The organism is Candidatus Dadabacteria bacterium, from assembly GCA_009837205.1.
Lineage (GTDB): Bacteria > Desulfobacterota_D > UBA1144 > Nemesobacterales > Nemesobacteraceae > Nemesobacter.
Genome location: VXTZ01000026.1, coordinates 110,799 through 166,864, shown reverse-complemented (window position 1 = coordinate 166,864; position 56,066 = coordinate 110,799). Strand labels below are relative to the sequence as shown.

60 protein-coding genes and 1 rRNA gene (2 of these 61 cut by a window edge) are annotated in these 56,066 nt (G+C 49.4%); 32 read left to right on the top strand and 29 right to left on the bottom strand.

Annotated features, from left to right (window positions below):
• On the top strand, positions 1-650 hold the 3' portion of the coding sequence (locus tag F4Z13_06885; GenBank protein ID MXZ48951.1) for an NAD(P)/FAD-dependent oxidoreductase. Its footprint begins 625 nt before the window's first position; the window shows 650 of its 1,275 coding nt (coding positions 626-1,275); its start codon lies beyond the left edge, outside the window; its stop codon occupies positions 648-650.
• A complete protein-coding gene (locus tag F4Z13_06880; protein ID MXZ48950.1) occupies positions 605-2,044 on the top strand; it encodes a 4Fe-4S binding protein in 1,440 nt (479 codons plus the stop codon). The genes F4Z13_06885 and F4Z13_06880 overlap by 46 nt, the downstream gene beginning before the upstream one ends.
• 100 nt (positions 2,045-2,144) lie before the next feature.
• On the opposite strand, the gene F4Z13_06875 is transcribed toward F4Z13_06880, so the two are convergent.
• The 5 genes from F4Z13_06875 to F4Z13_06855 form a co-directional block, all read right to left on the bottom strand.
• Positions 2,145-2,597, bottom strand: coding sequence for a hypothetical protein (locus F4Z13_06875; protein MXZ48949.1), 453 nt, complete (start codon positions 2,595-2,597; stop codon positions 2,145-2,147).
• 101 nt (positions 2,598-2,698) lie between these two features.
• The gene (gene rny / locus F4Z13_06870; protein MXZ48948.1) at positions 2,699-4,255 is read right to left on the bottom strand and encodes a ribonuclease Y; all 1,557 of its coding nucleotides are present in this window, start codon (positions 4,253-4,255) and stop codon (positions 2,699-2,701) included.
• A 1-nt stretch (position 4,256) separates the two neighbouring features.
• A complete protein-coding gene (locus F4Z13_06865; protein MXZ48947.1) occupies positions 4,257-5,060 on the bottom strand; it encodes a 5-formyltetrahydrofolate cyclo-ligase in 804 nt (267 codons plus the stop codon).
• Positions 4,894-5,241, bottom strand: coding sequence for a cell division protein ZapA (locus tag F4Z13_06860; GenBank protein MXZ48946.1), 348 nt, complete (start codon positions 5,239-5,241; stop codon positions 4,894-4,896). The genes F4Z13_06865 and F4Z13_06860 overlap by 167 nt, the downstream gene beginning before the upstream one ends.
• Entirely contained in the window at positions 5,238-5,447 is a 210-nt protein-coding gene (locus tag F4Z13_06855) for a hypothetical protein (protein ID MXZ48945.1), read from the bottom strand. Before F4Z13_06855 ends, F4Z13_06860 begins: the two co-directional genes overlap by 4 nt.
• A 151-nt stretch (positions 5,448-5,598) precedes the next feature.
• Between F4Z13_06855 and prfA the strand changes: the two genes are divergently transcribed.
• From prfA to F4Z13_06825, 6 genes are all read left to right on the top strand, one after another.
• A complete protein-coding gene (gene prfA / locus F4Z13_06850; protein ID MXZ48944.1) occupies positions 5,599-6,657 on the top strand; it encodes a peptide chain release factor 1 in 1,059 nt (352 codons plus the stop codon).
• Positions 6,658-6,708: 51 nt separating this feature from the next.
• A complete protein-coding gene (locus F4Z13_06845) occupies positions 6,709-7,512 on the top strand; it encodes a hypothetical protein (GenBank protein ID MXZ48943.1) in 804 nt (267 codons plus the stop codon).
• Positions 7,513-7,597: 85 nt separating this feature from the next.
• On the top strand, positions 7,598-7,801 hold the full coding sequence (locus F4Z13_06840) for a dodecin domain-containing protein (protein MXZ48942.1): 204 nt from the start codon (positions 7,598-7,600) through the stop codon (positions 7,799-7,801).
• A 42-nt stretch (positions 7,802-7,843) separates the two neighbouring features.
• Positions 7,844-8,719: a diaminopimelate epimerase gene (locus F4Z13_06835; protein ID MXZ48941.1), complete on the top strand. Its 876-nt coding sequence runs from the start codon at positions 7,844-7,846 to the stop codon at positions 8,717-8,719.
• 20 nt (positions 8,720-8,739) lie between these two features.
• Positions 8,740-9,996, top strand: coding sequence for an amidohydrolase family protein (locus F4Z13_06830; protein ID MXZ48940.1), 1,257 nt, complete (start codon positions 8,740-8,742; stop codon positions 9,994-9,996).
• A gap of 17 nt (positions 9,997-10,013) precedes the next feature.
• Positions 10,014-11,090, top strand: a complete 1,077-nt coding sequence (locus F4Z13_06825; GenBank protein MXZ48939.1) for a hypothetical protein — start codon at positions 10,014-10,016, stop codon at positions 11,088-11,090.
• Positions 11,091-11,120: 30 nt separating this feature from the next.
• Here the strand turns inward: F4Z13_06825 and F4Z13_06820 are convergent, their stop codons facing one another.
• The 6 genes from F4Z13_06820 to F4Z13_06795 all read right to left on the bottom strand — a co-directional run bounded on the left by F4Z13_06820 (position 11,121) and on the right by F4Z13_06795 (position 16,491).
• Positions 11,121-11,939 (bottom strand): ABC transporter substrate-binding protein, encoded by an 819-nt coding sequence (locus F4Z13_06820; GenBank protein ID MXZ48938.1) that lies wholly within the window; start codon positions 11,937-11,939, stop codon positions 11,121-11,123.
• A gap of 38 nt (positions 11,940-11,977) precedes the next feature.
• Positions 11,978-12,814, bottom strand: coding sequence for a menaquinone biosynthesis protein (locus F4Z13_06815; GenBank protein MXZ48937.1), 837 nt, complete (start codon positions 12,812-12,814; stop codon positions 11,978-11,980).
• Positions 12,811-13,881 (bottom strand): deoxyguanosinetriphosphate triphosphohydrolase, encoded by a 1,071-nt coding sequence (locus F4Z13_06810; protein ID MXZ48936.1) that lies wholly within the window; start codon positions 13,879-13,881, stop codon positions 12,811-12,813. The genes F4Z13_06815 and F4Z13_06810 overlap by 4 nt, the downstream gene beginning before the upstream one ends.
• 18 nt (positions 13,882-13,899) lie before the next feature.
• Positions 13,900-14,661, bottom strand: coding sequence for an imidazole glycerol phosphate synthase subunit HisF (gene hisF / locus F4Z13_06805; GenBank protein MXZ48935.1), 762 nt, complete (start codon positions 14,659-14,661; stop codon positions 13,900-13,902).
• A 1-nt stretch (position 14,662) separates the two neighbouring features.
• Entirely contained in the window at positions 14,663-15,385 is a 723-nt protein-coding gene (gene hisA, locus F4Z13_06800; GenBank protein ID MXZ48934.1) for a 1-(5-phosphoribosyl)-5-[(5-phosphoribosylamino)methylideneamino]imidazole-4-carboxamide isomerase, read from the bottom strand.
• 104 nt (positions 15,386-15,489) lie between these two features.
• Positions 15,490-16,491: a MerR family transcriptional regulator gene (locus tag F4Z13_06795; GenBank protein ID MXZ48933.1), complete on the bottom strand. Its 1,002-nt coding sequence runs from the start codon at positions 16,489-16,491 to the stop codon at positions 15,490-15,492.
• 132 nt (positions 16,492-16,623) lie between these two features.
• Between F4Z13_06795 and F4Z13_06790 the strand changes: the two genes are divergently transcribed.
• From F4Z13_06790 to mce, 4 genes are all read left to right on the top strand, one after another.
• Positions 16,624-18,303, top strand: a complete 1,680-nt coding sequence (locus F4Z13_06790) for a hypothetical protein (GenBank protein ID MXZ48932.1) — start codon at positions 16,624-16,626, stop codon at positions 18,301-18,303.
• Positions 18,304-18,367: 64 nt separating this feature from the next.
• Positions 18,368-18,781: an EVE domain-containing protein gene (locus tag F4Z13_06785; GenBank protein ID MXZ48931.1), complete on the top strand. Its 414-nt coding sequence runs from the start codon at positions 18,368-18,370 to the stop codon at positions 18,779-18,781.
• Between the two features lie 166 nt (positions 18,782-18,947).
• Positions 18,948-20,441: an Rne/Rng family ribonuclease gene (locus F4Z13_06780; protein ID MXZ48930.1), complete on the top strand. Its 1,494-nt coding sequence runs from the start codon at positions 18,948-18,950 to the stop codon at positions 20,439-20,441.
• A 19-nt stretch (positions 20,442-20,460) separates the two neighbouring features.
• Positions 20,461-20,883, top strand: coding sequence for a methylmalonyl-CoA epimerase (gene mce / locus F4Z13_06775; GenBank protein MXZ48929.1), 423 nt, complete (start codon positions 20,461-20,463; stop codon positions 20,881-20,883).
• A gap of 15 nt (positions 20,884-20,898) precedes the next feature.
• Here the strand turns inward: mce and F4Z13_06770 are convergent, their stop codons facing one another.
• A complete protein-coding gene (locus tag F4Z13_06770; protein ID MXZ48928.1) occupies positions 20,899-21,078 on the bottom strand; it encodes a twin-arginine translocase TatA/TatE family subunit in 180 nt (59 codons plus the stop codon).
• A 181-nt stretch (positions 21,079-21,259) separates the two neighbouring features.
• Between F4Z13_06770 and F4Z13_06765 the strand changes: the two genes are divergently transcribed.
• Positions 21,260-22,021, top strand: a complete 762-nt coding sequence (locus tag F4Z13_06765; GenBank protein ID MXZ48927.1) for a DUF1295 domain-containing protein — start codon at positions 21,260-21,262, stop codon at positions 22,019-22,021.
• A gap of 26 nt (positions 22,022-22,047) precedes the next feature.
• On the opposite strand, the gene F4Z13_06760 is transcribed toward F4Z13_06765, so the two are convergent.
• From F4Z13_06760 to F4Z13_06745, 4 genes are all read right to left on the bottom strand, one after another.
• A complete protein-coding gene (locus tag F4Z13_06760; protein MXZ48926.1) occupies positions 22,048-24,138 on the bottom strand; it encodes a glycine--tRNA ligase subunit beta in 2,091 nt (696 codons plus the stop codon).
• A complete protein-coding gene (gene glyQ, locus F4Z13_06755) occupies positions 24,123-25,010 on the bottom strand; it encodes a glycine--tRNA ligase subunit alpha (GenBank protein ID MXZ48925.1) in 888 nt (295 codons plus the stop codon). The genes F4Z13_06760 and glyQ overlap by 16 nt, the downstream gene beginning before the upstream one ends.
• 81 nt (positions 25,011-25,091) lie before the next feature.
• The gene (locus F4Z13_06750; GenBank protein ID MXZ48924.1) at positions 25,092-26,243 is read right to left on the bottom strand and encodes a Fic family protein; all 1,152 of its coding nucleotides are present in this window, start codon (positions 26,241-26,243) and stop codon (positions 25,092-25,094) included.
• A gap of 70 nt (positions 26,244-26,313) precedes the next feature.
• Positions 26,314-27,639: a methylenetetrahydrofolate--tRNA-(uracil(54)-C(5))-methyltransferase (FADH(2)-oxidizing) TrmFO gene (locus F4Z13_06745; protein ID MXZ48923.1), complete on the bottom strand. Its 1,326-nt coding sequence runs from the start codon at positions 27,637-27,639 to the stop codon at positions 26,314-26,316.
• A gap of 140 nt (positions 27,640-27,779) precedes the next feature.
• Between F4Z13_06745 and F4Z13_06740 the strand changes: the two genes are divergently transcribed.
• Genes F4Z13_06740 through purE form a run of 3 tightly spaced genes read left to right on the top strand, consistent with a single transcriptional unit; the run spans position 27,780 to position 30,143 of the window.
• Positions 27,780-28,439 (top strand): HAD family hydrolase, encoded by a 660-nt coding sequence (locus F4Z13_06740; GenBank protein MXZ48922.1) that lies wholly within the window; start codon positions 27,780-27,782, stop codon positions 28,437-28,439.
• A gap of 19 nt (positions 28,440-28,458) precedes the next feature.
• Positions 28,459-29,604, top strand: coding sequence for a 5-(carboxyamino)imidazole ribonucleotide synthase (locus F4Z13_06735; protein MXZ48921.1), 1,146 nt, complete (start codon positions 28,459-28,461; stop codon positions 29,602-29,604).
• Positions 29,601-30,143, top strand: coding sequence for a 5-(carboxyamino)imidazole ribonucleotide mutase (gene purE, locus F4Z13_06730; protein ID MXZ48920.1), 543 nt, complete (start codon positions 29,601-29,603; stop codon positions 30,141-30,143). Before F4Z13_06735 ends, purE begins: the two co-directional genes overlap by 4 nt.
• An 8-nt stretch (positions 30,144-30,151) precedes the next feature.
• Here purE and F4Z13_06725 read toward each other — a convergent pair whose 3' ends face one another.
• Genes F4Z13_06725 through F4Z13_06705 form a run of 5 tightly spaced genes read right to left on the bottom strand, consistent with a single transcriptional unit; the run spans position 30,152 to position 34,348 of the window.
• The gene (locus tag F4Z13_06725) at positions 30,152-30,580 is read right to left on the bottom strand and encodes a nuclear transport factor 2 family protein (protein MXZ48919.1); all 429 of its coding nucleotides are present in this window, start codon (positions 30,578-30,580) and stop codon (positions 30,152-30,154) included.
• Between the two features lie 20 nt (positions 30,581-30,600).
• Positions 30,601-32,190, bottom strand: a complete 1,590-nt coding sequence (gene rseP, locus F4Z13_06720) for an RIP metalloprotease RseP (protein MXZ48918.1) — start codon at positions 32,188-32,190, stop codon at positions 30,601-30,603.
• Positions 32,190-33,347 carry a 1-deoxy-D-xylulose-5-phosphate reductoisomerase gene (locus F4Z13_06715; GenBank protein MXZ48917.1) on the bottom strand — a complete coding sequence of 386 codons (1,158 nt, stop codon included), beginning with the start codon at positions 33,345-33,347 and terminating at the stop codon, positions 32,190-32,192. Before F4Z13_06715 ends, rseP begins: the two co-directional genes overlap by 1 nt.
• A 1-nt stretch (position 33,348) precedes the next feature.
• Positions 33,349-34,089, bottom strand: coding sequence for a di-trans,poly-cis-decaprenylcistransferase (gene uppS / locus F4Z13_06710; GenBank protein MXZ48916.1), 741 nt, complete (start codon positions 34,087-34,089; stop codon positions 33,349-33,351).
• 40 nt (positions 34,090-34,129) lie between these two features.
• Positions 34,130-34,348 carry a hypothetical protein gene (locus F4Z13_06705; protein MXZ48915.1) on the bottom strand — a complete coding sequence of 73 codons (219 nt, stop codon included), beginning with the start codon at positions 34,346-34,348 and terminating at the stop codon, positions 34,130-34,132.
• Positions 34,349-34,474: 126 nt separating this feature from the next.
• Here F4Z13_06705 and F4Z13_06700 point away from each other — a divergent pair, with 126 nt between their 5' ends.
• The 8 genes from F4Z13_06700 to F4Z13_06665 all read left to right on the top strand — a co-directional run bounded on the left by F4Z13_06700 (position 34,475) and on the right by F4Z13_06665 (position 41,168).
• On the top strand, positions 34,475-35,614 hold the full coding sequence (locus F4Z13_06700) for a S41 family peptidase (GenBank protein MXZ48914.1): 1,140 nt from the start codon (positions 34,475-34,477) through the stop codon (positions 35,612-35,614).
• A 12-nt stretch (positions 35,615-35,626) separates the two neighbouring features.
• Positions 35,627-36,517: a divergent polysaccharide deacetylase family protein gene (locus tag F4Z13_06695; GenBank protein MXZ48913.1), complete on the top strand. Its 891-nt coding sequence runs from the start codon at positions 35,627-35,629 to the stop codon at positions 36,515-36,517.
• Between the two features lie 36 nt (positions 36,518-36,553).
• Complete coding sequence (locus F4Z13_06690; GenBank protein MXZ48912.1) at positions 36,554-36,742, top strand: hypothetical protein; 189 nt, start codon at positions 36,554-36,556, stop codon at positions 36,740-36,742.
• A gap of 91 nt (positions 36,743-36,833) precedes the next feature.
• Positions 36,834-37,022, top strand: coding sequence for a 30S ribosomal protein S21 (locus tag F4Z13_06685; protein MXZ48911.1), 189 nt, complete (start codon positions 36,834-36,836; stop codon positions 37,020-37,022).
• Positions 37,023-37,091: 69 nt separating this feature from the next.
• Positions 37,092-38,885 carry a DNA primase gene (dnaG, locus tag F4Z13_06680; GenBank protein ID MXZ48910.1) on the top strand — a complete coding sequence of 598 codons (1,794 nt, stop codon included), beginning with the start codon at positions 37,092-37,094 and terminating at the stop codon, positions 38,883-38,885.
• Positions 38,882-40,366, top strand: coding sequence for a sigma-70 family RNA polymerase sigma factor (locus tag F4Z13_06675; GenBank protein MXZ48909.1), 1,485 nt, complete (start codon positions 38,882-38,884; stop codon positions 40,364-40,366). Before dnaG ends, F4Z13_06675 begins: the two co-directional genes overlap by 4 nt.
• Positions 40,367-40,411: 45 nt before the next feature.
• A 5S ribosomal RNA gene (rrf, locus tag F4Z13_06670) occupies positions 40,412-40,527 on the top strand.
• Positions 40,528-40,565: 38 nt separating this feature from the next.
• Entirely contained in the window at positions 40,566-41,168 is a 603-nt protein-coding gene (locus F4Z13_06665) for a phosphoribosylglycinamide formyltransferase (GenBank protein ID MXZ48908.1), read from the top strand.
• 14 nt (positions 41,169-41,182) lie between these two features.
• Here the strand turns inward: F4Z13_06665 and aroF are convergent, their stop codons facing one another.
• From aroF to F4Z13_06640, 5 genes are all read right to left on the bottom strand, one after another.
• The gene (gene aroF, locus F4Z13_06660; protein MXZ48907.1) at positions 41,183-42,202 is read right to left on the bottom strand and encodes a 3-deoxy-7-phosphoheptulonate synthase; all 1,020 of its coding nucleotides are present in this window, start codon (positions 42,200-42,202) and stop codon (positions 41,183-41,185) included.
• Positions 42,203-42,306: 104 nt separating this feature from the next.
• Positions 42,307-42,915, bottom strand: coding sequence for a tRNA (guanosine(46)-N7)-methyltransferase TrmB (gene trmB / locus F4Z13_06655; GenBank protein MXZ48906.1), 609 nt, complete (start codon positions 42,913-42,915; stop codon positions 42,307-42,309).
• A gap of 8 nt (positions 42,916-42,923) precedes the next feature.
• Positions 42,924-44,024 carry a 3-dehydroquinate synthase gene (gene aroB / locus F4Z13_06650; GenBank protein ID MXZ48905.1) on the bottom strand — a complete coding sequence of 367 codons (1,101 nt, stop codon included), beginning with the start codon at positions 44,022-44,024 and terminating at the stop codon, positions 42,924-42,926.
• 3 nt (positions 44,025-44,027) lie between these two features.
• Positions 44,028-44,555 (bottom strand): adenine phosphoribosyltransferase, encoded by a 528-nt coding sequence (locus F4Z13_06645; protein ID MXZ48904.1) that lies wholly within the window; start codon positions 44,553-44,555, stop codon positions 44,028-44,030.
• 29 nt (positions 44,556-44,584) lie between these two features.
• Entirely contained in the window at positions 44,585-45,052 is a 468-nt protein-coding gene (locus tag F4Z13_06640) for a TIGR00725 family protein (protein ID MXZ48903.1), read from the bottom strand.
• Positions 45,053-45,235: 183 nt separating this feature from the next.
• Between F4Z13_06640 and F4Z13_06635 the strand changes: the two genes are divergently transcribed.
• Positions 45,236-45,778: a hypothetical protein gene (locus tag F4Z13_06635; protein MXZ48902.1), complete on the top strand. Its 543-nt coding sequence runs from the start codon at positions 45,236-45,238 to the stop codon at positions 45,776-45,778.
• Positions 45,779-45,917: 139 nt separating this feature from the next.
• On the opposite strand, the gene F4Z13_06630 is transcribed toward F4Z13_06635, so the two are convergent.
• Positions 45,918-46,238, bottom strand: a complete 321-nt coding sequence (locus F4Z13_06630) for a hypothetical protein (GenBank protein MXZ48901.1) — start codon at positions 46,236-46,238, stop codon at positions 45,918-45,920.
• Between the two features lie 153 nt (positions 46,239-46,391).
• Between F4Z13_06630 and F4Z13_06625 the strand changes: the two genes are divergently transcribed.
• Entirely contained in the window at positions 46,392-48,428 is a 2,037-nt protein-coding gene (locus F4Z13_06625) for a BamA/TamA family outer membrane protein (GenBank protein ID MXZ48900.1), read from the top strand.
• On the opposite strand, the gene F4Z13_06620 is transcribed toward F4Z13_06625, so the two are convergent.
• On the bottom strand, positions 48,425-49,621 hold the full coding sequence (locus F4Z13_06620) for an aminotransferase class I/II-fold pyridoxal phosphate-dependent enzyme (GenBank protein ID MXZ48899.1): 1,197 nt from the start codon (positions 49,619-49,621) through the stop codon (positions 48,425-48,427). The genes F4Z13_06625 and F4Z13_06620 overlap by 4 nt on opposite strands.
• 131 nt (positions 49,622-49,752) lie before the next feature.
• Here F4Z13_06620 and F4Z13_06615 point away from each other — a divergent pair, with 131 nt between their 5' ends.
• From F4Z13_06615 to F4Z13_06590, 6 genes are all read left to right on the top strand, one after another.
• The gene (locus tag F4Z13_06615; GenBank protein MXZ48898.1) at positions 49,753-50,418 is read left to right on the top strand and encodes a septal ring lytic transglycosylase RlpA family protein; all 666 of its coding nucleotides are present in this window, start codon (positions 49,753-49,755) and stop codon (positions 50,416-50,418) included.
• A 37-nt stretch (positions 50,419-50,455) separates the two neighbouring features.
• Positions 50,456-51,256 carry a 3-methyl-2-oxobutanoate hydroxymethyltransferase gene (panB, locus tag F4Z13_06610; GenBank protein ID MXZ48897.1) on the top strand — a complete coding sequence of 267 codons (801 nt, stop codon included), beginning with the start codon at positions 50,456-50,458 and terminating at the stop codon, positions 51,254-51,256.
• Positions 51,249-52,106 (top strand): pantoate--beta-alanine ligase, encoded by an 858-nt coding sequence (locus F4Z13_06605; GenBank protein MXZ48896.1) that lies wholly within the window; start codon positions 51,249-51,251, stop codon positions 52,104-52,106. Before panB ends, F4Z13_06605 begins: the two co-directional genes overlap by 8 nt.
• 10 nt (positions 52,107-52,116) lie before the next feature.
• Positions 52,117-52,509, top strand: a complete 393-nt coding sequence (locus F4Z13_06600; GenBank protein ID MXZ48895.1) for an aspartate 1-decarboxylase — start codon at positions 52,117-52,119, stop codon at positions 52,507-52,509.
• Between the two features lie 198 nt (positions 52,510-52,707).
• Positions 52,708-53,490 (top strand): phosphocholine cytidylyltransferase family protein, encoded by a 783-nt coding sequence (locus tag F4Z13_06595; GenBank protein MXZ48894.1) that lies wholly within the window; start codon positions 52,708-52,710, stop codon positions 53,488-53,490.
• 6 nt (positions 53,491-53,496) lie between these two features.
• Positions 53,497-54,846: a CDP-alcohol phosphatidyltransferase family protein gene (locus tag F4Z13_06590; GenBank protein MXZ48893.1), complete on the top strand. Its 1,350-nt coding sequence runs from the start codon at positions 53,497-53,499 to the stop codon at positions 54,844-54,846.
• Between the two features lie 161 nt (positions 54,847-55,007).
• Here the strand turns inward: F4Z13_06590 and F4Z13_06585 are convergent, their stop codons facing one another.
• Positions 55,008-56,066, bottom strand: the 3' portion of a protein-coding gene (locus F4Z13_06585; GenBank protein ID MXZ48892.1) for a sodium:calcium symporter. It continues 498 nt past the right edge of the window; 1,059 of the gene's 1,557 nt are visible here — the last part of the coding sequence; the start codon falls outside the window, past its right edge; it ends in the stop codon at positions 55,008-55,010.

The window sequence follows — 56,066 nt, the reverse complement described above, 5'->3', positions numbered from 1 at the left end:
TAGGGGACGATTCCGGAAGAGTGCGGGGAGTTGTGACTAACGAAGAGGAATTCATAGAATGCCAGATCGTCGGTCTCACTGCGGGGGTAAGTCCCAACGTAGCCCTTGCCAAGGCAAGCGGGATAAAGACAGGGAGGGGGATCCTAGTTGACTGGAGCTTCAGGACCGATACCCCGGATGTGTTTGCTGCCGGGGACTGCGCCGAGATAATCACCGAGGGGGAGGGAAGGAACCTTATTCAGCAGGTCTGGTACACGGGCAAGAACCAGGGAAAAGTGGCGGGAGAGGTAATAGCCGGCCGACACAGCGTGTATGACCCGGGGATATGGTATAACTCGGCCAAGTTTTTCGATCTTGAGTACCAGACTTACGGTACAGTGAGAAACCTTCCCGTTGAAGGGGAGGACAATTTTTACTGGGAGCATCCCGATCACGGCCGTTCAATAAGAATCGTTACGAAGGGCGGAGTTGTCTGCGGCATAAACGTCATGGGCCTTCGCTACAGCCACAGGGTTTGCGAGAGCTGGGTGGCGGAGAAGAGATCCCTTGACTATGTGCTCGATCATCTGGGGGATGCCAATTTCGACCCGGAATTCTATGAAAAATGCGAGGCGGAAATAATAAAGGAAATAAGAAAACAGGCTGCCTGATGGAACAAAAAATTATAGATTACGATTTTAATGAAGAAACCCTTGGTTTTGAGGAGCCGGAGAAGGCCCCGGACAAGCCGCTTGGAACCGGAGAGAAACTTTCTCTTGCCGTTTTGGGCTTCGGAATACTGATGTTTGCTCTTCAGTCCATGGGTATGCCTCCGGGCGGCACATGGGCCGGATTTCTCCTGGTATTCCTTCCTGTCTTCTTCGGTACGGCGTTTTACTTTCATCTTAACTTCAAGGGCACTGTTCCAGGAATCAAGCATGATAACATCTACTTCAGGGGGCTAACCAACAAAGGGGTTCTCGGCTGGCTTGTCGGCATTGTGTTCACCGGTTTCTACATAGCTCTCTACTGGTTTCCCGAATACTTGGCGGGGGGAATAAAGATCGTAAACCCGCTTTCTCTGGCCCTTTCAGGTTCTCCTGCCAACAACTGGTTTTTCTACGGTTTTCTCTACACCCTGGCCGTTTTCATTTTCGGAGTAAGAATGTTCATGAAATACAGGCATAATCGCTACCAGAAAATAAGAACGGCTTCCGTTATGTTTTTCCAGCTTGGGTTCGCCTTTCTTATCCCCAACCTACTTATGCTCTTTAACCAGCCCGAGTTCTACCTAAGCTACTTTTGGCCGCTTAAACCTGAATACTTGTTCCCGGGCACTTTAAGCTATTTCGTTAATCATCCCGGGGGACTTGGAATGTTCCTTATTTTCTGGGGGGCCGTGATGACCTTCATCGCCACTCCGCTTCTTACCTACTATTTCGGCAAGAGATGGTACTGCTCCTGGGTCTGTGGCTGCGGTGGGCTTGCGGAAACCATGGGGGATCCGTTTAGACATCTCTCGGACAAATCGAAAAAGGCGTGGCGCACAGAGCGCTGGCTCGTTCATTCCGTGCTGGTTTTTATCGTTGTTACGACGGTTCTTCTCTGGGTTAACTCCGCAACATCGGGGGCGGTGTTCGGAGAAGCCTCGATGTCTCTTAAGAAATGGTACGGGTTCTACATAGGGGCCATTTTTTCTGGGGTCATAGGCGTGGGTTTCTACCCCATAATGGGAAGCAGGGTATGGTGTCGGTTCGGTTGTCCTATGGCGGCCGTCCTCGGGATTTTCCAGAGGTACCTTTCAAGGTTCAGAATTACCACAAACGGCGACCAGTGCATGTCGTGCGGGAACTGTTCCACCTACTGCGAGATGGGCATAGATGTCAGGGCTTACGCGCAGAAGGGCGAAAACATAGTGAGAGCGTCGTGCGTCGGATGCGGAGTGTGTGCAGCCGTGTGCCCAAGGGGTGTGCTTAAGCTTGAAAACGGAGGAACTTTCAAGGACAGGTTCTCTGGGTCCGACAAACCGCTTGGTGCTCTTATCGACTCGCTGAAACATGTCTAGTTTCAGCGCTCAAAACCTCTAGTCCAAGAATTCTCAAGACAGTTCCAAGGTCAATTTCATTTCCCGGTCTTTAAATCGAAAGGACAAAATAGCGGAACGCTCAGATATTGAGAAACTCGACGGATTCCATGCTTTCCTTTCTCCCTCGGTCGACTCTTTCGATTACCTCGCCGTTTTCTATGTCAAAGACGAAGCAGGATATACCGGAAAGTATCTCCATGTTAAACTCCAGGAAATTGTTGACGTATATCTTGGAGTCTTCAATGATTTCCTTTTTGTCGGCCTTGTCCGGTTTTCTCACTAAAATGAAATACGCGCACAGAAAATCTGGAAGATCTGGGTTGTGGGCAAATACCGTTTTTGAATCGTATTTCAAGATTACGTTATTGTTGAAATAGCGCTGGTATCCCGCGATGAGCGGCTGGTTCAGATGAGACAGGGCGTAGACTATTGCGCAGGCGATTTTGCTCTGGTTCTCAATCATGAAATCAAGCGCTTCCTTGTTGAACCGCTCGAGTGTTTTCTCCGCTTCCTCGTTTCTTCGTGGTGACATTTTATCCTCCTTGAGAAGTCCCGTCCGCCGGTTTTTCCCCTTTAAGTGGTGTCTAATATACCATAAACCTTAAGGCGGGGGCAGAAGTGCCGTTATGTTCTCTATGAAGCATATGCCGTTGCCCTGCTTTCCCTTATGACCATGATTTTTATCTGACCCGGATAAACGACCTCTTTTTCTATCTTCTTGGCTATTTCGTGGGAAAGGATAGCTCCTTCCTCGTCGCTCACCTGGTCGCTTTCCACTATCACCCTTACCTCTCTTCCGGCCTGGATCGCATAACATCTCTCAACGCCCGGGAAAGAACTCGCGACGCCTTCTATGCTCTCGATCCTTTTCACGTAATTCTCATACGTTTCTCTCCGGGCGCCGGGACGAGCGGCGGAGATGGCGTCGGCTGCCTGTACGAGAAGCGGCAGGATTCCCTGGGGTTGGGGGTCATGGGTTTTTTCAAGCGCGTCAATAATTTCGGGGGGTTCGCCATATTTTTTGACGATGTTCGCTCCTATGTCCACGTGGGAGCCTTCAACCTCGTGATCAACCGCTTTTCCTATGTCGTGGAGCAGCCCGGCTCTTTTAGCGAGCTTCTCGTTGTAACCGATTTCGGAAGCGAGCATCCCGCAGATGAACCCTACCTCAATCGAGTGATTGAGTATGTTCTGCGAGTAACTTGTTCTGTATTTAAGCATCCCAAGCTTGTTTATCAGTTCCGGGTGCATGCCGCTTATGCCGAGATCAAAAAGAGCCTGTTCCCCCTCTTTCTGTATCTCCCTTTCTATTTCCTTTTCAACCTCGGTTACCACTTCCTCGATTCTTGCGGGGTGAATTCTTCCGTCTGCTATAAGCCGCTCAAGCGAAATTTTCGCCACTTCCCGCCTGATGGGATTAAAGCACGAAATCACAACCGTCTCGGGCGTGTCGTCAATAATGATGTCCACCCCGGTACGAAGCTCTATGGAGCGGATGTTCCGTCCTTCGCGCCCGATAATTCTTCCCTTTACGTCGTCGCTCGGAAGATTGACGACCGACACCGTTTTCTCGCTCGTGTAGCTTCCGGAATATCTCTGTATGGCAAGGGATATTATGTCTTTCGCCTTCCGCTCGGCCGAGGAATTGCACTCTTCTTCTATCTGCTTGAGTCTTTTCGCCGCCTCGTGTCTTGCATCGTCCTCAACCAGTCTTACCAGTTCGGCTTTCGCTGACTCGCGGGTAAGACCCGACACCTCCTCTATTTTTCCCTTTATCTCTTCGATGTTTTCATCAAGAGTTCTCTGCTTCTCCTCAAGAGCTAGGTCCTTGCTCTCTAGATCCGTCTGTACTTCCTCGAGTTCCGTCTTCTTTCTGTCAATTTCCTCGTATTCTTTGCCAAGTTTTTCTTCCCTTGCCTTTAGCTTTTTTTCGGTAGCGGAAAACTCTCTGCGCTTTTCGCTCGACATCTTCTGCATCTGGGAATTTCTGTCCTTGACGAGCTTCTTCGCCCTGTTCTCGGCCCTGTTTCTTATCTCTTCCGCCTGTTTCTCGGCCTTTTCGATTATGATTTGGGCCTGACTCTGGCTTTTGCTGATTCCGTTTTTCTCCCTGATCATCTTGTAGATGAAATGGGCGGCAAATCCAAGTCCGAAGAGCAGCAAAAACAGCAGTATTGATTGTGCTTGCATTTCAGTCTCCTTCTTTTTCCAGACAGTCGATGGTTCCGTCTTCTGTGATTATGCGACCCGTCTTAACGTCGGTTTCGTGCGAAGGGATGTTTTCTAACACCTGGAACTGGTAGGCCAGTCCAAAGCGCATCTGCCTGGGTATATCTTTTAAAAACCTGTCGTAAAAACCTTTTCCGTACCCGATTCTGTTCCCGGAGAAATCAAAAGCCACTCCCGGTACCAGTACGAGGTCAAGCTCGTCGCTACGGGCGCGTTCAGCGTCCGCCGGGGGTTCTGGGATGGCAAAGGCCCCAGGGATAAGTTCCTCAATATTCCTTGTTCTCAGGAAAACAAGATCGGAGCCTAGGGTCTTCGGAAAAAAAACCTTTTTTTTAAGATCAACGCATTTTTTGAATATTTCGCGGGTGTCGACTTCGCCGTTTACGGGGAAATAAAGAGCGACGCTCGACGCGTCGGAGAAAACCTTTTCGGAGAGAAGAACCTTGAGAATCAGGGCGGATTTTTCCCGGCGCAGAGGTTGGGGAAGATTCCTTCTTTTCTCGAGAAGATCTCTTCTCAGCCTATTTTTTTCCTCAAGGACGGGACCCTGCGGGCTGGTTTCCCGGGAACCGTTTATGTATGCGGAACCGGAGCGGGTCTCAGAAGCTGTTTCCTCTTGATCTGAAAGGGTCTTCGGGGCTTTCTTCAATAAGGACGGGTTCTTTTTGGCTTCCGGGTGATTCGAGCAGTCCGACCAGTTCTTCTGTTTTTCTTTCCGCGGTTCTTTTGAACTCATCAAATTCCCTCTGCAATGCGAAGAAATCATCGACGATCTCAAGAGAAGCCAGAAAAACGGGAGTAGGGACAGTTACAGGTGCGTTGTCTTCAGCTGCCTTGGTAATCTTTTGTTCAAGGTACTCTACAATTTTCATGAGGTAACTCTTCTCAGCATCTGTAAGGACTGAATATTCCTTGCCAAAGAAAACTACTTTTATCCTGTCTTTCATACCGATTCTTCGCCAAGGTGCTGTTCAATTACCCTTATCATATTGTCAACGCGTGTTCTGAGGCGCTCCTTTTCGGCTTCAAGCGAAGCGACATTCTCTCTGAGCACCTTAATTTCTTCAAGCAATCTGTCGTGTTCTTCAGCAGTCCTGGCGTTTTTGTCTACAAACTCTCTGATTTTTCTCTCAAGAATCTCCAATGATTCCATAATGAAAGTAAATTGTATCACTATGGTGAAATTATTACAAGAATCACGCCTCGAGCGTATTTACCGGAGCCGCAAAGAGAATTTTTTACGTTTTTGGGACTTTTTGTCTATAATTTCTGGCATGCAGGCAAGTCCCGTTGAAGACAAAAAGCTGTTTGAGAAGCTTGAGGAACTCGAGCGGAAGTTCGTCGAACTTGAGAGGGCGCTCGGCGACCCTGATATCTCTGCCCAGCAGAGAATCAAATGCTCCAAGGAACGTGCGGAGCTTGAGGACGTAGTCTCTGTCTACGCGCGGTTAAAGGAAGTCGCGGAGGCTGCCGAGGAGAACCGCAAGTTGCTCGATGACACGGAGCTTGCGCCTCTTGCCCGTGAGGAGCTTGAAGAGCTTTCCGAGGAGAAAAGCGAACTCGAAGCTAAACTCAGAAAGCTTCTTCTGCCTAAAGATCCGAATCTCGGGAAAAACGTGTTTCTTGAGATAAGGGCCGGAGCCGGAGGGGAAGAGGCGGCTCTTTTCGCGGCCGATCTCCTCAGAATGTACTCCAGGTACTGCGAGAACCGCCGCTGGAAATTTGAAACCATAACGCTTAACGAAACCGGGATCGGCGGGATAAAGGAACTTGTGGTAAGGATCGAAGGACGGGAAGTTTACGGCAAGCTCAGGTATGAAAGCGGGGTTCACAGGGTTCAGCGAATACCCTCGACGGAGGCTGGCGGGCGAATACATACGTCAACGGCGACAGTCGCTGTACTTCCGGAGGCCGACGAGGTTGACGTGGAAGTGGACGAGAAGGAACTCAAGGTAGATACTTTCAGGTCTTCGGGCCCCGGGGGGCAACATGTCAACAAGACGGATTCCGCGATAAGGATAACCCATCTTCCAACGGGAATCGTCGTGCAGTGTCAGGACAATCGCTCGCAGCAGAAAAACAGGGTCCATGCGATGAGTATGCTACGCGCGAAGCTTTACGAGATTGAGGAGCAAAAACGCGCAAGCGAGATCTCGCGCACCAGGAAAACCCAGGTCGGAAGCGGGGACAGAAGCGAAAAAATAAGAACCTACAACTTTCCTCAGGGGAGAATAACCGACCACAGAATAAGTCTCACTCTCCATAAGATAGAGGCTGTACTGGGAGGAGAGCTTGATCCTCTGCTGGAGCCTCTCGCAGCCCATTTTCAAGCCGAAAGTCTTAAGAATCTGTCAGAGGCCTGACGACTTTTCCCGATTTGTATTTGCCGGGCCAAGCAATAGAATATACCTTCAATGAATGTCATATATCTGATTTCCGCTCTTTACCTGCTTTCTTCTCTTCTTTACGGTACTTACCTCTGGTCGCAGAAAAGAAAAATCTCCCGGGCGGGTATTTATTTCGCCATTGCGGGAGTGCTTACTCATACCGCGCTGCTCGTTGTTTTCCTCATGCGTGGCGACGTACTGGCCGGAAGTACTTCAAGGCCCCTTTTTATTTTCTCGTGGCTTATAACGCTTGTCTTTTTAGTTTCGCAACTGAGGTTCAAGACCCCCGTGCTCGGCGCGTTCGTGCTCCCCGTGGCTTTTCTCGGGACCTTGCCCTACGTGATCATTCCGGATGGGATGATTACCCAGGACCCGACGCTTGGAAACCCATGGGTGCTGGCGCACATACTGTCCATTTTTCTTGGAGAAGCGTTTTTCGCGATATCTTTTCTAGCGGGCGTGATCTACATATTCCAGGAAAACCAGCTGAAATCGAAAAGAGTCGGAAGCCACCTGAAAAAACTTCCTTCCCTGATAACGCTTGACAAGATAAACCACCTGAGTCTCCTGCTCGGGTTCCCGCTTCTAACCGTGAGTCTCGTTATCGGTTTCGTACTTGCAAAAGAAATATGGAGCGATGTGTGGACGTGGGGAGCCAAGGAAACTTGGTCTACCGTTACGTGGCTTCTTTACGCTTTTTTGATAAACGGACGTCTTTCCCTCGGATGGAGAGGCAGAAGGGCGGCGCTCGGAGCCGTGATCGGGTTCTGCATCGTGGTGGGGACGTTCGTTATGGGATATATCTTCCCGGGGCAGCACAAATTTGAATGAAGTCGTTCTGTTTACAAAGATTTGGAAATAACGTTATAATATACGCCCCGAATTACGGCAAAAAACTGTTTTAAGGAGGATTACGATGGCTGTAGCTAGAGTAACAGAGGTCATAGGATCATCTGATAAGTCATGGGATGACGCTGTGCAGGAAGCTCTTGACAGGGCGAACTCGACCCTAAGGGGTCTTACCGGAATTGAGGTAACGAAAATGAACGCCCGCATAGAGGATGGGAAGATTGCCGAGTACCGTTCCCACGTCAGGATCACCTTCATTCTGGAGGACTAACATCTCCTTACGGAATATTTTCCCAAAACTGCAAACAACGTGATGAACTGCTTTGTAAAATCACACGGGTTGGGAAATGATTATATTGTCCTAGACAGCGCCGAAATAGATTTTGATCTCGGCAAATCCGCCATAGAACTCATATGCCACAGGAATTACGGCATAGGTTCTGACGGCATACTGCTTCTGGTTCCCCCTGCAAGGGGGGACTTCGGGCTCAGGATTCTCAATCCTGACGGGAGCGAGGCGGAAAAAAGCGGAAACGGGCTCAGGATTTTCGCCAAGTACCTCTACGAGAGGAAAAACGCCTCGAGCAAGACTTTTTCCATAGATACTCCCGGCGGTCTTGTTACGGCCGAAGTCGAGGAGAAAGACGGAAAGGTCCACCACGTCACGGTGGAAATGGGTGCGGCGACTTTCAGGGCGGATGAGGTGCCGGTAGACATGGAGGGGGAGGAAGCTGTGGGGCAGCGCCTTGTTCTCGGCGCATCAGAATTTGATTTTACGGCCGTTTCGGTGGGCAATCCCCACTGCGTTATTTTCTTCGAAGAGCTAAGAGAAGATCTCATAAGGAAGCTCGGACCCGAGATAGAAACCCACCCCATCTTCCCCAACAGGACTAATGTTCAGTTTGCCCAGGTGATTTCGCGCGAGAGCGTTCGTATTTTAATCTGGGAGAGAGGAGCCGGTTACACTCTTGCCTCAGGCAGTAGTTCCTGCGCGGTCGCCGCGGCGTGCGTGAAATCCGACCTTACGGACCGGAATCTCAGGGTGCTGATGCCCGGCGGGCATCTGGACATAAACGTCGGGGAAGACTGGGCGATCACTATGCGCGGCGAGGTGGAAGAAGTCTTTTCGGGAATGTTGAGCGACGATCTTCTTTACAAACTAAGAAATCCTTCCACTATAAATTTATAGAGCGACCGGTTCATTTTTTGATGGAAAGACTGCTTTTAAAAGCGGATGTGGTGATTCCGATAAGTTCTGAACCAATTCGCAATGGAGCCGTCGTTGTGGACGGGGGACGTATCGTTGACATCGGAACATCAGATAGAATCGAGACTGACTATCCCAGTTTACAGAAAATAAGAAGGCAGAACTCGATAATGCTTCCCGGGTTCGTAAACGCCCACACACACCTTGAGCTCAGTTGGACAAGGGGGAAGATCGGAGGTTTCGAAGATTTTACCGGATGGCTTGAGCGGCTGATCGCTCTTAAGGCCGACGGAATTGATCAAGATCTTGTCGAGGATTCAATGAGGGCGGGGATTCGCGACGTCATCGGTAGTGGTGTCACTACATTAGGGGAAATATCTTCCTTGGATTTCGGCGGGAGGGAGATGCTTAGAAGCTCGGGGATGAGAATTATCGCGTTTCTCGAGCTTTTTGACCGCATTTCACCAAGACTTTCTTCACTTGAATTTCAAAGCGAAGACCTTTACGAGGAAAGACCCTTCCCGCACGCGCCTTATTCCTGCGGGCCGGAACTTCTAGAGGCGGTTTTTGCCTGCGCGGGAAAAAACGCGATTGCGACGGGAATCCATCTGGGCGAGAGTCCTGATGAAATCGATTTTCTGAAGAACCTGCCCAATGAATTTGAACGGAAAATCTTCCCGCTCATAAAAAAGGAAACTTTCGAAAGGCCACGGGCCGATACTCCGACACGCTACATAAACAGATTTCTTCACGGGAAAGACGTGAAACTCTCCGCCGTTCACATGGTTCAGGTGGTGGATGAAGACATGGAAATAATCCGAGGCGCCGATATCGGCATTATTCTCTGCCCAAGAAGCAATGTTCTTCTCGGAGTGGGTAAACCGAACCTGAGCCAGATGGTTGATCATGAAAGGGTAGGGCTTGGGACCGACGGACTTTCAAGCAACTCAGATCTTGATTTCTTCCAGGAGATCAGATTCCTGCATGACATTATGGTTGAGCAGGGAATACGGCAAAGCGCCCGTCTGGCAGTCTATTTCGCGACTCTGGGTGGAGCAAGGGCTCTTTTTATCGAGGAGGAGACAGGGAGTCTTGAGGTCGGAAAAAGTGCCGACATCATATGCATTGGCTGCAAAGGGGGAATTGCCCCCGATCCTTATTCCTGCGTAGTGTCTTCAAAACCGGAGGATCTCCAGTTCTCAATGGTAGGGGGGAATTTAATCTACAAAAAGGACCCTTGGGATCCTTGTGAGCATTAGTTTCCTCGGTATCTGCGATGACCGAATCAAAGCCCGAAAAGCTTTTCGTCTATGGAACCCTGCGAAAGGGCGGGATAAGAAGCGGGCATCTTGAGCGATGCAGGCTGCTCAGGATGATGAAAGTTCCCGGGATTCTTTTCCGTACGCCTTTTGGTTATCCGGTGGCCGTGTTTGATGAGACTTCCCCGCTTGCTGTCTGGGGAGAGCTTTATGAGCTTCCCTCGGATTCCGAGCTCTTTATCGGGAGTGTGGACTGCCTCGAAGGCGTGGATGAAAAGCTTTTTTCAAGATCAGTTATCCGCTTGGAAGAAGAGTCTTTTTATGTATATGAACCCGGCCCGGAGCTCAGAAGGCAGATTGGCGATGAGGACATAATAAAAAGCGGCAACTGGTTCTCGGACCCCGTCCTCTGCGGAGAGGATCCCTTCTCTTTTGCCATCAGCTTTGAGAATATCCAAAAACAGTATTACAGGATGAAACCCGACGGTCGCTCGGAAGAGAACATTTTTCTTGAAGGCACGGTCCCGGTTCTGGTTACCTGTCCGCACTCGACCGCTCACACGAGAATGGGGAAACTGAAGCGTCATGAATTCTACACAGCTGCTCTGGGAGCCGTGTTGCATCTGGTTCTCGGCTGCCACTGTCTTTACGCGAACAGGGAACAGGGGACAGACCCGAATTACTATGATGACTGCGGGTTTAAGGCTGTGCTTGAGAGGGTTCTCTCCGAGAGGAGAATAGATCTAGTTGTGGACATACACGGTACCGGAAACGAAAGGTCCGAGGATCTGTTTCCAGGCGTGGGGGATGAGAGGGAATTTCTTCTTTCGGCACCTGATGTTCTTGACAAGTTTTACCTTGTCGCCGAGGAGTATGGAATCACGGCCGGAAGCGCCGATATATTTCCCGCCGCAAGGCAGATGACCGTGGCCAAGTTCGCTGCGAAGCGGTTTTCGGTTCCCGCAATCCAGATTGAGATAAGCGACAGGCTCAGGATGCCGTGGAGACGGGAAGAAGAGTTTCGTTGTCTCATAGGGTTTCTTCTCGGATTTGTTGAAAAAGTGATCTCAGGGAAAATGGACCGGAACGGATAACGGGTGGTGCCTCCCCCGGCTGAAATAAAATTACCCGCAGAGAATATCAAGCATTGGGTTCTCGGCTATGATTCCCTTTGCTCGGGCTTTTTCAAAAAGATACTCAAGAGCCCCGGTTCCGCTTTCGCCAAGATCCCTGGTCCACTCATTTACGTACATTAAGACGAATTTCTCTCCCGTATCCTCGCTCATTCCCCTTCCAAAACGCATCGCATAATCAAGAGCCTCTTTTTTGTTCGAGAGAGCGTACTCTATGCTTTCTTTGTGTACCCGAAGAACTTCGGTGTCGAGCCCCCGGGGTATGTCTCTTCTGAGCACGTTAAGTCCAAGCGGCATCGGAAGATCGGTCTCCTCGGCCCACATCGCTCCAAGATCGAAGAGAAGATCAAGTCCCGTCTCTTCGTAGGTAAGCTGTCCTTCATGTATAAGAAGACCCGCGTCTACCTCTTCTTCGAGCACCTTGTCCATGATCTTGTCAAAGGGCACTTCAACCGGGATGAAATCATCAGCATAGAGACTCAGAAGAAGATATGCAGTAGTAAGCTTTCCAGGTACCGCGACGACTTTTCCCCTGAGGTCAGAAATTTTTTTCTTGGCAACCACTATGGGGCCATACCCTTTTCCCATGCTGGCCCCGCAGGAGAGAATCCGGTAGCGGTCCTGCACGCTCAGGTATCCGTGGGCAGAAATTGCCGTCACCTCAAGCTCAGCATTCATGGCTCTTCTATTAAGCGACTGTATGTCCTCGATCACATGCTCAAAGTCGATTTTCTCGGAAGGCACCTTTCCGCTCGCTATGGCGTAGAACATAAAAGCGTCGTCAGCGTCGGGACTGTGGCCCAGTTTCATGATTTGTTTCTCCATTCTCGTTTCCCCTCGGGTTTTGTTTATGACAGGGCTGCGTGAAAGTCCATTCCGTTTTTCTTCTCTATTTCGCCAAGCTCAAAAAGAAGGTCGCGATACCTTGTGAGTCCTTCCACCTTGGCATCGTCAAGGTCGTATTTGATTCTGTGCTGAAGATAGGTCTCGCACTGCTCCCTGCTCAGCCCCAGCTTCCGCGATTCGATATCCGCTATTTCCCTGATGAGGCCCACTCCTTTGTCCCTTGTCGAAACAAGACATCTGCAGCCTTCCGCGGTAGCGCCGTCCCCTTTTCTCGTCGCCATCAGCGCGTATACGAAGGGGAGGGCGGTTTCCTCCGTCCACAGTTCCCCGAGATCGTACGTGAGAAGGGAGTTGTCTCTGCAGAGATGACGGGAACCAAGACCCGCGTTGCCGATCAGCATTCCCGCGTCGACTTCCTCAAGGAATCCGTTTCCCGGACTTCTTTTTACGTATTCGGGCGTAAGACCGAGGAAAAGCTCCAGTACGATTCTGAGCAGGGCTGTTGAGCTCTTGGACCTGCTGTCGACGGACACGCTTGTTATTTTCGTTATTTCTTTTCGTGCCTTGAGTATGACGCTGTCGACTTTTCCGAAAGAGGATATGGAAATGTCGGGCAGAATGCAGTAGTCGTCGGTTCTTAGAAATTCAACCGAGGGAATGGGCGCGACGTCAATCACTCCTTCCGACAGATTGCCGGAAAGAAGGAAAGGGTCAAAATACATTATATTAAAGCTGTGCTCCACCAGGCCTTTTTCCAGAGGATAAATAAGCGGCCGCATGTTAAGAAAAGGCGCTGCTCCTAGATTTATCAATGGATGTCCCCCCTTTTTTTCGTTCACAGTTCTATTCCCCGCGCTTCCTCGCCCTTCGTCCACCTACTCGGGAGGAATATCTTCTGATAAAGCGACAGCGCGTAGAGATCCGACATTCCCGCTATGAAGTCGCATACGGCTCTCTCCAGGGTTTCGCCTTCCCGCTCGGGCATCCTGCAGAAATTCTCCCTGAATATCTTCTCGTTCTCGCAGAAATAGAGATAAAGTTCTTTTACCACCTTCTTGGACTTGTTGTGAAGAGAGAGCAATCGCTCGCTTGTGTAGACATTCTCGTACAGATAGGCTCTGAGTCCCATAAGGGCTTCTAGCACCTCCTCACTCATGAGCACTCTCTTGAGGCTGCCCTCGATAGTCTGCTCCACGATATCGACCACCATGGTGTTTATCCGCCGCGAAGCTGTTTTCCCGAGAACCGAGATGTATTTTTCGGGTACGTCACCGGGCGAGATTATACCGGAGCGGGTGGCGTCATCAAGATCGTGATTGGCATAAGCCACGAGGTCCGAGATCTTGGTTATCTGGCCTTCAAGGGTAAGGGGCCTGTTTTCCTCCGTGTCTATTCCCTCCTTTCCCCATCCTTTGGAATGCTTCGCTATTCCGTCCCTCACCTCATGCGTCAGGTTGAGTCCCTCTCCGTCGCGCTCAAGTACGTCAATGATCCTCATGCTCTGGCGGACATGCTTGAATCCGCCGGGAAACATCTCGTTCAGTGCCGCTTCCCCGGAGTGGCCGAAGGGGGTGTGGCCGAGGTCGTGTCCGAGCGCTATGGCTTCGGTCAGGTCTTCGTTAAGCATCAGCGCTCTGGATATGGTTCTTGCTATCTGGGAAACTTCTATTACGTGGGTAAGCCTTGTGCGGTAATGATCGTTGGTGGGGGAGATGAAAACCTGGGTTTTGTGCTTCAGCCTTCGAAACGCCTTGGAATGTATTACCCTGTCCCTATCTCTCTGAAAGCATGTTCTTATGTCGCATTCACGCTCGGGTCTTGCCCTGCCTTTTGACTCGCAGCTCAAAGCCGCTATGGGGCTCAGCAACTTTTTTTCGTTTTCTTCAGTCTGCTTTCGTATGAGCAAGATATCCTGAACCTCTTTTTACACCAGTCTTACAAGTATCCCTTTCTCCGACAGGAACTGTTTCGCCTCGTTTATTGAATACTTGCCGTAATGAAAAATCGAGGCGCACAAAACCGCATCCGCCCGTCCTGCTTCCACTGCTTCAACCAGATGTTCAAGCCGTCCCGCGCCTCCAGAAGCTATGACGGGGATGCCGACGGTCTCGGAGATGGTTCTTGTGAGTGAAAGATCGTACCCGTCCTCGGTGCCGTCCCTGTCCATGCTCGTAAGAAGAATCTCTCCCGCTCCGAAGTTCTCCATCTTCGCGGCCCACCCGACGGCGTCTATTCCGGTCGGGTTGCGTCCGCCGTGGGTGAAGACTTCCCATCCGTCGCCTTCTCTTCTCCTCGCGTCTATGGCTACCACTATGCACTGGCTTCCGAACCTATGGGAAGCACGTCTTACGAAATCCGGTTCCGCTATTGCCGCCGTGTTGATCGTTACCTTGTCCGCCCCCGCCAGCAGAAGCTCCCTTACGTCTTCCACGGTTCTCAGCCCCCCTCCGACGGTCAGGGGAACGAAGACCTCGCTCGCGGTCCGCTCGACTACGTCTATCATGGTTTTCCTCTTTTCGTGCGAGGCGGTGATATCGAGAAAGGTTATCTCGTCAGCGCCCTCTTCGCTGTACTTTTTCGCTACCTCAACAGGGTCTCCGGCGTCCCTGAGGTTAACAAAGCGAACCCCTTTTACCACTCTCCCGTCCTTTACATCAAGACATGGAATTATCCGTTTTGAAACCATTTCACTGAAACCTTCTTATGGCGTCTCCAAGGTCTATGGAGCCCGAGTAAAGCGATTTTCCGAGAATCGCCCCCACAAGGTTCGTCTCCCCGATTGACTGTATCTTTTCAAGGTCGCCGAGCGACGCGATGCCGCCTGAAACGATTACAGGAAGGGGGCAGATGGAAAGAAAATCCTTTACTGAAGCCGTGTCGGTTCCTTCCATTGTTCCGTCCCTGTCGACGTTTGTGTGAATCACAAGCGACACTCCGATATCGCGGAATTCAAGCATCGTCCGCTCAATGGACGCGTCTACTGTCTCCTTCCATCCCCGAAGGGCTACTTTCCCGCCCCTGGTGTCGACCCCGACGGCTATTCTTCCGGGGAATCTTCCGCAGACGTCCTCGAGAAACTCCCTGTCGGTAAAGGCCGAAGTGCCTATTATCACTCTTTTGATACCAATTTCGAGGTATCTCTCCACCGTGGCGATGTTTCTTATTCCGCCTCCCACCTGGATGCTTGAGGAAACGGAGCGGACTATCTGGTGCACGGCTTCGAAATTCCTCGGGTTTCCCCTGAAGGCACCGTCAAGGTCCACGACGTGAATCCACTCGGCTCTGCCCGTCTCCCACTTTTTCGCGGTGTCAGAAGGGCTGTCTGAAAACACGGTCTCCGTGCCTTCTTCCCCCCTGAGAAGCCGCACGCAGTTTCCGTCTTTTAAGTCTATTGCGGGAATTATGAGCAACTAAGAACCTCACTGTTAACTGAAAAACCACGGGAAATAGTACACAAGCGGGAAGTGGATTATAAGGATATTTCGAAAAAATACCGATAAATCTACTATTCTGCTCAGTCTGGAGAATCACGCAGTATTTTCTTCCTGATTTCCCTGAGCGTGAGTCTGCGGGATTTAAGTTCGTTTATCAATCTTATTCTTTCAACCATCTCCTGTGCGTAGAGCTTGTACCCGGCGTCAGTAATTTCGGCGATTTCAAGCAGACCTTCCTTGGTCCAGTGGCGTATTGTGGAATTTCTCCGGTTGGCCAGCTTTGCAATCTCGCCGACCCTTAGCAGAGGGCCTTTTTCCTTGCCTGTATCCGTTTTGCCTTCGGCCGCCCTGAGGTATATGTCAAGGGACCGGCTAACTGCCTGTGCGACAATTTTCATGTATGTGTCCATGGACCCGCCCGTCTGCGCTTTTTCAAGCGAGTCGATATAAGCCAGCCGGTCGCGTTTGCGTATTATCGCTTCAGGGTAGCCCGACATGAGCAGGATCATGTTCATCAGAAGCCGAGCAGTACGGCCGTTGCCGTCTGTAAACGGGTGAATGGTGACCAGCCTGTAATGGGCCTCCGCGGCCAGTTCCACGGAATGCAGGCCGGTTGCGAGCCCGAGCCATTTAACAAATCCGTTCATAAGGTCCGGCACTTTGCGCGGGATTGGAAGCACCGCAGCCGAGCCGGATATTCGCACCGGCGTCGCCCGATAACGACCAGAGTTGAAATCATCAATACCTTTCATGATAAGGCAGTGAATATTCAGAACATCTTTTTCGGTCAGCGAGTGCGGTCTGCGTTTCGCCTGTTTTCTTGTCCAGTCAAGCGCGCGGGCGTGGTTTACGGCCTCTGTGTGCTCCAGAAGCGATTTGCCGCCCACGGCGAGACCTTTTTCAATAACAAGCGCGGTCTCACGTCGGCCTAGCGTATTTCCTTCAATCGCGTTACTTGTGTAGGTAAGCTCAACCCGAAACCATCCGTCCAGATTGCTTGTGAGCGCGTCAGGCAGCGGCCAGTATTTATCCAGCAGCTTCTTTTTCGCAGTCAGTTTTTCGTAGTTCATAGTATAAACCATAACGTTATGGTTTTTAACCGAAGGAATCCCCGCGGGCATTCTCAGCTTTCCGCGGATTTGTTTTATTCTTAACGCCGTAGTAATATTTTCAGCCACCTTGTATTAGGATCCTAAAATCTGGAGGAAATTACGATGGACAATCCATGCCGCTTCGCGCTGTGGAGTTTTGCCTTGGGAGTCTTTTTGGTTTCTCTTGCCACGGGATGCGGTGGGGGCGGTGGCGGTGGCGAACAGGCCCCTCCCGTTACACCTCCAGTTATGCCTCAGCCAGCTGAGAGTCTTGTTCTAAGGACTGCCGACACCGCAGACCTGAGTGAGTATTTCGGTGAAGTATATTCGGGAACATACACCGCTTCTGACGGCGTATCCATAGACGTGTGGGTTTCCCTTCGCGAAAGTAATGCGCAGACCGGAATCGGCACTGTCAGTCGCCTCGGCGTTATAATTCAGGGCGGAACGGGTTCCAAGGTTACCGGACTGCTTAGTGAGGACCAGGGGGCGCACACTGCCTGGGTCGCGATAAACTACCGCGGGTCGAATATTACTGACATCACTGCCGGGAAGGAGTGCGCTCCGGGTCGGAACTTTATTGCCTGCCTGAAAGGCCACGATACCTTCAGCAAAATAAACCCCGTACTGAATGCGCGTGACGCCAATTCCGTAATACGCATGTTTGCGGAAGATGAGGATGTTACGGTTAACGGAAAGAAGATGAAAGCGTCTGATTTTGTGCCTTCAGGCACCGTGCGCTCTCCCGTGAATCTCTCGACAAGTTCGTTCGGGGGTGTCATAGTGGGCTACATGCTTGCGGAGAATGACCGCCCGCGGCTTCACAACGTGTTTTTTGAGCAGGTCACGGCCCCGGGAGAGCATCCCATATCAGACGGTCTTCACAACGCCGCGCGCATGATGGACATTCTTTTCAGCGCGTGCGAGGATGACTCTTCGTGTACTGCATCCTATCCTGATATAAGAGAGAACTTCCGCCGTTTTATGGACACTTATCACTCAACTCCTGTTCGAATTGACGGGGAGACGGTTTACGCGGGAGGGGCTTTTGACAGGATTGTTCATCTTGTCGAGGAAGAACAAAAGGTCGGCCGGGCGATAAGATACATTGGAGAGATCGCAAATGCGCATGACCGAGGCGAACGTGAAATTGCTACCGGATACGGACCGCGTGACTACAGTAGCATGTCCGGCGAACACCCGAGGGAGACATACGGTCTTCCTGATCTTGACGGGGACGAAGCCAGATGGACTGATCTGCTGGTGGGAGCGGGCGGGTTTTTCCCGGGAATAACAAACCGTACGGGAATGATCTGCTCTTTCGGGATAAACAGGGCGGAAGACCCTGACAGTCTTTCCCGTTACGATGAGGTAGGAAATGAAGAACTTCCCGGGGACAGCGGCGGAACCAAGGAAGCGTTCGGATACGGTTTTCTTGTTGGCTACAAGACTTATCTCAGCGTCTGTCCGCATTTAGTCGAGCAGACAGGGAGAATTGCGTTGCCTCGGGTTTCAGGCATTGAGGCCGAGAACGTGATTGTCTACAGGGGAGGTCTTGATATAAAGCACTATTTCAGTCCGGATCCGCGACAGGATGAAATTATGGCTTATTTTTCAGGCTCGCCCGATCACCGTCTCGTTATCACGCACAGGTTTCTCGGTCAGGAAGTTGGGGAAGACTCTGAGTGTCTTCGGAAAGTCTTGGGAAATTTCTGGGATGCCGACGATACCACGGACGTAAGCCTCGGTGATGACTGTGAGGAGAGCAACGATTTCCCCGCGAGCGAGCTTTCCGGATGGTAATTCTTGCCGTGGATGCGGACTGTTATAGTAACCGTCCGGTTCAGGTCCGGCCATCATTGAAACGATGAACTACTGGCTTGTCAAATCGGAACCGTTTAAGTATTCGTGGGAGGAGTTTCTCCGAGACGGATGGACGTACTGGGACGAGGTCAGAAACTATCAGGCAAGAAACAACCTCAAGGGCATGAAAAAGGGAGATCTCGTTCTTTTCTACCACAGCAACAAGGGTCTTGAAGTCGTGGGCATATCCGAGGTCATAAGGGAGTATTACCAAGACCCCACGACCGAGGACGAAAGATGGGTCGTGGTTGATCTGAAGCCCGTGGAAACCCTCCGGATCCCCGTATCTCTCAAGCAAATAAAAAACGACGAAAGGCTCAGGGACATTGCGCTTGTAAGGCAGAGCAGGCTTTCGGTCATGCAGATTGAAAAAGAGCATTTCGACACGATTGTCGAGCTTGGAAGAAAGAGCGCCTGATTCTTTGGGAAAAATGCGGTAATCTTTTACTCCTGTCCGTCCCGCGCAGGGCCTTTTCCTGCAGGAATGCCGGGTTTGAGAATCAGCGGGAGCTGAAGACTTGTTTTTCCATTTCAGGCACTTACGGTTATATTTACCAAAATAATCTGTTTGTGTCTGACGCCCTATGAGCACTCAACTTATCATCAACTCGCTTTTTAACGAAACCAGAGTAGCTGTCCTGGAGAAAAGCAGACTGATCGAGCTTTTCATTGAAAGAAAGTCCAGTTCTTCAATGGTAGGCAATATCTACAAGGGGAAAGTCGAAAAGATCGTCCCCGGGGTGCAGGCCGCGTTTGTCGGCATGGGAGACGGCAAATCCGGGTTTCTCTCCGCCGAGGATGTGTATGAGGAATCGCTCAGTGAACTTTTTCTTGAAGAGGAAGAGACAAAAAAGTCTTCCAGAAAAAACCATCAGCCAATACAGAAAGTGTTGCGTCAGGGTCAGGAGGTTATGGTTCAGGTTACAAAGGAACCCACCGGAAACAAAGGTCCCAAGCTTACCTCTCACGTGGGCATACCGGGCAAATATCTTGTTCTGCTTCCCGGGTCAGACTCGGTGAACCTGTCCCGCAAAATAACCGACAGAAAAAGCAGGAAAAGATTTTCCGAAATCATGCGGAATAAGCCCGAAGACATGGGTTTTATAGTGAGAACGGCGTGCGTGGAAGCGGACGAGAAGGACATCAAGAGCGAGATGAAAGCGCTTGTGAGGAAGTGGAGAAGGATAAAGAAAAAGTATGAAGAATCGAAAAACCCGGGCGTGATATACGAAGAAGCCGATACCTGTATCAGGGTCATCAGGGACCTGATGGGAAACGGCCTTAAGAAAATTGTAGTTGATTCCTCCAAAGCCCACGGCCGGATTACCAAGTACTTTTCCGACAAGATTAACAAGGATGGCTTCAAAGTCGATATGTACGATAAAGAAGAACCCATATTCGACAGATACGGAATCGAGAGCCAGGTCGAAAAAATGTACAGAAAAAAGGTCTGGATGAAGTCGGGAGGCTACCTGATCATAGACGAGGCCGAGGGGCTTACCGTGATAGACGTTAACTCCGGGAAACTTGTCGGAGAGGAGTTTCAGAAGAAAACAATAATGAAAACGAACGAAGAAGCCGCAGTTGAAGCCGCGAGGCAGATAAGGCTTCGCAACCTGGTCGGAATCATAGTTATCGATTTCATAGACATGCAGTCTGTTAGGTCCAGAAAGAAGGTAGAGTCGCTTTTCACGAATGAGATGAAAAAGGATAAAGCGAGGACCACGATCCAGGAAATATCGTCTTTCAGCGTAATCCAGCTTACCAGACGCAGGGTCAGGGAAAGTATACTTTCCGACCTGACCGAACCCTGTGATACCTGCGAGGGGAGCGGACGGATAAAGTCGATATACACCACCTGTTACGAGATACTGAGGGATATTGATCAATGGACAAGGCAGAGCGCTGAAGGGCCTCTTGTCGTCCAGGCCAACAAGAAGGTCATAGCGAAGCTCAGAGAAATAGAAGGAAGATCCATGAGAAGAATCCAGCGGGAGAGGGGGGTAAAGATAAAGTTCAAATCGGTTGAAGATCCTCTCGAGAAATACGCCATTTCCAGAGAGGAGGCTTCGGGTTAGCCGAAAGGAGTGTTCTGAGTTGAGCAAGAACGGATTTCTTTATCATGTAGCGATTGCCGTAAAGGATATCGAGAAAGCTGAAGATCTTTACTCCAAATTACTCGGACTTAGGGTTGTTCACAGGGAGGATGTAGTCAACTATGGGGTGAAAACATCGATGCTTTGCCCCGAATCGGGAGAGGGCACTGCGGTAGAACTTATCGAACCTTTGGACGAAAATTCTCCGATTTCGCAATTCCTGGAGAAAAGAGGGGAAGGTGTTCATCATATCTGCTTTCTTGTGGACGATATAGAGTCTTCTCTCCGGGCCCTAGAAAAAGAAGGTGTCAGGCTGATCGACGAACATGCGAGACCCGGATCTTACAACTGTAAAGTTGCCTTTATACATCCCAAGTCAACGAACGGAGTGCTTGTGGAACTTGCGGAGAAGATAAAGGATTGAGGAAAGGGTTTCTGATCAGGTGCCGCTTTGCCCTTCTTCCTTATTGTCTGGGTCGTCGTCTCTTAGGGATTTTCTGAACCCGCTTATTCCCTTGCCGAGCGAAGATCCCAGATCCCCGAGCCTGCTCGGACCAAAGATTATGAGCAGGATTGCCAGGATCAGGATTAATTCCCATATGCCGAATTGTCCGAACATATGAGGGAAATGATACCCGAATACTGTTGCTTCTCAAGTATTTTCAGGATGATACTCTGAATTTACCGATATTACGTCTGCGCAGGCGGAACTTGGGTTCAGGCCGCGTTCCTTGGCGGATTCGGTGAGAGGCCCTATCGATGGTTTGACGGGCAGGGCATGCTCGGCGAGAATGGTTGAGATGGCCGAGGAACAACTTCACAGCGTGATTGTATGGGCAGTCATTGCTGCGGCTGTCCCGACGTTTTTTTATCTGCTCCGTAAAACCGCACCCTATGGCCGTCATTACGCAGGTGCGGGCTGGGGACCGCACATTTCCAGCAGGCTCGGCTGGATCATCATGGAACTGCCGGCGGTTGTCGTTTTCCTTGCCGTCTATCTTAACGGGAAGTCTGCGTTCCACATCGTGCCGCTGCTCTTTCTGGTCATGTGGCAGTGCCACTATCTGAACCGGACGTTCATTTACCCGTTTCGGATCAGGGCAAGCGGGCGGAAGACGCCGTTGCTGGTGGTCGGGTCGGGCTTTTTCTTCAATGTGATTAACGCCTACATCAATGCCCGATTCATTTCCGAATTCGGCGAGTACACCGTTGGATGGCTTGCCGACCCTCGTTTCCTGATCGGCGTCGGGGTTTTCCTAGTCGGGATTGCTCTCAACCTCCACGCCGACAATATCCTCATTCGTCTACGCAGGCCGGGCGGGACCGGCTATGTGGTTCCGCAGGGTGGCGGGTTTCGCTTTGTCTCGTGCCCGAATTATATGGGCGAAATCCTCGAATGGGTCGGCTGGGCACTAGCAACGTGGTCGTTGAGCGGCCTAGCCTTCCTGCTGTTTACCTCCGCCAATCTCGCTCCCAGGGCACGCAGCAACCATCAGTGGTATGTGGAAACCTTCAAGGATTATCCACCGCACCGCAAGGCCCTGATACCGGGCATTTATTGATTAATAAGCGTATGGTTGGTTGCGTGTCAGATTTTCGAGAAATCGGCAATCATGAAAAACAGATCTTTTATTTCATTGAGCAAGGCCAGACGGTTGTCTCTGATCTTCTTGTTTTTGTCCATGACCATTACCGCGTCAAAGAAACGATCTATTGGTGCGGAGAGTGTTTTTATGGATTCAAGCGCTTTGAGGTAATCGCTTTGCCCGGCGGCTTTTTCAGGATCGGCCAATTTCTTTAAAACCGCCGTCTGCGTCTTGGTAAAAGCTCTGTGGAGATCCTTTTCCTCTTTTTGCTTAAACAGCTTCTTGTCAAGCTGTGAAGACGGTCTGGTTTTCGCTATGTTGAAAACCCTCTTAAAGCCTGTGGCTAGGGCCTCAAAATCCTTTCGTTTTGCGAATTTCCCAAGCGCGTTTATTCTGCGGTAGGCGTCAAGGGGATTGTCAAACCCTGCCGAGATTACGGATTCGACGACATTTCTCTCGTAACCGGACTCTGTCATTAGGTTGCGGAACCTCTCGGAGAAAAACGCGAGAATGTTCACTTTAAGTTCTTCTTCGGACAGTTTGCCGTCACGAGCTTTTTGCGCGTCCATGGAGTCGAGCACGAGCCTTATGCCGCGTTCAAGGAGTGTGGAGAGAGAAATATCAAGCTTCTTCTCTATGGCGATTCTTATTATTCCGAGGGTCTGTCTTCTCAGCGCATAGGGATCGGAAGACCCGGTGGGCGCGAGACCCGCGATGAAGGACGAGCAGATGTTATCCGTTTTGTCCACTATGCTTAGAAGCGCTCCGGTTTTCGTTCGCGGGAGTTCACCGGTTCTCGTAAGCGGCATGTATTGTTCCTCGATCGCGTTCGCGACGGCTTTTTTCTCCTTGGAAGCAAGCGAGTAATACTTGCCCATGACACCCTGGAGTTCGGCGAATTCAAAGACCATCTGGGTCGCGAGATCGGACTTTGAGAGTTCCGCGGCCCTTTCAAGATCGGGGCTGGCAAAAATATCGGCGGCAAGCATCCTCATACGCTCGACTTTTTCCCTGTAAGTCCCTATATCAGATAGAAACATCATGCTCTCAAGCTCTTCTGTGTAGGCGCTTAGGTTTTTCTTCGTATCTTCGGAGAAAAAGAATTCGGCGTCGTTAAGTCTTGCCCTTATTACCCGCTCGTTTCCCCTTATAATTACCTGTTTATCCTTAACCGGGGTTCCGCAGACAAAGATGAAACAGGGAAGAAGCTTGCCGGTCTTCTCAGAGTAAACGGGAAAATATTTCTGGTGATTCTTCATCACGCTTATAAGAACTTCCTCGGGCAACCGCAGGTATTTTTCCTCGAACTTTCCCACCAGAACCGTCGGATGCTCCACTAGGTTCACCACGGTTTCAAGCAGTTCAGGATCTTCCTTTATGGTTCCGCCTATCTTTTTGGCCGCCGCCTCTGTGTCCCTTCTTATGATTTTCTTTCTTTTCTCCGGGTCCGCTACTACGTTGTTTTTCTCAAGTGTTTTCAGGTAATTGGCCCAGGATGTCACTCGAAACGGTTTCGGGGAAGTGAACCTGTGACCGAAGCTTCGGTCAGAACTTTTGATGTTCTCAACGCTGAATTTTACTGGCTTGCCATCGTAGAGCGCCGCTATCCATCTTATAGGTCTTGCGAAGGCCAGTTTTCCGTCGCCCCATCTCATTGATTTCCGGAAGGGGACCGATGAGATCACTCCCGGAAGAATCTCTTTTAGAACGGATGAAGTTTTTTTTCCTTTTACCGTCTTCCTTACGCAGAGGAATTCTCCGTTATCCCTTTTTGCGATGACGAGTTCCTCAACATCGACTTTCTGGGATCTGGCGAAACCCGCAGCGGCCTTGGTGGGCTTTCCGTCTTCGTCAAACGCTATGCGCTTGGGCGGCCCGAAGTTTTCGGTCGTGCGGTCTCTCTGCTTTCTCTCAAGTCCGCTTACCCTTGCCGAAAGTCTTCTCGGGGTATAGAAGATTTCCATTTCCTCGAATTCAATACCCTTGTCGCGGAGTTCTCCGCTTAGAATATTGCCCAGATCCTCCCGGGCTTTTTCAAGGAAGAGAGCAGGTATTTCCTCCGTTCCGATTTCGAGTATCAGTTCTTTTTCCATGGGTTGTTTTTCAGGAGGGGGAATCCCAGGTTTTCTCTGGTCTGCAGATACGAAGTTGCGCACAGATTCGCAAGCGCCCTTACCCTCGCTATGTATGAGGCCCGCTCGGCTACCCCAATCGCCCCTCTCGCGTCAAGCAGGTTGAAGGTGTGCGAACTTTTAAGACAGTATTCGTAAGCGGGGAGGGGAAGCTCCTTTTCGATAAGTGATCTGCATTCCTGCTCGTACATGTTAAACAGGTCGCTTAGCATCGCGGGATCGGATTCCTCGAAGTTGTACTTTGAGAACTGGACTTCGCTCTGATGATGAATCTCTCCATACGTTATTCCCTTTGTCCATTCAAGATCGTAAACGCTTTCGACTTCCTGCAGGTACATCGCTATTCTTTCGGTTCCGTATGTTATCTCGGCCGATATCGGATCAAGATCTATTCCGCCCGCCTGCTGAAAATATGTGAACTGGGTTATTTCCATACCGTCAAGCCAAACCTCCCAACCAAGTCCCCACGCTCCGAGCGTCGGGGATTCCCAGTCATCCTCAACGAACCTTATATCGTGCTCAAGCGGGTTTATTCCGAATGACTTCAGACTGTCGAGGAAAAGTTCTTGGATATCATCGGGAGAAGGCTTTATTATCACTTGGAACTGATAGTAGTGCTGAAGCCTGTTGGGATTATCTCCGTATCTTCCGTCGGTCGGTCTCCTTGAAGGTTCGACATATGCCACGTGCCAAGGCTCGGGACCGAGGCAACGCAGGAATGTGGCCGGGTGAAAAGTTCCGGCGCCTTTTTCTATGTCGTAGGGCTGGACCACCAGACATCCCTTGGATGACCAGTAATCCTGAAGAGCCAAAATAAGTTCCTGATATGTCATGACCGGCAAAATACTACCATTAAAATAGAAGAATCAAATATGCCGGCACGTTTGTAAGGGCTTTACCCGCGGGCATGCTTGTTATGAGGTTGTTTGTTGACCAGTTGTTTTATAACGGTCCGATTCCTCAAAGGAAGGCAGTTTGAGCCAGTACCGTGTGTGGCGTCGCTGCCCGGTTCTGTTTAGTGCGCCCATGGCGACCATATTAGCTAGATCGCGCGTCGCCGTCGAAGCCGTTGCCCCAGTTATTCTTTGATAATTTTGTGCGCTGAGACTGCCCTCAAAACCATCCGGTTCAGCATCGAAGAGCCGTAGAAGGATTTTTTCCTGTCGCGGGTTTAACGAACCATGGAGCCGATCGAATAACCGTGTTTGCTGAATTGACCGGATCAGACGGCGTTCGCTCCAGGTCTGGGCGTCAAGCACTGTATCCGCAAACCACACAAGCCAGTTGGTGATATCAAGCGATCTGCCACTCTCATCCAGAATAGCATAGTAGCCCTTGCGCCTTCGGGCGATGGTGCGGGAAAGCGCAATTAAACTTGGTTCGCCGAGTGACTGGGCGAGGGCTTTTTCCGCCAAAGCACGGGCTATGCGACCGTTTCCGTCCTCGAAGGGGTGAATACGTACAAAGTACAGATGTGCCGTCCCGGCCCATGCCAGAGAGGACATCCTGCTTCCGATTGAGGCAATCTGATCGTACCACTCTATGAAACGTTCCATCTCCTCTGTCATCCGCTCCGAAGGTGGTGCTTCATAGTGAATCTTGGGGTTATAATCCGGCCCGGAAACGACCTGCATAGCTTCGGGGTGGCGACGATAGCCGCCGACAACCTCCAGATGAGGACGGTCTCGCATAAGCATCCGGTGCCAGCGCCACAGCGTTTCGTGGTCAAGCGGGCGGTCAAACTCATGGTAGAGCGCTACCATCATTTCAGCTACTCCCTCTTCCTCGGGTGAAGCGGTTTTCCGGCTGGCGGTTAATCCAAATCGTCGTCGGATGGAGGATTGCACTGATTCCCGGTCGAGAATCTCACCTTCAATTGCGGATGTTTCGACCGCCTCGCCGCTCAGCCATTTAACTCGCAGTTCGGACTGATCTTCATGGGTGAGCTGGCGCCAAGCGCCGATCCTGCGACCTGACTCATGCAGGAAACGCTCTTCGAAAGGTGCCAGAACAGACCGATCCCATGTGAAGTCCGGCCAGTTAGAATGTTGCCATACCCATTTCATGAGCTATAAAAACACCTCCTATAGCCCATATTCTTACCTGTTTCTGGGCTATAGGGCAAGCTCTATGGTTTCAGCGAAAAGCGGACACCCGGTAAAAAGGGTCGTACGCACTCATGCTTTCTATAGCTCTTTGAGCGATAATCCTACGCTTTTTTTCTTTCCCCATTTTTCCCTCAACCTTGGGGAAAAGCCCGAAGTTTATGTTCATCGGCTGAAATCCGCTTTTTCCTGGGGTTGAGATGTACTCAAGCAGGGAACCTATGGATGTTTCCCTTGGGACGTGGGCAGGTGCGAGCCCAAGCGCTTTTCTCGAGGCGTTTATTCCGCAGACGATTCCGGTTGTTGCGGACTCGACGTATCCTTCAACTCCCGTGATCTGCCCGGCGAAAAAGACGCCCGGACGGGAACTCAGGGAAAGGTCTTTCTCAAGGAGTCTCGGGGAATCTATGTACGTGTTTCTGTGCACGCTTCCGTATCTTAGAAACTCCGCCCTTTCAAGCCCCGGGATCTTCCTGAAAACGGTTCTTTGCTGAGGGTATCTGAGCTTTGTCTGAAACCCCACCATGTTGTACATCGTTTCCTCGCTGTTCTCCGTTCTTAGTTGCAGAACTGCAAAGGGGGTTTTCCCGGTTCTCGGATCAATTAGGCCGACGGGTTTTAGGGGGCCGAACCGAAGAGTATCTCTTCCTCTCTCGCATATGACCTCAACCGGCATGCAGCTTTGGAAGTAGAGTGCTTTCTCAAATTCCCTAGTCTCCACTTTTTCTCCGCGGATCAGGTCGTCAACAAGCTCGTAGTACTGATCCTCAGAGAGCGGACAGTTGAGATAATCTCCCTCCTCAGAGTCTCCGTGGCCGTATCTTGATCCCCTGAAGATTTTCGAGCGGTCGATTGTATCTGCGTCGATTATCGGCGAGATGGCGTCGTAGAAGTAAAGATATTCGGATTCCGTGAGCGAGGAAATCTCCGCGCAAAGTGCATCCGAGGTAAGAGGACCGGTGGCCACGACCACGGTCCCGTTTTCGGGTATTTTCGTTACCTCTTCCCTTTTCAGGTCTATAAGTTCGTTGCCCTGGATTTTCCGCGTTATGTAATCCGAGAACATTTCCCTGTCGACCGCGAGAGCTTTTCCCGCGGGAACCTTTGAGGCCTCGGCTGCCTCGATCACGAGTGAGCCGAGGCGCCTCATTTCCTCTTTAAGTATTCCTGAGGCGTTCTCCATGGATGCCGATTTGAGAGAATTGCTGCACACAAGCTCCGCGAGATCCGAAGTTCTGTGCGCGGCGGTTTTCCTCCGCGGCCTCATTTCATAGAGAGTTACCCTTACTCCAAACTTTGAGATCTGATTTGCGGCTTCAACCCCTGCGAGCCCTGCGCCGATTACTGTTATTGACAATTGCTTATACCAAGATCCTTGAACTTGAGTAACCCTTTTGTGAATTCAAGCAGTTCAATTTTAACAGACTGCGGAAGTTTCGCATCTACCGCGGTCCGTTTTGTAGCAAGGACTTACATAAGATATAATTCCCCAAGATTATGAGCTACGGAGCAGTTGTATTTGACCTTGACGGAACCCTGATTGACTCTCTTGAGGATCTTGCTGATGCCGTGAATCAGGCACTCGGAATAAACGGATTTCCGCCGCGCGCGACCGGGTGCTACAAGTACTTTATAGGAAAGGGTCCGAAGGTTATGGTGTCAAGAGCCCTCCCCGAGGACAAAAGAAACAATGATGCTGTCGTTGAAAAATGCCTTACCGATTTCAACAGCATCTACAGCCGTGCCTTTAACGTAAAAACCACTCTTTATGACGGTATACCGGATCTTCTGAACGAGCTTTCCGAAAGAGGTCTGAAAAAGGCGATTCTTACCAACAAGCCGCACGTGTTTACCGAAAAATACGTGGAGGATCTGCTTGCCGACTGGAATTTCGAGGTGGTCATAGGGCAGAGGGATGAAATTCCGAGAAAACCGGATCCCTCGGGAGCGCTGCGGATATCAAGGGAACTCGGAATTGACTCGTCACAGATGGTTTATCTTGGAGACTCGGGGGTGGATATGCTTACTGCAGTTGGGGCGGGTATGCTTCCGGTGGGAGTTCTCTGGGGTTTCCGAACGGGAGACGAGCTTCGTGAAAACGGAGCCGAACATCTTATAGAAACTCCGATGGAACTGCTCTCAATTATTGATTTGTAGCTTCTGGCGTATAATGGCCATGGATTTTGAACATGTAAAACTGGGAATTCTCGGAGGCGGTCAGCTCGGGAAAATGCTCTGTCTGGTTGCGAGCAACTGGAACCTCCGCACCTATGTGCTCGATCCTTCCGCCGATTGTCCGACGGCGTCCGTGTGCACCGGGTTTACCCATGGAGATTTCAGGAATTACGAGGATGTCTACGAGTTTGGCAGAAATGTTGACATCCTGACAATAGAGATTGAGCACGTAAACCTGCAGGCGCTTTTTCGGCTGCGGGAAGAAGGAGTCATCATAAGGCCTGAACCCCACGCGCTTGAACTCATACAGGACAAGGCGAAGCAGAAGGAGTTCTATGTTTCAAAGGGGCTCCCCACAGCCGATTTTTCGGTCTTTCCCGGGAAAGAGGCTATAGTTGCGGCCGTAGGGTCCGGTGAGATAAAAATTCCTTTCGTCCAGAAACTTTCAAGGACGGGTTATGACGGAAGAGGAGTTTATGTCGTTAGAAAAAAGGAACAGCTCGACGATCTTTTAGAAGGAGAATCCGTCATTGAAGACCTCGTTGATGTGGAGAAGGAGATTTCCGTTATAGTCTCGCGTAATTCCACCGGAGAAACGAAATGGTTTCCTCCGGTAGAAATGCTGTTTAACAGCAATGCAAACATAGTTGAATTCCTGATAAGTCCCTGCGAGCTTGACGACAAAATGTCCGCTCAGGCATGTGAACTTGCCGAGCGCACGATAAGGTCTTTTGACATGTGCGGGATACTTGCGGTTGAGATGTTTGTTTCCAAAAAAGGAGAGATACTTATAAACGAATCCGCTCCGAGACCGCATAACAGCGGGCATCACACGATTGACGCGGCTCGCACCTCGCAGTATGAGCAGTGTCTGAGATCGATTCTTGATCTTCCCCCGGGCGATACTGAAATAAAAACTCCTTCTGTTATGATTAACATTCTCGGGCAGCCGGGTTTCGAGGGCGAGGTAAGGTACGAGGGACTTCGTGGATGCATGGGCGTTGAAGGAGCCAAGTTCCACATATACGGTAAGACCCTTACCAAGCCTTACAGAAAGATGGGACATGTCACCGTGCTTGACGATGATATTTCAGGCGCGCTTGAGAAAGCGAGATTCATAATGAGCAATCTGAGGGCGATAGCATGAAACCTATTTTAGTAAGCGTTATCATGGGTTCTGACTCGGATCTTCCAGTCATGGCGGAAGCGGTTGAGGTTCTGGAACAATTCGGCGTAGGGCATGAAGTTACCATAGTCTCGGCACACAGAACTCCGGAGCGGCTTGTGGATTTTTCAAAAAAAGCTCACAAAAGAGGAGTTAAGGTCATAATAGCCGGGGCAGGGGGTGCGGCGCATCTTCCGGGAATGGTGGCCTCCGTTTCTCCCCTTCCGATCATAGGGGTTCCGATAAAATCCTCAAACTCGATTGATGGATGGGACTCTGTGCTTTCCATCCTGCAGATGCCTTCAGGCGTCCCGGTCGCCACGGTTGCCCTCGGCGGGGCGAAAAACGCCGGCATCCTTGCCGTTGAAATTCTTTCCGTTGCCGATCTGGAACTTTCACGCGCAGTAGCAGAGTACAAAAAGAAGCTTTCTTCCGAAGTAAGGAAAAAGGCAGCGCGACTTGAAAAGATGGGTGCCTCGGTCTATCTTGAGCGAATGAGTCAGAAGGAAGAGACTTCCTGAAGTTCCGGCTACTGTATGGTTTTTTTATCCGGTTCGTAACCACCTACGGGAATTGGTGAAGCATGATGGAAGACCATAAGCCACCTGCCATTTTGCTTCTCGAATATGTTGGTTGACTGAGAGAGATTAAACATGACCGGATCCCTTTTTATGTATACCATCTCCTGCAGGCAGGTGACCCAGGCGATGTTGTCGCTTATATCCACGGTCACGTTAGAAATGCTGATGTCAACCTGATCTTGGGGATCAAAAACACTTTCCCAGCTCTGCCTTATGGCTTCCCAGTTGCGAAGAGCTGTCCATCCCGGGTGGACGCAGCCGGATCTTGAGTCCTTTACCCAGACCTCTCCCATCAGCTCTAGATTTCTGGTTCCCAAGGCCTCGTAAAAAAGGTTGTTGATCTTGAGTATTTCTTCGCTGTCCTTCTCAATGGCCATCGGCTTGTTCCTAGGTAATTTTACCGGAAAAGGTCTAAAATTCTGCCGAACTGCGAGAATATGTCTTCGCGCATCCTTAGAATGTCGTTATACAGCGCCGCCGCCATGATGAAAATAAGAAAGGAAAACCCGATTCGCTGGGTTATCTCGAGGGTCTTTATGCTAAGCGGCTTTCTCTTTATTTTCTCAATCGCCAGGTAAAGCAGGTGTCCTCCGTCGAGCATCGGTATGGGGAGAAGGTTTATAAGCGCGAGGTTTATGCTTATAAGCGAGGTGAACTGGAGGAGGTTCGATATGCCGCTTTGAGCTACGTCTCCCGACACCTTTGCTATAAGGAGTGGTCCCGCTACCGTTTTTCCTGCTGTTGCGAGCGCTATTTTTCCTGTTACGAGCTTGAACAGGAAGCCGAAGAAAAGCATGGTGATCTCAACTGTCATACGCGCCGCTTCAGCTATTCCCCTGTTAATTGATTCAAAGAAACCGTATTTTTTAAGCACCCTGTCTGTGGTTGGGGTGATGCCGATTATGTAGCGTTCGATGTCTTCTTGCATTTCCGCCGCCAGGCGAAAATGCATTTTCTCTTCCCCACGTTCAATCGTGAAATCAAGTTCTTTGCCCCTGCTTTCGGCTATTATGTCCGACATATGGTTCCAGTCCGTAACCTCTACGCCGTCTATCGCCTCGATGCTGTCTCCCGGACGTATCCCCGCTCTCCAGGCGGGGCGATCCTCAGCCACCTCTGCTATGGTTGCCTCTATGGGCCTTGCGAATCCGGTTTCTACCCTGCCATCGGAACCGGCTTCGGCGAAAAGGGTGAGAGTCCTGGTTTCGCTTCCGGTTCTCACCTTGAATTCAAGCAGCGAGTCGGGATTTGAGTGAACAGCCACGTTCACATCTTTCCAGTCTTTGACCTCTTTTCCGTTTATGCTGAGTATCCTGTCACCCGCGGCGAATCCCGAGAGATGGGCAGGAGAGTCTTTTCTTACGTAAGTTATGTCAGGAGGATCTTCCAGATAACCTGAGACACTTATGCCGAACATGAACACAAGGGGCATGAAGAAAAAAGGAATTATGAAATTCATAGCGGGCCCAGCTATGACCACCAGGAATCTGTCTGTAAGAGACTTGCCGGAAAACCCCCTGTGGTAGTCCTTTTCGTAGTAAGCCTCTATATTGTAAAGGGCCGAACCGCTGACGGTGAGAGTGTAGACTTTCCCATCTCTTTCAACTTCAAGTTCTTTTTCCTGGTGCGGGTCTGACTTTAGCGCATAGAGAAGCTTTTCCCAGCTTCCATACTGCTCAAGACTGAATCCTTTTATCCCGGTAATTCTGTCCCCTGAGGCAAGTGGCGACTCAGTGTCTGCAACGCTTTCGACAATTACGTTATCTTCCTTGCCCTCACCGTACATCTTCACGTATCCGCCGAGGGGAAGGGCCGAAATCAGGTATTCCGTTTCGCCTCTTACAAAAGAAACGAGTTTCGGGCCGAAACCTAGAGAAAACTTCTCGACCCTGATATTGCTTCTTTTCGCGAGCAGAAAATGCCCCAGCTCATGAAAAAAGACCAGAATTCCTATTACGAAAATAAAAGCCAGAATAGTAGTCATCACTAAGAAAGAAGGCTCTCCATTATAGAACCGGCGGTGCTCCTAGACCACCTGTCCGCCTCTAATATATTGTCAAGACATCCCGAGTCAAGTTTGTCGTGACGCTCGAGAGTTTCCCTGACTATCGGGATTATATCGGTGAATTTTATTGTCTCGTCAAGAAATGCCGTTACTGCCACTTCGTTCGCGGCGTTTAGCACGGTTGGATAGGTGCCGCCCATTCTGAGACATTCAATTGCGATCGCGGGAGCCTCGAATTTATCTGTGTCCAGCTTCTCAAACGTGATGTCCGAGAGGTCGTCCGGCGAGGCGTCGGGGCACCCTAGATCGAGTCTTTCGGGATAGGAGAGTGCTTGGGCTATCGGTATTTTCATGTCGGAGGCGGAAAGATGGGTTATGAACGAGCCGTCAACATATTCAAGGATTGAATGCACGATGCTCTGGGGGTGTACCCAAATTGATATTTTTTCGGCGGGCATGTCAAAAAACCACCTCGCCTCTATAATTTCAAACCCCTTGTTCATCAGCGTCGCCGAATCTATGGTTATTTTCTCTCCCATTTTCCATGTGGGGTGGCAGAGGGCGTCGGCGACCGTAACCTTTTCCAGGTCTTTTTTCGGGGTTTTGCGAAACGGCCCACCCGATGCCGTTATAATGATCCGTTTAAGAAATTCGCGGTCCTTTTCAAGAAGCGTCTGGAAAACGGCGCTATGCTCGCTGTCCACGGGGAGGAGGGTAACGTCCTGGTTTTTTGCCTCGGAAATAAGAAGTCCTCCTGCGACCACAAGAGATTCTTTGTTTGCTATCCCAACGTTTCTTCCGGCCCGTATTGCAGACAGTGTAGGCAGAAGCCCTGGGAAACCTACCATGGAGGATATAACCAGATCGCAATCGCCTTCCGTAGCAACTGCGATATTTCCCTCGTCTCCGTAATATATCTGTGTTTTCGGACCGGCGATTTCCCTGAGTCGTTCCGAGTCGTCCTTTCGGGTAACCGATACGATCTTCGGGGCGAATTCTGTTATCTGTTCTGCAAGAAGATCAATGTTTTTTCCCGCACAAAGGCCCGTTACCTCGAATCTTTCGGGAAATCTTCGTACTATTTCAAGGGTCTGCGACCCGATCGAGCCGGTTGATCCGAGTATGGAGATTTTTTTCAATCTAGCGCCCTTTCTCCCGTATCTGCTCTCCTGTCAGTCCGAACCTTCTTTCCCTGTTACGGTAATTGGCGATGGCCTTTAGCAGATGCCTTCTTCTGAAATTCGGCCAGAGTGTCTTCGTGACGTATATTTCGGCATAGGCCAGTTGCCACAGCAGAAAGTTCGAAAGTCGCATTTCTCCCCCGGTTCTTATGAGCAGATCCGGTTCAGGCAGGCCGGAGGTATAGAGATATTCCTGAAAGTCTTTCTCGGAAATCGGTTTTTTCTTTCCCTCCTCGATTATGCTGTTCACGGCGTTGATTATCTCCTCCCTGCCCCCGTAGCTAAGAGCCAGGGTTATCGTCAGGGAGTCGCATTTCTCCGTCATTTTCATCACGCGCCCGAGAAGCTCACGTATGTCTTTGGGAAGGTTCGAGAGATTCCCGATCGCATTTAGCCTGGTGTTCTGCGCAAGCAGCTTCTCGCCTTCATTTGAGAGGTACTGCCTTAAAAGATCCATTAGGGCGAAAACCTCTTCCCCCGGCCTCTTCCAGTTCTGGGCGGAGAATGCGTAAAGAGTTAAATATTCTATCCCGATCTCCCGCGCGGCACGGACCACCGATCTTGCAGATTTTATTCCTTCCCTGTGACCGATCATCCTGTCGAGATTCTTTCGCTTCGCCCATCTTCCGTTGCCGTCCATTATTATGACAACGTGTCTGGGGATAGGACCCGGTGTGGAAATGTTACGGTTTTTCTGCATTACGAGACATTGTTTGAGAACTTCGCTGACAACCGTCGCTTCAGCTCGCCGCCCGATAGATGTAAGAAACGGGATATGCGATCAGAACGACCGTAGCAATTACCACCATGGCCACGATCAGGGCGACCGGGTATATGAGAAGTGCCCCCAGGTAGAAAAGGGCTCTTTTCAGCGGAACCCACTCCCGGGATGCTTCGGGAAGGTCGGAAACGCAACTTTTGACAAATCCTGATATTATTCCAGTAAAAAGTGTGGACATATAAGTAAACCGATCTACCGTAAACCTATCTTATTTCCCCTTTTTCATCAAGGGCGAAAATCCTGCTTTACTTGCTTAGTCCAAAAAAAAATCCTTTCAGGTAAACTACAGGAAACGTAGGTCTCAATGACAAAGTTCCGCTTTTTTTTCATAGTATACGCGTTAATTCCGGCTTCTCTTTTTTCAACCCCACTTCTCGCAAAAGAAGATACGTACAGAGGCCTTTCCGACTTTGCAAAGGCCCTGAACCTTATAGAGAAAAACTATGTGGAAGAGGTTTCCTCCGAGCAACTGACCCAAAGCGCCATAAGAGGCATGTTCGATTCCCTTGATCCCTACTCGGTTTACCTTTCATCCGAGGGCTTGAGGAACCTTGAGATAGGAACTATGGGGGAATTTGAGGGCATAGGAATCGAGATTACGGTGCGCGACGGGTTTTTGACCGTGATATCTCCGATTGAAGGAAGTCCTGCGCAGGAAGCCGGCGTGAAATCGGGAGACGTGATCATCTCTATAGATGGAGAAAGTACCGAGAAGACCAACATAGTTGACGCTCTGGACCGCATAAGGGGCAGAGAAGGAACTAAAGTTGATATCGTTGTCAGAAGAGATGGAACCGAGGAAACCCATAAGTTCACCATCACAAGACGGATAGTGAAACTTAGGAGTGTCGAGTCCAGGTTGATCGAAAAAGATATAGGTTATATAAAGCTATCGCAGTTCCACAGGGATTCTGCGGATGAGTTTCTCAGTTCTTACAAGGGGCTTGAGGAGGAAAACGGTGCGAAGCTCGGAGGACTTGTGCTTGACCTCAGGAACAACCCCGGAGGATTGCTTGAACAGGCGCTTGCGCTTAGCGACATGTTTCTGGATAAAGGGCTTATCCTGAACGTGAAGGGAAGGTCTGAACTGACTTCGAAGGAGTATTTCGCCAGGGAGGGCATGGATATACCGACCAATCACGTTGCCGTAATCGTAAACCGGGGGAGTGCGAGTGCTTCCGAAGTTCTTGCCGGAGCACTTAAAGACAGCGGCAGGGCTAAGATAGTCGGTACGAGAACATTCGGCAAGGGTTCAGTTCAGTCCGTAATAGAACTTTCGGGGGAAACGGGAGTGAAGATAACCACGGCGAGGCTTTTCACCCCCAAGGGGGTTCTGATAGATGACAAGGGCATAGAACCTGATATTTTTGTTGAAAGCGGCGACAAGGATGCCCCCTCGGACCCGCAGCTTGCAAGGGCGTTGGAAACTGTAAAGCACATGTGAGGAGATAGGAGCTTGAGTCAGAAGAAGCGAACGAGAAAAAGACAGTCTACGGCAAAAACCGGCGATAAAAAACGCACGGCAAGACTTACCCACGCAGTTCTGGCTCTGGTTTTCTTTTTCGCCTTTTCGATTTTCGGCCTCAAGTATATCGAAAGATTTTTTGACGGATGGTCACACCGGGAGGCTACGCCTACTGCGACGGATAAGATTGCGGAGAAAGAGCCCCGGCGTCCGGGAGTTGTCCTCATAATAGATGACTTGGGCTATGACAAGGAGTCGATTGACAGAATACTCAGGATCAAACAACCGCTTAACTTAGCCGTGCTTCCGCATCTTTCCCATTCCCTGTACGTTGCACGCGCTGCTTACCGCGGGGGAAAGGACGTGATTCTCCACCTCCCCATGGAACCCAAGTATGCCTCCGGTTATACGGCCGATGACGCTGGAGAAGGAGTTTTGCTGCTCGGCTTCTCGATGGACCAGATGAGGGAGGAGCTAAGAAGAAACATCATGGCCGTCCCCAACATAGTCGGAGTCAACAACCATATGGGCTCTAAGTTCATGGAGAATGAAGAGCCGGTAAAAACAATAATGCGGGAACTGAAGGCTAGGGGTCTTTACTTTGTTGACAGCCTTACGACCCCCAACTCCCGCGGATACAGCGTAGCGAGGCGGCTTGGAGTAAAGGTGCTTAAAAGGGATGTTTTTATTGACCAGAGCGAGCGGGGCAAGGAGTATACTATGCAGCAGCTTGACCGCTTGGTAAGGATTGCTGAGAAAAAAGGCATAGCTGTAGGTATAGGCCATCCCTACCCGCAGACAATAGATGCTCTTGAGGAGTATATGCCCAAGATTGAGAAAAAGGTTGAATTTATGAAAATATCGACAGCCGCTTTGAACTGAAACGGTTGCGGAGAAATCACCTAAAAGAGGATTGTCATGGGACTTGTGGATGAAATCAGAAACAGGCGGGATTCCTGGAACAGCAGACTGGAAGAGCAGAGGGTTTCCCAGGAGCCCTACGACCATGAATTCGAGAAGGGAAACGCCCGCAGAATCGAGGAAGAGATAAGAAAGAACCGTGAGATGGTTGGAAAATTCCCGCTTCTGGAAAAACAATCGAAATAGTCGGCGGGAAAGAGCGACCGGCGGGTGATTTGACAACCTTTTTTTTATCCTTTAGGATTTTCACCCCCATGAGGATGGAGGTTTTGATTTTTTGCCAGGAATAACAGTAGGTAGCAGCGAAAGCATTGACAGCGCTTTAAAAAGGTTTAAGAAACAGGTTGAAAAGGGTGGGGTTCTTTCTGAAGTAAGGAAGAGAGAATACTACGAAAAACCGAGCGAAAAGAAAAAAAAGAAGCTGTTTGCCGCCAAAAAACGCAGTTCAAGCAGGAAAAGAAGATAAACCGTCTCAGTTTGACGGTTTTCATCGGAAGTTATTTCTGAAGGCCCCCCCCCGATTAAGCCGCTTTGAATGAAGAACTCTTCTTTCACATCAGCGATAGCGGATATAAAGGCAAAGCTCAGCATAGTAGACGTCATACAGGGCTTTGTTTCCCTTAAAAAATCTGGAAAGAACCATATCGGGCTCTGCCCGTTCCACGACGACAACAACCCTTCCATGCACGTAAATGATGAGAAGGGTTTTTTCCATTGCTTCAGCTGCGGAGCCGGAGGAGATGTATTTGGCTTCCTGATGAGATACAGCAATATAGGTTTCCGCGAAGCCTTAAAGGAACTTGCGCAGAAAGCCGGAGTCAGGCTCCCGGCTCCGCGTCCGCGCACCAGAAGTGAGAAGAAAAAAGAGGCCACTTCGGCCAGGTTTTTTGAGATAAATTCTCTTGTCTGTTCGTTTTACAGCAAGAACCTCCGCAGTTCAGCAAAAAACTCCGCGTGGGCTAGAGAGTACCTAGAATCAAGGGGAATCAGCTCGGAGATAATCGAGGAATTCAAGCTCGGTTTTGCCCCCGACAGATGGGATGCCGCTGTGAAATTCGCTTCAAAAAACAATATCGGTGTCAAGGAACTCGAAGAGCTTGGTCTTGTTGTTGCGAGGGAGAGCGGAAGCGGTCACTACGATCGGTTCCGAAACAGAATTATTTTCCCCATAAACGAGATAACAGGACGAATTTGCGGTTTTGGCGGCAGAACTCTGAGCGAAGACGAATCCAAACAGCCGAAATACATGAATTCCCCTGAATCCCCTGTTTTCGACAAAAGGAGCGTTCTCTACGGACTCTACCACTCGAAAAGTGAAATCGGAAGAAAACGGAAAGCCGTTTTGGTTGAAGGCTACATGGATTTCATAAAGCTCTACGCAAATGGAATACGCAACGTGGTTGCCACCTTGGGAACGGCCTTTACGAATGAGCACGCCAGATTTCTGCGACGTTTCTGCGAGGAGGTGGTGATTGTCTACGACGGTGATACCGCTGGGATACGTTCCGCCGTCCGGGCCGGAGAGATTCTTCTTGAGCAGGGGATTTCTTCAAGTATTTGCCGTATTCCCGATGGCCTCGACCCCGATGATTATCTGGAGGAGCATGGGCCTGAGAGCCTCGCCGAGCTGATCGCGGCCGCCGTTGATGTCTCGGATTTTATTATTGACGACACTTTTGCAAGGTACAGGGAAAAGAAAATGTCTTCCGGAGAGTCGATAAAATTTCTTGTGGACTTGGTTTCAAAAATAAAAGACCCGGTCCGAAGAGCTGAAGCTGTTTCCAAGGCAACGGGGCTTTTCGGGATAAGGGAGTCTGAGTTTCTCTCTCTGGTAAAAACCTCGAATCCGGGAAGAAACCGCGGGTCGCTTGCACCGACGACCTTGATTCCGGAAAAAAGCATTCATGAGAGAGAAATTGTGAGGATACTGCTTAAATTCCCCCACCTGATGAGCGCCGAAAAGATTGAGAATATTGGTAGGGATTTTGAAAATGGCGATTTAAAGGTTATTCTCAAGCGTGTGGGTGAAGGGGAGTTTACCGAAGTTTCCTCCCTGATGAGTTCTTTTGAGAAAATCGAGATGCAGCAACTGCTGAGCGAGTTAATTTTTTCTTCGGATGATTTGATAGACGACACGACTTCGGAGAAAATACTAAACGATTGCGTGAAGGAGCTTGAACTGAGAAATATAGCTTTTAAGCGTAATGAAGTAATAGAAAGAATCCGCAAGCAGCGTGATTCTTCTGATAAAACCCTTGAAAGAAAACTTGTTGAGCAATACAGGGATCTGGTGAGTATGGAAAAGACCATAAGAGGAACTGCAAGTTGAATCCAAACGACGAGACTAACGGGTTGAGGAGCGAAATCGACGGGCAGGACGAAGGGGAATTCTCTGAGTCCTCACAGAGTTTTCAAAATGCCCCGTCTGATTCTCGAGCGGAAGACAAGCTCAAACACGTAAAGAGCAATGATTCCGACCAAGACCCTATAAGATCGTACATTCTCGCTATTGCGCAGCACTCCCTCCTTTCCAAGGAGGAAGAGGTTGAGATAGCAAGACAGATTGAAAAAGGCAAAAAAATAATCGCAAGAATGATAATAGAGAACCCCTTCATGATGAAAAAGGTTCTCAAGCTCGAAGAAGAGATAAAAGAAGGGGCACTCGGTGCAGGCTACCAAGGCGAGGACGTAGAATTCCCCGCTGACGGCGAAACATATAGAAATTCCGCGAGGAACTTTCTTCCAATCAGAGAACTTTTTGCTGAGACCGAAGAACTGAGAAAAAAACTTGATACTTCAACTCTTTCAAATACCGAAAGAGCCAAGATCTCTAAACGAATCAGAAAGAATAACGAACGGACCGTAGAACTTCTTGACGAAATCGATTTCTCCTCTACGCAGGCCAACAGGATATACAACCTGGCCGTCGAATATGTGGACAGGATTGAGGGCGGGGATTGTGACTGCATGATGGATGGTTCAGACGATTCGATTGGCAATGGTTCGAAATCTGAATATTCCGAGGAGGAAATCGCTTCTCTTAAAAAGGTGCTTAGAAGGTTTGAAAGAGCAAAGAAGGCTACTAAGAAAGCCAGAAAAACACTTATCGAGTGCAACCTCAGGCTCGTAGTCAGTATAGCGAGAAAATACGTTAACAGAGGGTTGCCGTTTCTCGACCTGGTTCAAGAAGGCAATATGGGGTTGATGAAAGCGGTTGAAAAGTTCGAACATGGAATGGGATACAAATTTTCAACCTGCGCCACATGGTGGATAAAGCAAGCAATTACACGTGCAATAGCCGATCAGGGAAGTCTTATAAGGATTCCCGTTCACATGACCGAAAATATAAACAGGCTGAACAAGATCTCTAGATCCCTGATGCAGAAATTAGGGAGGGAACCCAGGCCGGAAGAGATAGCCGAGGCAATGGACATACCTCTTGATAAGGTCTTGAAGATCATGAAGGTGTCGCGTGACCCGATTTCCCTGGAGTCCCCGATTGGCGAGGACGATTGCAGGCTGATGGATATTATCTCGGACCCGGCTTCCACTTCTCCGCTTGACATGCTCGAAACCAAAGAATTGAACCGGATCATGCGCAACGCGCTCTGCACCAACCTCAGTAACGGGGAGGAAGGAGTCGTTAAAATGCGTTTTGGTATAGATGAGGACAAGGAATACACCCTTGAAGAAATAGGGAAAAAATTGAACGTTACCCGCGAGAGAATAAGGCAGATCGAGGTAAAGGCCATTAAGAAGCTCAAAAGGTTCGGAAGAGCTCTTCCAATACGGGGTTTTAATACTGACTGATATTTTAGCTTGACATTATTTTTTTCAGTGGTAATTTCTTCTTTCTAGGGTGGCTATGCTGAAGGGGAAGCACCCGGTCCCATCCCGAACCCGGAAGTTAAGTCCTTATAGGCCGATGATACTGCTCCTTTCAGGAGTGGGAAAGTAGGTGGCTGCCCTTTTTTTCTTCCCTTGCTTTCTCAAGTTTCCGGTGCCTGCGATGTCAAAGACCAACGTTGCCGTGTTTGTTTCCGGAAGCGGAACAAATCTTCAGGCGGTAATAGATTCCGGCATAGAATCCGCAAATATAGCCGTGGTTGTCTGTGATACTCTTGGAGTCATGGCGATTGAGAGGGCTAGGAAACACGGCATTCCCGTGGAGCTCGTAAAAGGCAGGGATTTTGAATCAAGGGAAGAGTTCGAAAGACAGATAGTCGCGAAAATCGACAGATATGACATAGGCCTTGTCGTACTTGCCGGGTTTATGAGGATACTTACTCCTTATTTCTTAGGCCGTTTCGCGAACCGTATCATCAACATTCATCCTTCCCTGCTTCCTTCTTTTCCGGGAACAAATTCAGTAAGACAGGCACTTGACTACGGAGTGAAACAAACGGGTTGCACAGTCCACTTCGTGAGGGAGGAAGTTGACGCGGGTCCCATTATTCTTCAGGCCGTTGTTCCGGTTACGGAGGAAGATACGGAAGAGACTCTGCTTGAGAAAATCCATGCTGAGGAATACAGGATACTGCCTGAAGCCATAAGGCTTTTCTGCGAGGGAAAACTGACTCTCAGTGGAAGAAAAGTCCTGATTTCCTTATGAGATCCGAGAAATCTCTAAATGCTTCTTCCAATGGCTTCGGCAACGGGGGCAGCTTTTTCCATCAGGTTTTTGAATGTTTTCGGTTTAAGCGACTGAGCTCCGTCACTAACGGCGGTCTCCGGGTTGTTATGAACCTCGACAATTACTCCGTCCGCTCCGGCGGCTATTGAGGCTAAGGTTACTGGAATTACGTACTGCCAGTAGCCGGTTCCATGGCTAGGGTCGGCGAAAACAGGCAGGTGGGTCTTTTCCTTGAGTACCGGGATAGCGTTCAGGTCAAAAGTATTTCTGGTCGCAGTCTCAAAGGTCCTTATCCCGCGTTCGCAGAGCATTACGTTACTGTTGCCCTCCGACAGTATATACTCTGCGCACATGAGGAATTCGTTTATGGTTGTTGACATCCCCCGTTTTAGCAGGACGGCCTTCTTTGATTTGCCGACATGTCTTAAAAGCGAGTAGTTTTGGGAATTTCTCGCTCCGATTTGAAGCACATCCGCGTATTCCTCGACCAGTTCAAGATCATCCGGGCTCATTATTTCGGTTACTATGGGCAGTCCGGTCACTTCTTTTGCCTTGATGAGAAGTTCCAGTCCCTCTTTTCCAAGACCCTGGAAAGAATAGGGAGAAGTTCTGGGCTTAAACGCGCCGCCTCTGAGCATTGACGCCCCTGAATCTTTTATGGAAGCTGCAATTGTCATTATCTGTTCTTCGCTTTCAACCGAGCACGGTCCTGCGATTATTGGGATATTCCTGTCCCCTACTGTAACGCCTTCCACATTGAAAACGGAGGTTTCATCGTTCACTTCCCTGCTTGTTAGCTTGTAGGGCTGAAGCACAGGAACGACCTTTTCGACTCCCTGTAGCTGTTTGAGAACGTCGAGGTCATGTGGCTTTCCTCTATCGTCTCCGACCACTCCGATGACAGTCCTGAGAATTCCCTCGATCGGATGCGGCGAATAGCCAAGTTCCTTTATAACGGATTTGACCTTGTCTATATCTTCCTTGGTCGCCTTTTGCTTCATTACTACTATCATTTAAAAAACCTCCATATTTTGTGCGGAACGGACAAACTTAATACATAGAACATTCTTAATGTCAATTATAATGTTTTTACATATCGACGTATTGAGCTTGTTTGCTAGGGAAGATTTAGAAAAACGGCGCTGAATATATCTTGCGAAGCTTCCCTGAAATGTTTTTCGAATTTCGTTTCTGTTTCTCCTCTTCGAGCCTCGACGAAACCGGGTGGAGGGTGCACGGGACGGAACAAGCGACTTCTTTTGAATTCGGACACTATCTGCTCAATGTAGCTCAACTGATCGGTCTTTATTACGGTCCTCCCGCTTCTCGTAAGCACTTTTGCCAGGCAGCTTATAAATTCCCGGTTGAACATTCTGTGTTTTGAATGTTTTTTCTTCGGCCAGGGGTCGGGGAAGTTCACCAAGACAAGATCAAACATTCTTTCTCTGAAGACCTGTCTGAGTGCGATCTCAGCTTCAATGTGGAGGAATTTTAAGTTTTCCAGGGAGAGCTCTTCCGCAGCACGCACCGCTTTTCGGAATCTTCCTCTCTTGATCTCGATACCAAGGTAGTTTCTGCTTGGGTCGCATTGCGCTGCGTTTATGAGAAATTCTCCTTCTCCAAAGCCGATCTCAAGTATTAGGGGTTTTTCGTCGCAGAAGATGTCTTTTTTGCCGATGGGAAGCGAAAACAAAGAGATGTCCATCGCAGGGTCGGTTAGCTTCATTTTCCGTGTCAGGATCTGAAAGCGGAAATTATGGTCTGCTCCCCGATCTTTATTCCGTAATCTCCCTCATGTTCTTTCATCTTGCCTATGCACTCGGGAAGCGACATTTCTATCTTGCCTTTTCTGGCTTTCTTGTCGATCTTCATGACATCGATTATTTTCCCCACGTTTACCCCGCGTGGAGGCTCAGTAGGAAGTCCCGCTCTCTGCAGAAGAAGGGTGAGCCTGCCCTGTTCTTCTTTGCTCCACCCTGTTTCACCCAGAGCGATTTCTCCCTCAATTGCCATTCCCGCGGAAATCGCTTCTCCGTGGGAGATTGTATAGTCGGATAACTGCTCGATTGCGTGGCCGACCGTGTGCCCGAAATTAAGGATTTTCCGCAGGTTCTGCTCCTTTTCGTCCTTCTCGACCACTTCCGCCTTGATCCTGCAGCTTGTCTCTATCACCTCGAGCAGCGTAGCGTCGTCGAAATCGTAGATTTTCTCGATATTTGCTTCTAGGTACTGGAAGAAATCCTCACTCCTTATTACACCGTATTTAATTATTTCGGCGAGTCCCTCCGCGAGTTGCTTCGGTTCAAGGGTTTTAAGCATGTCTGTGTCCACATACACCCGCCATGGTTGATAGAAGGAACCGATGAGGTTTTTTCCGTGAGGGGTGTCTACAGCAGTTTTTCCTCCCACCGAACTGTCAACGCAGGCAACTAGGCTTGTCGGCACCTGAACGCAGGGTACTCCCCTCATGTAAGTGGCGGCCACGAATCCTGCTATATCTCCCACGACCCCGCCGCCGAGTGCTATGACCGAAGAATCCCTGCCGAATCCCGATTCGAGCATCTTGTCTTCTATGAAGGACTTGATTTCTCTGGTTTTGCTTTGCTCTCCCGCCGGAAAAACAATCATACTGACTTCTGGGAGCACTTCCCCAAGATCGCTCAGAAGTTTTGCTCCATAGAGATCCGCCACGTTTGAATCGGTTACTAGGGCATGGGAATGAGCTATGGATGCCTCGACCAGATCGCCGGCAATCTGGCTCAGAAGACCTTGGCCGATCAGGATTTCATAGGAGTTATCTTCGTTTGACCTGACTTTGACTTGTATCTTTTTCAATTTTTACCCCGGCATTTTAAGTAGGGACCAGACCGGGTGGGGGGAAAGAGCCTCGGCCCCCTTGAGTCCCGTAAGTTCTACAAGAAAGAGGTACCCGGCGACGCTTCCGCCTAGTTCTTCCACTAGGCGCCCGGTACTGTGCGCTGTTCCCCCCGTGGCCAGGAGATCATCGACGATTACTGCTCTGCTTTTACCGTTTATCGCGTCTTTGTGAATTTCCAGAACGTCTTTTCCATACTCAAGGTCATATGAAACGCTTGCGGTGTCGCTTGGCAACTTGCCGGGCTTCCTCACTAGGATCAATTCTTTTCCAAGCTTATAGGATAAGGCGGAAGCGAAGATAAAACCTCGGCTCTCGGGCGCGACAAATGAGGTTATCTCCTTGCCGGCGAGCATTTCCGCCATCATGTCAACGGATTTTTGAAAAGCTCCGGCGTTTTTAATCAGCGTGGTTATATCGTAGAAAAGTATTCCCTTACTCGGGAAATCGGGAACGCGTCTTATGTAACTTCCTATCTCTTCCAGTGCCATTTCTTTTTGCTTGTTCGGGGAGGTTTTCATCAGGCCCTTTTCCTGAGGGAGGATAGCTCAAAGGCTGTTCTCACTGCTTCTTCCGGAGTTTCGCATTTGATAATTTCCTCAGAGACATCCCAGGTGTCAAGCCCGATAACGGGAATTCCGGACTTAAGTGCGAACGATATCTCCGACAGGGTGCCGAAACTGCCTCCAATGGCGATTATAGAATGGCTTGACTTTGCTACTATCACGTTTCTTGCTTCACCCATCCCTGTAACTATTGGTATGTCGATGAATCTGTTGGCCAAGGAGGCTTCGGGTCCGGGGAGGATCCCGATTGTGGTGCCTCCGGCTGATTTTGCTCCTCGGCACGCGGCTTCCATAACTCCTCCCATTCCGCCGCAAAGCAGAAAACAATCCCCTTTGGCAATAAGAACTCCGACCTCTTCCGAAGTTCTTTCTTCCTTCTCACTTGCGTTAGCTGCTCCGATTACTCCTATGATCGTTTCCATTAAAGTTTCACCGTGCTGCGTTTAACAAGCTTGTATAAAACAGTTAGAATCACAGGTTCCAAAGTATACCACGGGTTTAAGCGGTTTATATCACGGGAAAACCTTATGCATTGCGCGAAAATTTGGCTGACGCTTATTTTTTCAGTTTGCTTCTTCTTTCCCTTTCCTCTTGAGGGAAGCCAAGTGAATCTCAGGATTCCTCACGGTTTTGAATTCGGGATTTCTAAAAAAGACGCACTTAATCTGATCGAATCTTCCAAACTCAAGGTTATTTCTGATCGCGAGTACTCAAACGATCTACGAAAAGTTGTTCTGGACGGTTCCTTGTCCGGAGTTGCTCTTGACCCGCCGCCCGACCATGAAACCCGGCTTGAATTTTATAAAGACAATCTTATGTCAAGTTCCATCTTATTCAGTTTTGAGGATGAGACCCGTTTTGCGTTCGCAAAAAGCGAACTTGTCGGTGATCTTGCTAATGTTCTCGGCGACGCTTTCGAGCGGGAGAAGATGTTCTCTTACGAGGTTCTGTCGTGGAATCTTTCGGACACAGTAGTACTTGCAAACGTGAACTCTAAAAAAAGAACAATAGAAATTGAATATATTCATAAACCTGTTCTGGAAAAAAAGACGGCGAAGGATCTGCGCCGCAAACGCAGGGAGGATCCAGGAGATCCTGCCAGGCAGATGTTTATTGATAGTAACTTTTCAGCGCAGAAAAAGCGCTAGCCCGTAAAAACAGTGGTTTTTCCCTTGGGTCTTGCGACCTGCCTCGAGTAAAAAACTGGATTAGTTGAATTTGAGAGCACGTCTATACTCACACAGCACGAGAAAGCGACGCGGTCCTCCCTGTTTTTCTCTTTGCGCTTTACGAAGGTCTTCCGTAAAGGTTCAGAAGCGTTCCTATGTGGAAAGCCAAGGCTACGTATATACCGCAGAGAAAAAGCTTCTGATAGCCGGCAAGGTACTTGTTTACTAGGAATATAAGCGAGAGAAGTAGCAGGAACCACCCTATGGTTTCCAAAATTAGATGCGTAAGCCTCTGTACAGGCACTTCAGAACTCCCACTGGCCCTTGATCTGAAGACCTCCGGCAACTGCATGAAAACAAGGGAGAAGAAAGTTCCCAGTATATATGTGCCGGCGAAAAATCCGACCAAGACAAACAGAATGAGCAACAAAAGCTCCATGGTTAAACGACCTCGGTAAAAATAATATCATATTGCCGTATTATTATGTATAAGCGGTCTTGTTTTTTCCCGCTATACATGCGAATTGCTGCTTCTTAGGCGGTGCGGGTTCGGCAATTTTGTCAATTGTCTCCTAGTCCGGAATCGCTCTGCATGTGGTTTTACGCGCACGGCCGGTTATCGTTGATTCTTGTACAGCTAAAGTGTCTGCGTCTGTTTCTAACCCGCCGGTTTTTTCGGTTTGTTCTTGTCAAAGTCAATTTGTCCTTGTTAACATTAATGGAAATGGATAGTCCTATATCTTCTTTTTCTGACCGCAACTATAGCAGCAACTTCCCGCGCGAACTCCTTTGCATACCTCAAAGCGTCGCCTTTTTGCTCTCGGGGCTTTTTTTTCTTCTCGTCCTTTTTCCCTTGGCTTTGGATGTTAGAGCCGAGGAAGCGGAGAAGGACGAAACGGTTTTTATCTCCGGGATCAAGATAAAGGGGTTAAAAGACATAGAACTCGAGAGAATAAAGGACTCCATGATAACTCCTTTTCCCTCAAGGAGACCTTGGAGAAAACGTCCGGAATTCAACGAGCAGTTCCTTGAGGACGATATAAAAAGAATAGAGCAGGTTCTCAGGGAACATGGTTATTACGGTTCCACAGTAACCCATACCTTAGATTTCCGGGATGGAAACCGAAAAGTGGATATAGAAATAAGGGTGGAGCAAGGGGATCCCGTAATAGTGAAGACTTTGAACATAGCGGTTCTCGGTAACCACCCGGACGATTACGTCTCCGATGTCGCCGAGGTAATCCTCTTGGAAGAGGGGAAACCTTTTTCCCAGATAAGCTACCAGAGGTCAAAAGTTCTTATCACGGAGTTGTTCTCCGATAGGGGTTATCCTCTGCCGGATGTAAAATCCGAAGCGATTGTGAGCCTGAGGAGCAGAGAGGTTAATGTTGAATTCATCATCGACCCGGGCCAGGAATATTATTTCGGCGACGTGATGTTCAGGGGAAATTCCGATATTGCCACCAGACTTCTCGAACGGGAGATAGAGTACGAGCAAGGGGACCTGTTTTCTCTCAAAGAAACTCAGAAATCGCGGGCGAACATTTTTGAAACCGGACTTTTCAATTCCGTTATAGTGGATACTGAATACGACCGGCGGAACTTCGAGGTTCGGACTATATACAGCGTTACTGAAAGGAAACTCGGAACGATAAGGCTTGGAGTTGGATACGCCACGGAGGACAATCTAAGGGCGCAGCTATCTTGGAACCAGAGGAATTTTTTTGACGGCGGAAGGATCCTTCAGGTCACTTCCAGTTATTCATCCCTGACACGGGGTTTACTGGCCAGACTTGATCAGCCCCACTTAGTCGGCAGAAACTCCAGTCTTGCTTTTTTGCTTGACGTGAGAAGGGATGATTTTCCGGGCTATGAGGGCTTGAGTTTCGATTTCAACAGTACCTTGTCCAAGGAGTTTTTTGATTATCTCACACTTTTCAGTTCCCTGAACGTCGTATTTGCGAATATAGACTCTCAGGTGGTAAGAACGCCGATTGAAAGTGCCCGCGACAGCGTTTTCCTGACGGCTGTTGATCTGGGAATTGAGTATGACCTGACCGACAGCCTTATAAATCCTACCAGTGGAATGCGGCTGTTTTTCTTCATGGAAAGACCGATTCAGACCACTAGCTCCGCCCGCACCGATTACCTGAAGTTTCTGGCCGAGTTAAGGTACTACAAGAGTGTTTCCGGGATCGTTCTGGGAAAAAGGGCGACGATTGGAAATATAAGCACACTTGGGGGAACTGACCCGCTTAACGTGCCGATCTTCAAAAGATTCTTCGCCGGAGGCAGTGCAAGCATGAGGGGTTATTCATTTCAGCATCTGAGTCCGCTTAATTCGGATCGGGATCCTCTTGGGGGCAACTCTATTATCATTGGCAACGCTGAAGCCCGCTTCGGACTTTTTAACAAGCTTGGAGCGGTAATTTTCTTCGATTACGGAAATGTTTATTCAAAGAGTTTCGGTTTCAGTGCTTCCAACCTGAAGTACGCGGCCGGTGCCGGATTGAGATACCATACGATTATCGGGCCGATCAGGGCGGATTTCGGCTACCTTCTAAACCCCGAGGATGAGGAAAGAGACGACAGATTCAAGATTTTTATAAGCATAGGGCAGGCTTTTTAGTAGCCGTGGGCGCCCTGAAGAAGCTTCCTAACTCCCCTTGCCGCCTGAGTTATTCTGTTTTCGTTCTCAACAAGTGCAAGTCTTACGAATCCTTCTCCGTAGTTTCCGAATCCCACTCCGGGGGATACGGCGACTTTTGATTTCTCTATAAGAAGTTTCGAGAATTCAAGCGACCCCATTTCCGCAAACTCTTCAGGTATCTGTGCCCATACGAACATGGTGGCTTTCGGTTTTGGGATTTCCCATCCGGCCCTTGCGAATGATTCGATCAGCTTGTCTCTTCTGGACCTGTAGGTTTCCCTTATGCGCTCTACAGGTTCCTGAGGTCCGTTGAGAGCGGTAATTGCGGCTATCTGGATCGGCTGGAATATTCCGTAGTCAAGGTAACTTTTTATCCTTTTGAGCGCGGAAACGATTTCTGGATTTCCCACCATGAAGCCTACCCTCCAGCCGGGCATGCTGTAGGTTTTGGAAAGTGAATAGAATTCCACCGCAACGTCTTTGGCTCCCTTTACCTGCATTATGCTCGGGGCCTTGTATCCGTCATAACACAGCTCTGCGTAAACCAGATCATGCACTACTATAAGACCCGTCTCACGTGCCAGGTCACAGATTTTCTCGAAGAAATCAAGGTCCATGACTTGTGTTGTCGGGTTGTTGGGGAATGAAAGAATAAGGACTTTGGGTTTTGGCCACACTTCCTTTATCGCTTTTTCTATTGACTGTATCAAGTCTTCTTTCTTCCCCATGGGACAACTGTGAGTGTCTCCTCTTGCTATGATTACGGAGTAGCTGTGTATCGGGTAGGAGGGATTTGGAACTATCGCCATATCTCCTGGGGAGAGTATGGAGACCATTAAATGCGATATGCCTTCTTTTGATCCTATCGTGACGACGGCTTCGGAATCCGGGTCAAGGTCAACATCGTATTTTCTTCTGTACCAGTCGGTTATGGCCAGACGAAGTTTGGGCAGTCCGGCGGAAGCGGAGTATCTGTGGTTTCTGGGTTCACTTACTGCCTCGCGCAGTTTCTCCACTATGTGGTCCGGCGTTGCCTGATCAGGGTTCCCCATGCCGAGGTCGATTATATCCTCTCCTCTGGCGCGTGCTTTGTGTTTAAGTTCGTTGACTACGCCTAGCACGTAAGGGGGAAGTCGGTTTATCAGGGAAAAATTATAATCCGGCCGGTTCATCGTATCTGCCTGTTTTTTGGTGGCACTATTTTATTATAACCGCTTATAATCTCAAGACTGCGGCCGGTAAAACGGGTATTTCCGGCATGTCGGTGTCTGCGAGGGAATCCGTTATGGTAAAATAGAACCTTATGATCTGGGTCAGATTCGCCGTCTTGATTGCGTTTTTTGCGGTCGGTTGCTCTTTTTCTTCAGGTTCCCCGAAGTGGGAAAGCCGGGATTTTCAGCGGCCCAAGTCGACGCATACCGTACAGTACGGCAAGGCTTCCTGGTACGGGGACAAGGAACATGGCAAGAGGTCCGCAAGTGGCGAGGTATTCAATAGAAATGCCTATACCGCGGCGCACAAGGAGCTTCCTTTTGGTACCGTCGTGCGTGTTACCAATCGCGAGAATGGCAGGCAGGTAAGGGTCAGGATAAATGACAGGGGTCCTTACATAAGGGGCAGGGTGATAGATCTCTCATATGCGGCCGCGAAAGCCATCGGACTTGTTAGAAGTGGTGTTGCGGAAGTGAAAGTAGAAGTGCTGTCGACACCCTCTGAAAGGTCAGAAAGCCTTTTTGTCTCCCTCTACACAGTCCAAGCCGGTTCTTTTCGAAACAAGGCGGCGGCCAATGAACTCAAAAGAAAGCTTTCGCGTGTCACGGACGAGGATGTGAGGGTGGAATCTTTTGCTTTTGAGGGGGATACTTATTACAGGGTGAGGGTTGGCAGGTTCAAGAAAAGGAAAGATGCCGAGACGCTTCGCGTAGTTTTGAGGAAGCGGGGATACTCAGCCAGAATATATGTTGAGTGATCCCCTAGCGGTTTCGAAAAAGAGATAGAGTCGAATAATGAAAAAACTGAGAACAGCTGATTTTCGTAAGATGAAGGAGCAGGGTGAGAAAATCGCCATGATAACGGCGTACGATGCTACCATTGCCGCGATAGTGGACGCAGCGGGAGTAGATGTGGTTCTGGTTGGAGATTCTCTAGGCAATGTGGTTCAGGGCCTTGAAGATACGCTTTCGGTTACGCTGGATGAAATGATTTATCACACGAAGATTGTTTCAAGAGGTGTGAACCGGGCCCATCTGTGCACGGATATGCCCTTTCTTTCCTATCAGAAATCTCCCGAAGATGCTATAGAGAGCGCCGGAAGACTTTTAAAGGAAGGGAGGGCTGAGTCGGTTAAGCTTGAGGTAAATGATGCATACGTCGATACCGTGTACCGCATCCAGAAAGCCGGGATTCCCGTTGTTGCTCATATAGGGCTTTGTCCGCAGTCTGTTCACGTAATGGGTGGTTACAAGGTACAGGGAAGTCTGCCGGGCGAGCGCGAAACGCTTTTGGATCTCGCCAAGTCCTGTGAGCAGGCGGGCGCTTTCATGGTGGTTATCGAAAGCGTTTTGTCTGAGGTGGCCAGAGATGTTACCGAGAGTCTAGGAATACCGACAGTCGGGATAGGGTCCGGGGGGGATTGCGACGGACAGGTGCTTGTTGTAAACGACATGATAGGCCTGACGCCGGAGCCACTCCCCAAGTTCGTCAAGAAATACGCGAAGGTTGCAAAGACAATCTCCGATTCAACAAAAAAATACGTGAAAGAGGTAAAAAAAGGGACTTTTCCTTCGCAGGAGCAGTCTTATGGATAGTGCGGGGGCGCTTTCTGTGCTCAACTGCCCTTCCGACATGAAGAAGATTTCCGATGCTTGCAGGGAAGCGGGCAAGAAACTCGGCTTTGTTCCCACTATGGGGGCCCTGCACACAGGGCATATTACCCTCGTGGAGGAATCGGTTAGAAGGGCGGACGTGACGGTCGCAAGTGTTTTTGTTAACCCCACTCAGTTCGGACCCGGTGAGGACTTTGATCGTTACGAAAGGGACTACGAAGGCGACGTGGAAAAACTCGCGCGCTGCGGCGTTAACTATCTGTTTTATCCGGATATAAGCGATATTTATCCCGACGGCTTTCAGACCACGGTTTCTGTGGGAAATCTTGGGGACTGCCTCTGCGGTCCTTTCAGGCCGGGGCATTTTGACGGGGTAGCGACGGTTGTGCTTAAGCTGTTTAACATTGTCCGTCCGGATTTTGCGGTGTTTGGAAGAAAGGACTACCAGCAGCTTAAGATTGTTCAGAAGATGGTACGGGATTTTGATATGGACATCGAGATAGTGGAAATGCCGATAGTACGGGAACCTGACGGACTTGCCATGAGCTCAAGAAACGCTTACCTCAGCGCGGAGCAGAGAATCAAGGCGGCTTCGGTGAGCAAAGCCCTGGGAGAGATCAGAAAGAAGTTCAAAAGCGGTTGCGGTGACTGCAAAATTCTGCTTGCCGAGGCAGACAGGGTATTGCGTATGGCTCAAATTAATGATATTGATTATATTGAGATAAGAGACCCTGAAACCCTAGAGCTCCGGCACAGAGCTGCGGAGGGTGATTTGGTGGCGCTGGCCGTGAGGCTGGACGATACCAGGCTTATCGATAATATTGTGCTTTAAGAGGTTGGTAATGCAGAGAGTACTCCTTAAATCCAAACTACACAGAGTTACGGTAACTGATGCCGAGTTGGATTATGAAGGGAGTCTTACGCTTGATAGAAATCTCATGGACGCAGCGGATCTGTTTCCCTATGAAGAGGTTCACATTTTCAATCTGACCAATGGCCACCGTTTTTCAACCTACGTGATTGAAGGCGCGAGAGGTTCAAACATAGTTTGTGTAAACGGTGCGGCGGCGCATCTTGCGAGAAAAGGCGATTGCTTGATAATAGCGGATTTTGCAATCTATGATGAAGAACAGAGCCAAACACACAGACCCAAGCTTATATACGTTGATGAGATGAACAATATAATCAGCATAAAATCTGGAATTAACGGTCTTAAACTTGCGACCGATGGGTGACTTCCCCTTGTTTCAGCCAAAACCCGCGTAAGACTTGCGGATTAAAGCCCTGTTTGACATACCTAGCTCCTATAGTTACATTAGCTCCCGGAGGATGTTGAAGAAATAAGGCGTTATTCCTCGTGTTTTTCGCCGGGGTTATCGTCTGCTTTTCTCGATTCCACGGGTGTATGACTTTCTATTTAAAAAATCTGACTTATGAAAGCTATAATACTTGCAGCGGGTAGGGGAACTAGACTATATCCCTACACTCACGACAAGCCCAAGTGTCTTCTTGATATTGGGAATATATCCATACTTGAACACCAGATAAACCTTATAAGGGACTGCGGCATAAACGAAGTTGTGATCGTCGTGGGTTTCGGTTTTGAGAGAGTGGAGGATTTCCTAAGGAATTACGATGGCCTGGGAATGAGAATCAACACCCTTTACAACCCATTCTATCAATCTACAAACAGCCTTGTGTCTCTCTGGATAGCCAGGAGCGAATTTGACGAAGATTTAGTGGTCATGAACGGAGACGATGTATACGAGATAGGTGTTCTGGACAAGGCGCTTGCAGTCAGGGATGAAAAAATCTGTCTTCCCATAAAAAAGAGATCTCGATATGAAAGGGAGGACATGAAAGTTGTTGTCAACGACAGCAGAATCACGAAGATAAGCAAGGAGATTTCAAACGCTGAGACCTCCGCCGAATCAGTCGGCATAAGAATGTTCAGGGATACGGGTGTTGAACTGCTCAAAAGGGCGGTTGAGGAAGAGATGAGGAATCCCGGTGCCGAAGGCAAATGGTACATTTCCTCAATACACAGGCTTATAAGCAAGGGGTATAAAATCAAGCCCCTCGATATAGGCGAACTTTACTGGATGGATGTCGACTGTCCGCTAGATCTTTTCAGGGCGAGAAAACAGGCTGACAGATTCTTGAAAAAGGAATACCGTGCCCCAAATCTTCTGAGAGTTGTTGACTCCTCCGAATAATCTGCCATGAAAGACGCTATTGTACTTTGTTCTGGCACAGGAACAAATGGCGAGGATCTATCCAAATTCCCAAGCAAATCGATAGCGCAAGTCCCTCAACTCAAAAGAATTATAATAAATTGTCAACGTGCCGGAACTGAGCAGTTTCATATAATTACCGACAACGCGGGTCTTCTAAAAAACCTGCTTATTGATGACCCGAGAATCACATCGGACATAAACTGGGTCCCACCTGGAGAGTCGCTGTCGGTAGATTCGGGCAGGGTTCTTATTTTAGAATCCTCTCTGGTTGTCACAAACTCCAATTCCCTTGAAAAATTCATTCGTGATTCATCTGATTGCCGCGAGGATGAGTTTTCTGTGCTTGTTCAGCAGGACGCTGATCCTGTTGTTGGCATGGACAGGGAAACCGGTTACGTAACCAAGTATTTCGGTGGAGGAAGCAGCGTCTTTGGCGCTTTCTCCGTAAACTTCACAGAAGTCCCATCTGTGCTTTCGGCTGCCGGGCTCAATACTTGGCTTGGTGACGAGGCCACCCGGAACCGTATGAGAATCTTCAGTGCCGACAGCGGGTACTGGTATCGCCTTTCGGATACCAAGGAATCTCGAAAAGAAGCGGAAAGAATCATCTTTTCTCACGTAGGTAAAACGGCTACCGGATGGATAGCCAGAAATATAAACGGCCGGATGTCTCTTCCTTTGAGCAAGCTCCTGATAAGAACATCTCTTACGCCTAACGCTGCTAGCGTTCTGATTAACCTGATAGGGGTGCTCTGTGGGCCGCTTTACGCCCTTGGTCATCCGGTGCTCGGTGCTCTTTTCATGCAGGTGGCAACTGTTTTGGACAGGTGTGACGGAGAAGTTGCGAGAATAAAGCTTATGGAGACAAAAAAAGGGCAGTGGGTTGATACCATAAGTGACCAGTTCACAGTGCTTTCCTTCCTGATCGGAGTTCCTGTTGGATATTATCTTCAGACCGGAAGCACCGTTGCGGTGATCCTAGGAACCTATAATATCATCATCTTCATCCTGTTTCTGATATGGTCGTTTTACTTTCTGATAAAGTACACAGATTCTGGAAGTCTGGTTGCGTACTTTGAAGTCGACAAGCATATCAATCCCGAGGAACTTTCCCTCCTAAGGAAACTGCTTGCCCGTCTTCGCTTTTTGGGGAGGAGAAATTATTATTCGGCCGGGTTAGTTCTCATAGCGATAATCGGAGGAAACTCCCTAGTTCTTTTCGCTACGTCTTTTGCTCTTACCCTCTTTTTGATACACCAGCTTGAAGACGTTATAAGAATTCTCCGTATCGGAAAACCCAAGGAAGTTCTTCAAAAAGAAACGGAACAGGGCTAAGCCGGCAACACCTGCTGGTTGCCAACCAGGGTTGCGGAACATCTTAAGGTGCTACCGCGGCAGCTACTTGGGGTTTCTGTGGAATTTTATCAGGCAGAAAGAGAGAAGACTCAAGACGCTTGCCCAAGAGATAAACATGAAGAGTGCAGCGGCGAAATCCATTATCTTTCCCTCCTACCGGCAATATAAACCATAGCTAAAAGGAAAACAAACAACCCTACAATATAAAGCCTAGCGAACCAGATATTCCAGCTAGTCTCTCCGATTATCGAAGGCAGACTGCTGTATCCCCACCACGACATGAGAATCAGAAGGAAAAACGGTGTCAGATATTTTAGGATGTAATAAAAAACCCGCGGTGCCTTTATAAATCCCCCCGAGTTTATTTCATTCCAAGCTTTATCGGCCCCGAATACCCACATGAACATTACAATTTCAATGAATCCGAATACGACGAGCATTATGGTGCCGGCCCAGAAATCCCATTCGTCAAGGACCTGGCTTATCAGTATCACCGGCAGCACGCTTACAATTATTATCAGCATGGTGTATACGACAGCTCTTTCTCTCGAGATGCCGAATTCATCCTGAAGGAAGGTTACTACGGGATATGCTATAGCTACGGACGAGGTCATGCCGGCGAAAAACAGGAGAAAAAACCACAAGAATCCGAAGATTCTGCCCGCCTCAACTCCTCCTAGGCTTCCCGAAATGCTGCTGAACACTGCAGGGAGGCTTACGAATCCCAAGCTGAATGCACCTGACTGTGCTACGGTGACCACACTTGCGACTCCGAAGAACGCCACTGCAGCCGGAATGGCTATCGAGCCCCCGAGAATCACCTCCACTGTCTCGTTAAGAGTTGCCGAAGTCAGGCCGCTTAGGGTTACGTCATCATCGATCTTTATGTAGGATGCGTACGCAACTATTGCTCCGAAAGCCAGACTCAGCGTAAAGAAAATCTGCCCGGCCGCCGCTATCCATACTTTCGGGTTCTTAAGGGCTTCAAAGTCGGGGTTCCAGAGAAAGTTAAGCCCCTCTATTGCGGTTCCGTAATCAGTTTTGAGCGTCAGAGTTTTTACTACGAGTATTATCGCCAGGACAAACAGCATGGGGAGGGCATACTTGACGAATATCTCTATGCCTCCCGATATTCCTTTCAGCATGATGTAGAAATTTGCACTGATTGTGATTACAAAGGCGGTAATAGCCATCTTGGA

What these genes read in the sequence shown, in the direction of transcription:
- F4Z13_06780 (MXZ48930.1), top strand. Translation starts at nt 18,948, where the DNA reads ATGAGCACTCAACTTATCATCAACTCGCTTTTTAACGAAACCAGAGTA.
- F4Z13_06600 (MXZ48895.1), top strand. Translation starts at nt 52,117, where the DNA reads ATGCAGAGAGTACTCCTTAAATCCAAACTACACAGAGTTACGGTAACT.
- F4Z13_06880 (MXZ48950.1), top strand. Translation starts at nt 605, where the DNA reads ATGCGAGGCGGAAATAATAAAGGAAATAAGAAAACAGGCTGCCTGATG.
- uppS (MXZ48916.1), bottom strand. Translation starts at nt 34,089, where the DNA reads ATGCAGAAAAACCGTAACATTTCCACACCGGGTCCTATCCCCAGACAC.
- F4Z13_06725 (MXZ48919.1), bottom strand. Translation starts at nt 30,580, where the DNA reads ATGGCCATTGAGAAGGACAGCGAAGAAATACTCAAGATCAACAACCTT.
- F4Z13_06790 (MXZ48932.1), top strand. Translation starts at nt 16,624, where the DNA reads ATGGACAATCCATGCCGCTTCGCGCTGTGGAGTTTTGCCTTGGGAGTC.
- F4Z13_06605 (MXZ48896.1), top strand. Translation starts at nt 51,249, where the DNA reads ATGGATAGTGCGGGGGCGCTTTCTGTGCTCAACTGCCCTTCCGACATG.
- F4Z13_06825 (MXZ48939.1), top strand. Translation starts at nt 10,014, where the DNA reads ATGACCGAATCAAAGCCCGAAAAGCTTTTCGTCTATGGAACCCTGCGA.
- F4Z13_06700 (MXZ48914.1), top strand. Translation starts at nt 34,475, where the DNA reads ATGACAAAGTTCCGCTTTTTTTTCATAGTATACGCGTTAATTCCGGCT.
- F4Z13_06595 (MXZ48894.1), top strand. Translation starts at nt 52,708, where the DNA reads ATGAAAGCTATAATACTTGCAGCGGGTAGGGGAACTAGACTATATCCC.
- F4Z13_06835 (MXZ48941.1), top strand. Translation starts at nt 7,844, where the DNA reads ATGAACTGCTTTGTAAAATCACACGGGTTGGGAAATGATTATATTGTC.
- F4Z13_06840 (MXZ48942.1), top strand. Translation starts at nt 7,598, where the DNA reads ATGGCTGTAGCTAGAGTAACAGAGGTCATAGGATCATCTGATAAGTCA.
- F4Z13_06640 (MXZ48903.1), bottom strand. Translation starts at nt 45,052, where the DNA reads ATGGAAACGATCATAGGAGTAATCGGAGCAGCTAACGCAAGTGAGAAG.
- F4Z13_06795 (MXZ48933.1), bottom strand. Translation starts at nt 16,491, where the DNA reads ATGGTTTATACTATGAACTACGAAAAACTGACTGCGAAAAAGAAGCTG.
- trmB (MXZ48906.1), bottom strand. Translation starts at nt 42,915, where the DNA reads ATGAAGCTAACCGACCCTGCGATGGACATCTCTTTGTTTTCGCTTCCC.
- F4Z13_06645 (MXZ48904.1), bottom strand. Translation starts at nt 44,555, where the DNA reads ATGGCACTGGAAGAGATAGGAAGTTACATAAGACGCGTTCCCGATTTC.
- purE (MXZ48920.1), top strand. Translation starts at nt 29,601, where the DNA reads ATGAAACCTATTTTAGTAAGCGTTATCATGGGTTCTGACTCGGATCTT.
- glyQ (MXZ48925.1), bottom strand. Translation starts at nt 25,010, where the DNA reads ATGACATATCAGGAACTTATTTTGGCTCTTCAGGATTACTGGTCATCC.
- hisF (MXZ48935.1), bottom strand. Translation starts at nt 14,661, where the DNA reads ATGGTTTCAAAACGGATAATTCCATGTCTTGATGTAAAGGACGGGAGA.
- F4Z13_06855 (MXZ48945.1), bottom strand. Translation starts at nt 5,447, where the DNA reads ATGGAATCATTGGAGATTCTTGAGAGAAAAATCAGAGAGTTTGTAGAC.
- F4Z13_06740 (MXZ48922.1), top strand. Translation starts at nt 27,780, where the DNA reads ATGAGCTACGGAGCAGTTGTATTTGACCTTGACGGAACCCTGATTGAC.
- F4Z13_06735 (MXZ48921.1), top strand. Translation starts at nt 28,459, where the DNA reads ATGGATTTTGAACATGTAAAACTGGGAATTCTCGGAGGCGGTCAGCTC.
- panB (MXZ48897.1), top strand. Translation starts at nt 50,456, where the DNA reads ATGAAAAAACTGAGAACAGCTGATTTTCGTAAGATGAAGGAGCAGGGT.
- aroF (MXZ48907.1), bottom strand. Translation starts at nt 42,202, where the DNA reads ATGATAGTAGTAATGAAGCAAAAGGCGACCAAGGAAGATATAGACAAG.
- dnaG (MXZ48910.1), top strand. Translation starts at nt 37,092, where the DNA reads ATGAAGAACTCTTCTTTCACATCAGCGATAGCGGATATAAAGGCAAAG.
- F4Z13_06690 (MXZ48912.1), top strand. Translation starts at nt 36,554, where the DNA reads ATGGGACTTGTGGATGAAATCAGAAACAGGCGGGATTCCTGGAACAGC.
- F4Z13_06860 (MXZ48946.1), bottom strand. Translation starts at nt 5,241, where the DNA reads ATGAAAGACAGGATAAAAGTAGTTTTCTTTGGCAAGGAATATTCAGTC.
- F4Z13_06760 (MXZ48926.1), bottom strand. Translation starts at nt 24,138, where the DNA reads ATGGAAAAAGAACTGATACTCGAAATCGGAACGGAGGAAATACCTGCT.
- F4Z13_06615 (MXZ48898.1), top strand. Translation starts at nt 49,753, where the DNA reads ATGATCTGGGTCAGATTCGCCGTCTTGATTGCGTTTTTTGCGGTCGGT.
- F4Z13_06845 (MXZ48943.1), top strand. Translation starts at nt 6,709, where the DNA reads ATGAATGTCATATATCTGATTTCCGCTCTTTACCTGCTTTCTTCTCTT.
- F4Z13_06630 (MXZ48901.1), bottom strand. Translation starts at nt 46,238, where the DNA reads ATGGAGCTTTTGTTGCTCATTCTGTTTGTCTTGGTCGGATTTTTCGCC.
- F4Z13_06820 (MXZ48938.1), bottom strand. Translation starts at nt 11,939, where the DNA reads ATGAAACTGGGCCACAGTCCCGACGCTGACGACGCTTTTATGTTCTAC.
- F4Z13_06765 (MXZ48927.1), top strand. Translation starts at nt 21,260, where the DNA reads ATGGCCGAGGAACAACTTCACAGCGTGATTGTATGGGCAGTCATTGCT.
- rny (MXZ48948.1), bottom strand. Translation starts at nt 4,255, where the DNA reads ATGCAAGCACAATCAATACTGCTGTTTTTGCTGCTCTTCGGACTTGGA.
- F4Z13_06750 (MXZ48924.1), bottom strand. Translation starts at nt 26,243, where the DNA reads ATGAAATGGGTATGGCAACATTCTAACTGGCCGGACTTCACATGGGAT.
- F4Z13_06865 (MXZ48947.1), bottom strand. Translation starts at nt 5,060, where the DNA reads ATGATTTCTTCGCATTGCAGAGGGAATTTGATGAGTTCAAAAGAACCG.
- F4Z13_06590 (MXZ48893.1), top strand. Translation starts at nt 53,497, where the DNA reads ATGAAAGACGCTATTGTACTTTGTTCTGGCACAGGAACAAATGGCGAG.
- F4Z13_06770 (MXZ48928.1), bottom strand. Translation starts at nt 21,078, where the DNA reads ATGTTCGGACAATTCGGCATATGGGAATTAATCCTGATCCTGGCAATC.
- F4Z13_06785 (MXZ48931.1), top strand. Translation starts at nt 18,368, where the DNA reads ATGAACTACTGGCTTGTCAAATCGGAACCGTTTAAGTATTCGTGGGAG.
- F4Z13_06705 (MXZ48915.1), bottom strand. Translation starts at nt 34,348, where the DNA reads ATGTCCACACTTTTTACTGGAATAATATCAGGATTTGTCAAAAGTTGC.
- F4Z13_06830 (MXZ48940.1), top strand. Translation starts at nt 8,740, where the DNA reads ATGGAAAGACTGCTTTTAAAAGCGGATGTGGTGATTCCGATAAGTTCT.
- F4Z13_06620 (MXZ48899.1), bottom strand. Translation starts at nt 49,621, where the DNA reads ATGAACCGGCCGGATTATAATTTTTCCCTGATAAACCGACTTCCCCCT.
- F4Z13_06875 (MXZ48949.1), bottom strand. Translation starts at nt 2,597, where the DNA reads ATGTCACCACGAAGAAACGAGGAAGCGGAGAAAACACTCGAGCGGTTC.
- F4Z13_06625 (MXZ48900.1), top strand. Translation starts at nt 46,392, where the DNA reads ATGTGGTTTTACGCGCACGGCCGGTTATCGTTGATTCTTGTACAGCTA.
- F4Z13_06665 (MXZ48908.1), top strand. Translation starts at nt 40,566, where the DNA reads ATGTCAAAGACCAACGTTGCCGTGTTTGTTTCCGGAAGCGGAACAAAT.